We start from the raw sequence: 57,671 nt of genomic DNA on the forward strand, positions 1-57,671 counted from the left end.
ATGTCTTTACGGAATATCTTTATGTACATTTTTAACAATAATTAATATTCCGTTAGGAATATCTCATCGGTAGAAAAAAAATAATATTGTTTTGGATCGTGTCCCATCGGGACACCTGGTTTTACGAAAATAAAACATCTGCCTTGTTAATCAAATGTTCCTACGGAACATATAATCGCAATTCAAATTTAATTCTACCGATGAGACATTCCTACGGAATGAACTGCTTTTTCTAATAAATTTGACTAAAACGAATACTTCTCCAACTTCTTCTCATAAATATCCAAAACCTTTGTACTTTCTTTTGGAAGATCACCTTTCCATTTTTCCTCAATAGATGGATTTGCTGGATATTTTCCGTTTTTCATTTTTATATGATGAAACAAACCTCCGCTTTTCATTAAAAGATCATAAAAATTTTCTGTTGATGAAGTCGTTACATAAATTGGAAAATCGGTAACGGTGAAATGATTAATTACACTTCCGTCGTTATTTAAAATATAACCCGAACAGCCTCCGCTTCCGCAGAAATAGGAATTGGAGAAACCAACAAAATATTCATTTTTCTTATCGTTATTTAAATCAAAAGCTTCGTAATAAAAGAATCGATCTTCTTTTGTCACTTTGGGAATATCTTTCTTTAATAAAACATTCAATTGTTTTCGAATCAATTCAGCTGCTTTATCATCTTTTGCGGGAGCATTGCTTACATCCGCAGTCCCTCCAATTGTTTTATAAAGTGTATCCTGAACAATCGTTTTAATAATACTTTTTGATTCCGTTTTACTTTGACAAGAATACAATGCCAAAATTGCGATTAGAACTAAAATTTTATTTTTCATAATCTGATATTTTAAATCTACATCTTCCTTTACAACTAATTAAATTACGAAAAATATTCAACAAGCTCATTAAACCAGCTGCGCCGCTTTATTTTCAATATCATTTTGCGTCAATAATGATTTTATATTATTGAAAGTTACCAAAGCAATCTGCGTTAAAGCTTCATTGGTAAAAAATGCCTGGTGCGCCGTTACCAAAACATTCGGAAAGCTCATTAAACGCTGAATCGCATCATCCTGAATAATATCAGCAGAAAGATCTCTAAAGAATAATTTTTCTTCCTGCTCGTAAACATCAATCCCTAAATAACCTATTTTACCTTCTTTTAAACCTTCAATAACGCAGGCCGTTTCAATTAATCCGCCGCGGCTTGTATTGATAATCATAACGCTGTCTTTCATTAAAGCAATCGAATCTTTATTAATAACATGCTTTGTTTGATCGTTTAGCGGACAGTGAAGTGAAATTATATCACTCGATTTAAATATTTCTTCTAAACCAACAAAAGAAACGCCGTCTTTCACCATTTCCTCATTTGTCACAATATCATACGCCAGAACTTTACAGCCAAAACCTAAAGCGATTTTCGCGAAAGCTTTTCCAATATTTCCAGTTCCGATAATTCCGATTGTTTTTCCAAATAAATCAAAACCTAACAATCCGTTTAAGGAGAAATTTTGCTCCCGAACTCTGTTGTACGCTTTATGTGTTTTTCGGTTTAAAGTTAAAATCATCGCCATCGCATGTTCTGCAACTGCCTGCGGCGAATAAGCCGGAACACGGCATACTTTTAAATTGTATTTTTTGGCAGCTTCTAAGTCAACATTATTAAAACCTGCACAGCGTAGTGCAATGATTTTTACTTTTTTTTCTGCCAATTGTTTAATTACAGCTTCGTTGACAATGTCATTTACAAAGACGCAGACAATTTCTGCTTTTTCAATTAAAATTACCGTTTGTGGGTTTAATTGTGTTTCAAAAAAATCCAGTTCAAAACCAAAATCGGCATTGTATTTATTGAAGAAAGTTTTATCATACGGCTGCGTTGAAAAGAAAGCAATTTTATGGTTTGAAAAAGAAGAGTTCATGATAATTTGTTTTTGGATTGCATATATTGGTTTCCTAAAAATAAGAAAATATTTTCAATATGCAGGAAAGCCTTGAACTTAAATATTTACATTTCAAAAAGTTAAATAAATAACAATTCAAACAATATTCATTAAACCTATTCAGTTTAATAAAGTCTAAACACTATAACCTTAAAAGAACAAATCATGAAAAAATTATTTATCGCAGCTATGCTATTGATTGGAATAGCAAGTTTTGCACAAGATGCCGACCAAAAACCGGCACGTGAACAAAGAGAAAGATTAACTCCTGAACAACGTAACGAAAAACAATTACAAAAACTAACTACAGAATTGGGTTTAGATGCAAATCAACAAACACAGGTAAAACAACTACTGGCTGAAAGAAGCGCTAAAGCAGAAAAATTGAGAGAAACAAGAGAAGCCAGAAAAGACAGCGATGTAAAACCAACTAATGCAGAAAAAGAAGCTTTTAAAAATGAATTAAAAGCAGAAAAAGAAGCAAACGAAGCAAAAATGAAAGCAATCTTAACTGCGGACCAATACACAAAATGGCAATCTCTAAGAGAAAAAAATAAAGAGAAAGCCAAAGACAAAATGAAAGATTACAAAAAAGAAAACAACTAATATAGTTTACAAAAAGAGGCCGTTGAGCCTCTTTTTTATTTTCAAAAATGATTTATGTTTTCCTTAATAGTTTCTGTTAAATAAAAGATAAATCTGACAATTCGATTAAACTTAATAAATCTGTTGATGTCTAATTGCTATAAACCTTTAAAAAAAACGAAAATGAAAAAATTATTTATCACAGCTTTATTATTCGTTGGAATAGTAAGTTTTGCGCAAGACATCAATCAGAAACCAGCACGCGATCAAAGAGAACATTTAACTCCGGAACAGCGTAATGAAAAGCATTTACAAAAATTAACTTCTGATTTGAATTTAGATAAAAAGCAGCAGGAGCAGGTAAAACAACTTTTGGCTGAAAGAAGTGCTAAAGCAGAAAAATTTAGAGATGCCAGAAAAGACAGTAAAACAAAACCTACTGATGCAGAAAGAGAAGCTTTTAAAAAACAAATTACTGCCGAAAGAGAAGCAAACGATGCTAAAATGAAAGCAATTTTAAATGCGGACCAATACACGAAATGGACGGCTCTAAAAAAAGAGCATGAAGGCCACCGAGGAAAAGGAGATCATAAAGATCATAAAACGCCGCAAGAACGTAATCAGGCACATTTGCAAAAATTAACGACTGATTTAAACTTAAACGCTGATCAGCAAAAACAAGTAAGTGAACTTTTATCTGACAGAAGTACAAAAATGGAAATGCTTAAAAAAAGCAGAAAAGATTCTGATGCAAAACCAACTGACGCTGAAAGAAAAGCCATGAAAAAACAAATGGAAGAAGATCACAAAGCTGCAGATGCAAAAATGAAATCTATTTTAAATGCAGATCAATACAAAAAATGGACTGCCATTAAAAAAGAGCATAAAGACAAAATGAAAGATCACCGAAAAGATAAAATGTAATTGAGATCAAAAAAAAAGAGGCTTTTTAAAGCCTCTTTTTTGTTTTTATAAACACGGATTTCACAAATTGACACCGATTAACTTGTTGTTGCAATAAATTCCACAAACTAGGCTAAATGAAAATTTGTGAAAATTCGTGAAATTCGTGTTATCCCGTGGGCTTTAAAAACCTCTTTTTTATTATTTAAAATGTTTTCGAAACCTTATCGATCGCATTAATAGTAAAGTCTAAATCTTCGTACGTTAAAGCATCAGTAATAAACCATGTTTCGTATGCCGATGGCGCAATATAAATTCCTTCCTGCAATAATCCGTGGAAGAATTTTTTAAACGTTTCGTTATCTCCTTTTGCAGCCGTTTGAAAATCGGTAACCGGATTTGCATCAAAGTGAACAGAAATCATAGAACCTACTCTATTGATGGTAAAAACAACACCATTTGCTTTTAAAACTCTGTCAATTCCAGCTTCTAAATAAGCCGTTTTTTCTTCTAAACGGGTAAAAATTTCACGGTCATTATCCAAAGCTTTCAACATTGCATATCCAGCCGCCATTGCTAACGGATTTCCAGATAAAGTTCCTGCCTGATAAACCGGGCCAAGCGGTGCTAAATAATTCATGATTTCTTCACGGGCAGCAAAAGCTCCAACCGGAAGTCCTCCACCAATTACTTTTCCGAAAGTTACAATATCAGCATTGATATTATACAATTCCTGAACTCCTCCGCGAGCTAAACGGAAACCTGTCATAACCTCATCAAAAATCAATAAGATTCCGTTTGCGGTACACAATTCTCTTAAGCCTTCAAGGAAACCTTTTGCAGGCGGAATACATCCCATATTTCCTGCAACTGCTTCAATAATTATCGTAGCGATTTCACCTTTATTTGCTTCAATTAAAGTTTTTACATTATCTAAATCATTGTATTTTGCCAACAAAGTATCTTTTGCAGTTCCTTCTGTAACGCCCGGACTATTTGGAGATCCAAAAGTTACTGCACCACTTCCCGCCTGAATCAAAAATGAATCAGAATGTCCGTGATAACAGCCTGCAAATTTTATTATTTTATCTCTTTTTGTAAATCCGCGAGCCAAGCGAATCGCGCTCATACAAGCTTCTGTACCAGAATTTACAAAACGGATTTTATCAATATTCGGAACCATAGAAACAGCCAAAGCTGCGATTTCTGTTTCCAGTTCTGTTGGCATTCCAAATGAAGTTCCCAGTTTTGCTTTTTCGATTACTGCATCAACAACCGGCTGATAAGCGTGTCCCAAAACCATTGGCCCCCAAGAGTTGATGTAATCTATTAATTTGTTTCCGTCTTCATCATACAAATAAGCACCTTTGGCACTTTTTACAAAAATTGGAGTTCCGCCAACCGCTTTAAACGCTCTTACTGGTGAATTTACTCCTCCCGGAATTACTTTTTCTGCTTCAGCAAAAAGCTGACTACTTCTTTTATATAACATTCTTATTTTAGATTTTAGAATTCAGATTTTAGATTTAAACTGAAAACTTATTTTTGGATTATTAGATTATTTCAAAACCAGACTGAAAACTGAGACTGCGACTGAAAACTTATTACTTAACCTTCAACCTCTGCCCTATTGAAATCGCATTATCGGTTAGATTATTTTTTTGTTTTAAATCATCAACTAATAAATTGAATTTTTTTGAAATTGAATATAACGTATCTCCTTGCTGTACTTCGTACAAATTAGGATCATTTGAATTTGAATTTGAATTTGTTTTAACCGGAGTTGGGCTTTTAGTTGGGCTTGAAGTTGTTTTACTAATTGGCGTATAATTTTTTCCGGTAACCTGACAATCGTATTGATGCAGATTATAGCGCTCAATATAACTTATTAATTTATCGGGATAATTAGGATCTGTTGCGTAACCTGCCGCTCGCAAACCTTTTGCCCACGATTTATAATCGTCTTTTTCGTAAGTAAATAAAGTCGCATATCTGTTTTTTCCAACTAAAAATAAAGCATGATCGCGGTAAGATTCTGCCGCTTCGGGATATTTTCTAAAACATTCCTGCGCCGAATCATCATCATGACGAACACTTTCTCCAAGCCAGTCTTTATGGCATTTAATTCCAAAATGATTGTTCGCTTCAAGCGCTAAATCTCCTTTACCAGCACCCGATTCCAAGATTCCCTGCGCCAAAATAATACTAGCAGGAATTCCGTACGTTTTCATGTTTCCCATTGCAATATCTTTGAACTGCAAAATGTAATTATTGATTAAATCGCTGGTTACAACTGTTTTTGAAGTAGATTGAATAACCTCAGTTGTATTATTTGTAGAAGGATAATTTTTAACTGCTGGTTTGCTGTAGACTGGTTTTTTCGTCGTCGCTACTCTTGGCTTTTGAACCGTCGTTTTTTTCGTTGCAGCGACAGCTGGTTTGCTTGACGAACAGCTTGCCAAAACTAGTATTGTAAAGAGCAGTACAATTTTTTTAATCATTTTTTTTAAGTATTGGTAATTTTTTCTGCTTCAACTTTATATTCATTCCTTCAATTCCCTGTAATCCGCCGGTGTGAATGAGTAGTATTTTTGAATGTGCAGGAAAATAATTTTTGTTGATTAAATCTATAACGCCAAAAACCATCTTTCCTGTATAAATTGGATCTAAGGGCACTTTTGTTTCTTCAAAAAAACCATTGATAAATTCGATTAATTCCAAATTTATCTTGCCATAACCTCCAAAATGATAGTCAGAAATTAAATTCCAGTTATCTTTTTTTGCAAAAATACGAATTTCATCGCTTAAAAAGTCACCTTTTAACGCCGGAAAACCCAAAATTTTCTGATTTTCCTTAGCACTATTTATTAATCCGGAAATTGTTCCGCAAGTTCCTACAGCGCAGCAAACGTAATTAAAAACCGAATCTTCATCGGTTAAAATCTCTTCGCAGCCTTTTACGGCGAGTTCGTTTGTTCCGCCTTCGGGAACTAAATAAAAATCGCCAAACTTATCTTTTAGCTTTTCTATATAGGAAGTTTCACTTTTTAAACGATATTCTTCGCGAGAAACAAATTCAAATTGCATTCCGTTTTCCTGAGCGAATTTTAACGTTGGATTTTCTTCTATTTTATCAAAAAGTTCATCGCCGCGAATAATACCGATAGTTTTAAAACCCTGCTCTTTTCCGGCAAAAGCTACTGCCGCAATATGATTAGAAAATGCCCCGCCAAAAGTCAACAAAGTTTCCTTATTTTCGGCTTTCGCCTGAAGTAAATTGTACTTTAATTTTCTGAATTTATTACCCGAAACAAACGGATGAATTAAATCTTCGCGCTTTATTGTCAAAGAAATATCATTGGGAAAATCAATAGAAATATGTTGATTGAAAACTGGGTTCATTTTAATAAAGTTCAAAGTCGAAAGTGATAATTCATATTTTAATATCTTTAAAGCTTAAAGCTTAAAGCCTATTGCTTATTGCTTACTTTAATGTAATGTAGAAACTGAAAAAAGGATCGGTTTTTTAAATATGTAAAATCGGCTTCTTTGGCGTAAGCTTCTCTTTCAAAACTGATATTTCGATAGGCCAATTCTGCATTTTTATATTGAAGTAAGCGAATTAAATATTCCAGAAAATACCAGACAAAAAACGGAATTACTAAAAGTTCTAACTGCTGTCGCAAATGTATTTTTTCATGATTAACAAAAACTGCATTTGCTTTATCAAAACCATATTTTACAATCACAAACGGAAATACAGCCATTCCGCGATATCCTTTCGGAATTAAATATTTGGCAACAATCAGAAACATTGGCTGTAAAATTTATAAATTTGTAGCTATAAAATTGTTCGATTTCAATAAAATCATAATCAAATATTTATATTTTTGATTTTTAAAGTTACCGAAACACGAACGCGAAGCAGATTTATGAAAGAGCAAAGTAATGAAAATAAATTAATCGAAGGCGAAGATTTTTACTATACACCCGAAGGTTACAAATGCTTTACTGAAAAACACCATTTAAAAAGAGGTTATTGCTGTAAAAGCGGCTGCCGTCATTGTCCGTACGGTTTTGATAAAAGAACGGGAGAAATCAGAAAATCAAATCCCAAATTTTAAATTCCAAATTCCAAATTCCAAATTCCAATCTAAAATCTAAAATCTAAAATCTAAAATCTAAAATCAACAATCTAAAATATCATATGGATATCCATTCAAGAAAATTCAGGATTAAAATCCACAAGTCTTATCACAGGTCGGATATCCGTTATCCCTAGTTTTTTAATTAGAAAATGTGCCAATTTGAAAATTAGATAATTTTAAAGAAATCCAAATTCCAATTGCACTCAATTGAGTGTTGGTGCATTTAAAGTTCCATTCGGACAACATAATTTAAAAAACAAAAAATTAATCTGTTGTTAATCTAACAAAACTAACTTAGCAACTCAGCATCTTAAAAAATGACTTTCAAAGAACAAATACAACAAGGAATTCCAAATATATTACCTCAAAAAGCAGTGTACGATCCGGCTATTAATCACGCTCCGAAAAGAAAAGAAATTCTTTCGGCAGAAGAAAAAAAGCTGGCTTTAAAAAATGCATTGCGTTATTTTGATCCAAAACATCACGCTGAATTAATTCCTGAATTTTCAGAAGAATTAGAAAAATACGGACGTATCTATATGTACCGCCTTCGTCCGGATTATAGAATGTACGCCCGCCCTATTGATGAATATCCAGGGAAATCATTACAGGCAAAAGCGATTATGCACATGATTCAAAACAATTTGGATTATGCAGTGGCGCAGCATCCGCATGAATTGATTACATATGGCGGAAACGGGGCTGTTTTTCAAAACTGGGCACAATATTTATTGACGATGCAATATTTGTCTGAAATGACAGACGAGCAGACTTTAACGATGTATTCAGGACATCCGATGGGATTATTTCCTTCACATAAAGAAGCACCAAGAGTTGTGGTTACAAACGGAATGGTGATCCCAAATTATTCTAAACCTGACGATTGGGAAAAAATGAATGCGCTTGGCGTTTCGCAATACGGACAAATGACAGCGGGAAGTTATATGTACATTGGCCCGCAGGGAATTGTACATGGAACTACAATCACAGTTTTAAATGGTTTTAGAAAAATAAAACAAAATCCGGAAGGAAGTTTATTCGTAACTTCTGGTTTGGGCGGAATGTCTGGCGCACAGCCAAAAGCCGGAAATATTGCGGGATGTATTACGGTTTGTGCCGAAGTAAACCCGAAAATTACTAAAATCCGTCACGAACAAGGATGGATTAATGAAGTTGTAACTTCTACAGATGAATTGGTTGCCAGAGTAGCTTTGGCGAAAGCCAATAAAGAAACGGTTTCAATTGCTTATTTAGGAAATGTTGTAGATGTTTGGGAACGTTTTGATCAGGAAAATATCAAAATTGATTTAGGTTCAGATCAGACTTCGCTTCATAATCCGTGGGCTGGAGGTTATTATCCAGTTGGAATTTCTTTTGAAGAAGCAAATGATTTAATGGCTAATAATCCGGATTTATTCAAAGAAAAAGTACAAGAAACGTTACGCCGTCACGCAGCCGCAATCAATAAACATACGGCAAAAGGAACTTACTTTTTTGATTACGGAAATGCGTTTTTATTAGAAGCTTCACGCGCGGGAGCAGATGTAATGGCAGTAAATAATATCGATTTTAAATATCCTAGTTATGTTCAGGATATTATGGGGCCAATGTGTTTTGATTACGGTTTTGGGCCTTTTAGATGGGTTTGTACTTCTGGAAAACCGGAAGATTTACAAAAAACAGATACCATCGCAAGTCAGGTTTTAGAAGAATTAGCGAAGACTTCTCCAAGTGAAATTCAGCAGCAAATGCAGGATAACATTAAATGGATTAAAGGCGCACAGGAAAATAAATTGGTAGTAGGTTCTCAAGCGAGAATTCTTTATGCTGACGCTGAAGGCAGAATTAAAATCGCTGAAGCTTTTAATCAAGCGATTGCAAAAGGTGAAATTGGCGCTGTTGTTTTAGGACGCGATCATCATGACGTTTCTGGAACTGATTCGCCTTACAGAGAAACTTCAAACATTTATGACGGATCTCGTTTTACGGCCGATATGGCGATTCAAAATGTAATTGGAGACAGTTTTAGAGGGGCAACCTGGGTATCAATTCATAACGGCGGCGGAGTTGGCTGGGGAGAGGTTATAAACGGTGGATTTGGTATGGTTCTTGATGGCTCTAAAGAGGCTTCAAAGCGTTTAGCATCAATGCTTTTTTGGGATGTGAACAACGGAATTTCAAGAAGAAGCTGGGCCCGAAATGACGAAGCTATTTTTGCTATAAAAAGAGCGATGCAAGTCGAGCCTTTATTAAAAGTAACTTTGCCTAATATTGTTGACGAAAGTTTGCTTTAACGTTTGTAAAAGAAATTTAAAGTAACCATAATGTCATCCTGAGCGAAGTCGAAGGCTTATAGAAACAAAAAGGGCTTCGACTTCGCTCAGCCTGACAAACGTAAAAGTTGCTTTTATGATAAAACAACCAGAACAAGAACATTTAATTCTAATAATATGAAAACATTCAAGTTAGTTCCGATTTTTCTGCTTTTGATACTTTCATCCTGCAGCAGTGTTACTGTTTATTCTGATTACGACAAAAATGTCGATTTTGCGCCTTATAAAACTTATGCTTTCTTTAAGCCCGGAATTGACAAAGTTGAGATTTCAGATTTGGATAAAAGACGTATTCTTCACGCCATTGATAATGAAATGGCGGCAAAAGGTTTCACAAAAAGTGATAATCCTGATTTATTAGTAAACATTTTTACTAAATCGAGAGAACAAGTAAATGTAAACCAATTTAGTGCTGGCTGGGGTTACGGCTGGGGCTGGGGTTGGAATCCTTATATGATGTACGGTGGACAAACTACTGTTTCGACTTCTACAGAAGGGACTTTGTACATTGATTTAATCGATGCTAAAAAGAAAGAAATGATCTGGCAAGGTGAAGGTTTAGGAACTTTGACTAAAAACGTTGATAAAAAAGACGAAAAAATTGCTGAGTTCGTAAACAAAATTTTAGCGCAATATCCGCCGGTTAAAAAATAGTATTCAGTTTTCAGTATTTAGTATTCAGTTTTTTTACAAAATCGCTGTTTATTACTTCAAAAAAATAAGTACATTTGTTACTCTATCAGTTAAAAATGAAAAACTTTAATAACATTATTATCGCGATTATCAGCATTATTGCAATTCAGCAATGATGGCGAGGTGTTATATAAATAAGTAAAATATAATTTATAAAAACCTCCCACATCGGGAGGTTTTTTATTTTTAAGAATAATTAAAAGCCGCCACGAATTACACGAATTGACACGAATTATTTTTCTTTGGGATAATAAAAATTAGTGCTAATTCGTGTAATTCGTGGCAAAAAAAACAAACATTATGAGTTTATTTAACGAAGTACTTAACGCAAAAAAGCAACTCGAAAATGTAGTTGCCGCGACGCCTCTTACCCAAAATTTGAATCTTTCAGATGAATTTAAATCGACTATTTTATTAAAAAGAGAAGATTTACAAATTGTTCGGTCGTATAAAATTAGAGGTGCTTACAACAAGATTTCTACGTTAAATGATAAAGAAAAAGCAAACGGAATTGTTTGTGCCAGTGCAGGAAATCACGCGCAGGGCGTTGCTTATTCCTGTAATCTGCTCCATATAAAAGGTAAAATTTACATGCCGAAAACAACTCCAAAACAAAAAGTAAAACAAGTACAATTGTTTGGAAAATCGTTTGTTGAAATTGTTTTAACCGGAGATACTTTTGATGACGCTTACGGATCGGCAACGGCAGATGCAATTAAAAATCATAAAACATTTATTCATCCTTTTGATGATGAAAAAGTAATTGCCGGACAAGGAACTGTTGGGCTTGAAATTTTGGAAAGTTATACAAAACCAATCGATTATGTTTTTGTTCCAATTGGCGGCGGCGGACTGGCTTCTGGTTTATCCGAAGTTTTCAGGCATTTGAGTCCGAATACTAAAATTATCGGCGTTGAGCCAAAAGGTGCTCCTTCGATGAAAACTTCTATTGAAGAAAATAAAAATACACCACTGAAAACAATCGACAAATTTGTAGATGGCGCGGCTGTAAAACAAGTTGGCGATAAAACTTTTGAAATCTGCCGTTATAATCTGGAAGATATTATTCTCGTTCCCGAAGGAAAAGTCTGCACGACCATTTTACGATTGTACAATGAAGAAGCTATGGTTGTAGAACCTGCCGGTGCTTTGACAATTGCAGCTTTGGATTTTTACAAAGATAAAATTAAAGGAAAAAATGTCGTCTGCGTTGTCAGCGGAAGTAATAATGACATTGAAAGAACCGCCGAAATAAAAGAACGTTCTTTACTTTACGAAGGTTTAATGCATTATTTTATGATTCAGTTTCCGCAGCGTCCCGGAGCTTTAAAAGAATTTGTAAATAACATTTTAGGACCTGACGATGATATTACTTATTTTCAGTTTGCCAAGAAAAACAGCCGTGAAGTTGGTTCTGTTATTGTTGGTTTAGAATTGAAAAAGAAAAAAGATATTCTGCCTATCAAAATGAAAATGACGCAATACGGATTTGAATTTCAATATTTAAACGATAATCAGGATTTGTTTACACAACTAATTGGATAAAAAAATAAAAGGCTGCCTAAAAATTAGACAGCCTTTTAAACATCAATATAAAATTACTAATTGAATTCTCGATTTGTAATTATTGCTTTAATATTTTTTTAGAATACGATCCCTGATTGTCAGTTACTCTTACTACATAAACTCCTTTTGGAAGTCTTGAAATTTCGATTTCTGTTTGATTTCCTTTTACAAAGTTTACATTCTTCTTCAAGATGCTTTGTCCCGCAATATTAAATATTGCTACATCTGCGCTTCCTTCATGATTGGTATCAATTTTTAAATAATCGTTTGCCGAATTAATAAAAATAGCCATATCGTTTGTGCTTTCACCATCTTCTGTTATTGTCAAAGCTTTTTTTGCTGTCGCTTCCACCTGAACAAACTGCCATTGCTGATTCAGTCCGCCTGTGTAATCCCAAACCTGAATATTAGCGCCATTTGCAGTAGAAACATTTTCAACATCAAGTGATTTACCTGTATTTACATTTGTAATTTTGTAATATCCACCGCCAAGACTTGCAACTGTCCATTTAAATTCATTAGAACTAGAGAACGTTTTTTGCTGTACTTTTAGTCCATTTGCTGTTCCATTATTTTCAACTGCCAAATACATTCCGGTTGATTTTACAATGATGTAATAATTCCCTGCTCCGTCAGAAACAAATTTCCAGCGCTGGTTATTTCCGCCGCCGCCTGTTACATCATATTGCTGTATTCTTCCGCCGCTTGTAGTTGAATTATCTGCTACATCCAGTCCTTTATTACTGTTTCTTGAAATAATATTATAATATCCCGGAAAACCAGTTGGAGGTGGTGTTCCTGCTCCCCACGTAAAAGTAACTGCTGATGATCCCGGAACTGTATAATTAAATGCTGATGATCCTGAAACCACTTTTATGGTATTTGATCCTCCGGAATTGTAAATTACAAGTGCAGTTGAGCCATCAGGATTTTTGAATCCAACAGATAAAATACTGCCGTTTGTACTTGAAGAACCAATTCTTACTGCGCCCGGTTTTACATATTTAGAGATTTGACCAATAATATAATAGGCCACATTTTTAGTATAACTTGTACTATTATTTACTGTAATCGCTCCTAAACAAGTATTACATCCACCTGGAGTTCTTGGCCCTAGGCTTGAGTTGTTAGCAGCGTTCCATTCTAAAACAGTTTTCGACCAGTTATTTGTACTTCCTATAACAACGTTTTGCATGTGCCAGCCAAAATCTCCGCCAAAACTTCCGCCAGAACCTGTGTATTGTTCTGTGAAATAAACGTTTTTGTTTGTTTGCGTTTTTACAGTTGACATTGCTGAGATATTTCCTAAATACAAGTGAAATGCCGCTCCGTCAACATAACTGCTGTTGTTTAAAACATCAATTGGATATGCTGTATTATCGCAGTTGTGATCAAAAGCAATAATTTTGACACCTCCGTATCCAGCTGCAGCCAATTGAGGTCCAAGTTGTTGATTGATAAAATTCTTTTGTTCGGTAGAATTCATCAGCATACTTGGTTCGTTGTTTGGATTTTCTGGTTCGTTTTGTGGCGTGATTCCCCAAATCGGAATTCCCTGCGCCTGCATTGCTGCAATGTATTTTACAAAATATCTTGCATAAGCGGCATAATATTGTGTCTGCAGACTTCCGCCAACCCAGGAACCATTGGTTTTCATCCAGCGTGGCGCTGACCAAGGTGTCGCCAAAATTTTAATGTTTGGATTAATCAGCTGAATCTTTTTGATAATCGGAATCAGATACGTTAAATCCGGACCGTTTAAACTAAAGTTATTCATATTAGTATCTCCCGAAGTTTCGTTATAACTATATGAAGAATTACTTAAATCTGAAGCCGCAATACTAATACGAATTACACTTGCGTTTAATCCTGTATTAGGATTATACAAATCATTCAATAATTGGTTTTGCTGCGTTGCTGCCATTCCGCTTATAACTTCGGCACTTCCTTCGGTAAGAGTGTAACCAAAGCCGTCCATTGTTTGGTAAGTTGTTCCTGCATTTACTGTAACTGTAGAAGGATTTGTTCCAGAGTTTGTTCCGAAACTTACAGTTGCCTGCTGTTGTAATAATCGCGTTTGATCACCTGATGTTATAAAAGGTGTAACCGTCTGTGCATTTGTTTTGGTAATAAATAAAAGCATTATAATAATGACTTGTGTCATAAAAGCTCTTACTCGGTTTGTAGGTTTTTGAGTAATTTTGTGCATCTTTTTTGTGGTTTTTGTGGTTTGTTGATAGTTAAATTTTTCTCATTTTATTATGATTATTTTTATTAAAACGATTCAAAAATATATCAATTTTCACGAAATCGTTATAATTACAACTTTACAAATACACATCATTTGTAAATATTACCTTAACAAAAACACATCTTTATTTTTTACAAACAATTAATAATCAATTATTTAAAATGTAAAAAAGCATAAAAAACTTACATTTAAATTTCAGCATTTGCAAAAGTTTTAAAATCAGTAATTAAATTATCATTTTTAATCTAAAAATGCAACTTATAATTATTTCATAAATGACAAATATCATGGATCGAACCTGAAGTTATATCGTATTTTTGCATTTCAATTTTATTAGAAAACATGGAAACTCTTAAAGATATATCGACCCTAGAAGATATTAAACAAATGGTGAACAGCTTTTATGATAATGTTAGAAAAGACGATCTAATTGGTCCTATTTTCAATGATAAACTTCAAGATCGCTGGGAACCGCATTTGCAAAAAATGTATGGTTTTTGGCAGACTATTTTATTTGATGTTCGCGCTTATTCCGGAACACCTTTTCCTCCGCACAAACAATTACCGGTTGATAAAACTCATTTTGACCGCTGGATTCAGATTTTCAATACTACAATCGATGCACAATTTGCAGGTGTAATTACTGAAGAAGCAAAAATGCGTGCCACAAATATGGCTTTTATGTTCAACCACAAAATTGAATATTTTAGGAATGCCGAAAATGAGTTACGAAATTCATCTGGTAAATCTTAAAATAGCTGACAAATTAAATTTGGATACTATTTTAAATTAAATAAATTTGATTGACCCAAATACTATCAAAAAACCAATCAATTATTTAAAATGAAAAAAGTTATCCTGTTCTTTATAATCTGTTTCTCTTTTTTTAATTTCTTAAATGCACAATCGCAAGTTCCAGCTTTTAATTTATATAAAGGAACTGTCGACGGAAAAATAGCTGTAACCGTTTATATCAAAACAGAAGAAAATCCATGTACTGCCGATTTAATGTATACATCCATGTATCGATATGACAAATCAAAAAAATGGATTCAGCTTGATATTACGCAAAATAAAAAGAAAGAAAATGAATTTGTTTTAGTTGAACACGGTTTTAGCGGTGTATTAATTTTAAAGAAAACCGGAAATACTTTTACGGGTTTATGGATTAGTTCTGATGCTAAAAAACAATTACCTGTCGACTTGAAAGAAGCCGCAATGACGAAGAAAGAGCTTGAAAACTTCGAGAAAACATTGGATAAAGTTAATTATGAAAATAATGACTGCTAAAATTTAGTTTTCTGCCAAGTTCAAAAAATCTATAAAAACGCAATAAAAATCACTTTCGAATAAAAATTTTGTGATGAATAGCAAAAAATAGCGACCTAAATTCGTAATTTTACATTCTAATCTACAACGTTTTCGAAATGAATGCATCTATAGAAACCAATCCGTTATTAGAACGATTGCCAAAACATTTAAAGCAATTTATTAAGCCTCAGGATTATAGTGATTACACACCTATTAATCAGGCGGTTTGGCGATATGTTATGCGTAAAAATGTAGATTATCTTTCTAAGGTTGCACATCATTCGTATTTAGAAGGTTTACGTAAAACCGGAATCGAAATCGATTCTATTCCGAGTATGTACGGAATGAACCGTATTCTAACTGAAATTGGCTGGGCTGCAGTTGCTGTTGACGGATTTATTCCGCCAAACGCTTTTATGGAGTTTCAGGCTTATAACGTTTTGGTTATTGCTTCAGATATTAGACAATTAGAACATATTGAATATACACCTGCACCAGATATTATTCACGAAGGTGCCGGCCACGCTCCTATTATTGCAAATCCTGAATATGCGGAATATTTGAGACGTTTTGGTGAAATTGGCTGTAAAGCAATTTCATCTCACAAAGATTATCAAATGTATGAAGCGATTCGTTTGCTTTCAATTTTAAAAGAAGCCGAAGATACGCCGCAAGATAAAATCGACGAAGCCGAAAAAGCAGTTGCTGATTTACAAAACGATATGGGCGAATTGTCTGAAATGGCTCAAATTCGAAACCTGCATTGGTGGACAGTTGAATACGGTTTGATTGGAACGGTTGAAGATCCAAAAATTTACGGGGCAGGATTACTTTCTTCAATTGGTGAAAGTGCCTGGTGTATGACAGATAACGTGAAGAAAATCCCTTATGATATTTCGGCTGCGAATCAAAATTTTGATATTACGCAGTTGCAGCCGCAGCTTTATGTAACGCCTACTTTTTCTTATTTAAGTTTGATTCTGGAAGAGTTTGCTAATAAAATGGCACTTCGTACCGGAGGACTTTCGGGAATTAAAAAACTAATTCAGTCGAATGCTTTAGGAACAATTGAGTTGAGTACTGGTTTACAAGTTTCTGGAGTTTTTACGAATGTTATTGAAGACGAAGGAAAACCGGTTTACATTCAAACAACCGGAAAAACGGCTTTATCGTATCGTGAAAAAGAATTAGTGGGCCACGGAACTCTAACGCATCCACACGGATTTGGAAGTCCGATTGGGAAACTAAAAGGTTTTAATCTGGCGATTGAAGATATGAGTCCGAAGGATTTGCAGGCTTACAGCATTGTTGAAAATGAAACTGTAAAACTGGAGTTTGAAGGTAATATTATTGTTGAAGGTGAAATTATTACAGGCTCCCGAAACTTACACGGAGAAATTATTTTAATCAGTTTTAGAAATTGTACTGTTACGCATGGCGAAACTATTTTGTTTCAGCCTGACTGGGGAAATTACGATATGGCGATTGGTAAAAAAGTGATTTCGGCATTTTCTGGCCCAGCTGATGTAAACAGTTTTGATTTAATAAATATTGTTCCGACAACTAAAACCATAAAAGCAAAACATACTGATGAACGTGATGAATTGGAGAACTTATATGCGTCAGTTAGAGATATTAGAAAAAATAAAGGTTCTAAAACGGAACTAAAATCTATTTTTGAAAACCTGAAAAATAATCATTCAAACGATTGGTTATTATCTGTTGAAATTGCGGAGCTTTTGAAGGATTCAGATGAAAAACAGCTTTTACAGGAAGTTTTGGTTCATTTAGATCAATTAAAAGAAAAACGCCCTGAAATTGCGCATTTGATTTCTGGGGGATTGGATTTGATTTTTGATAGTTCGTTGCCTCAAAGACACTAAGCCGCTAAGTTTTTTTGCCCGCAGATTTTACTGATTTAAACTGATATGCGCTGATTTATTTTTCATAAAGTTTTTCACAATCTTGTCATTTCGAGAAACGAGAAATGACAAACATTAAGATTAATCATTACTTTAAATTTAGCGTCTTAGCGCCTTTGTGGCAAACCTCTACAGCTTCAAATCCTGATTCAACTCAGTCTCAGACTCAATTGTTTTTCCGTTGTATTGTAATTTCCAACCCATTGAATTTGTCATTATTAAGATTTTTGACAGCTCACTTATTAATCTATTTTGGGCGTTTGTTTTTAGGGTTGATTTTTCGATTTTTTTAGCCAGGTTGGCTTTTACCGATTTGTTGATTTTATTGTAATCGTCGCCCGTAAACGGATTCAGTTTACTTTGTTCGACATCATAAAACTGAATATCGGGATTTATAGTGATTTCTTCTTTTGGGATATTTAAAATCGTAATGGTTTTGTTTTTTTCGTCGATATCGTATTTCATTTTATGCAAATCGTAGGCAACTGTAACATTGGCATTTACCACAATAAGTGCCTTTTTCTCAAATGAAATCATATCCATCAAATACTTCTGCTGATTTTTATAAGTGATCACTTCAGAGAAATGCCCTTCGGTAACAACCAGTTTTCCAACATTTAAAATTTGCTGCTGAATTAAATTGGTATTATAATCAATTGTAGAGTCGTCATCTTTTTTAAACTGGCAGTATTTAAAAGCCAGAACAATAACTAAAATAGTAATACCGATACTAATAATTCTTTTGATCAAGTTTTGCATTCCAATAAATTATTTAGACGAATTTACTTCTTTTTTTTGAAGGTGACTAAAGTTTTTTTGCCACGAATTTCACTAATTTTCACTAATTCTATGCGTTGTATCTATTGGTCAATTCATAAATAAGCATCTTCAAAAAAATTCGTGAAAATTCGTGAAATTCGTGGCAAAAAAAAATCGTGTCAAAACTTTTTCTAAAAAGGATATCCAATCGCGATATTCAAAATCAGGTTGTCTTTTCGCCATGGTCCGCTTCCGAAATTAATATCATCGATTACCCATCTTTGCCCGTCTGGCAGCGCTGGATTTCTAAGAGGAAAAGCCAAATCAGTTCTTAAAACAAGGAATGACAAATCGAAACGCAATCCGGCTCCTGCTCCAATGGCAAGCTCTTTCATAAAATCTTTTGAGATCTCAGCTCCGGGCTTATTAGGATCGGCATTTAAGAGCCAAATATTTCCTGCATCTATAAATAAAGCGCCTCTTACAACACTAAATAATTTTGCACGATATTCTGTATTGAATTCCAGTTTTAAATCTGCCGATTGATCTGGCGTATAATTGTTATTTGTCGTTGGCGGAATCACATAACTTCCCGGCCCTAAAGTTCTGGCTCTAAAGGCTCGAATACTATTGGTTCCTCCTACTACAAATTGTTTTGATGTAGGTAATGTATTTGAATTTCCATAAGCAAATCCAGCACCAACGATTAATCGGCTGGCTAATTCACTTTCTTTTCCTAATTTCAAATAATGCCTAAAATCTGATTTGATTTTCACATATTGGCTAAACGGAACATCAAATATGGTTTTTACTTTATTTGGATAATCTGCTCCTGTAACTAATCCCGTTATATTTCCCGCCAAATCTAATTCTCCATTAAAATAGATCGTATTTTTTCGGCGTTTCTGCATCGTGTTTGTATACGTATAACTGTAAGTCGGGCCAAAAATCAATTGTTTTTCGATTACCTTTTCTAATGCAGGATCTTGCTTTATATCTTCTAAATATTCAGCCGTAACATGGTTTGGACTCACATAAGTTATATCTATCACATTTAATTGATGTTCTTTTCGAATATTTTCTTTCCATAAATATCCAAAAGAGGCATTAAAGGAATTCAACGCATACAATTGTGTTCTTTTTTGATATTCATATCGTAGTGTCGCTTTGGTTCTTGGCACATATTCACTGTTTCCCTGAATATTAAAAGGCGATATAAATCTCGGCCAGGTCAAACTAACTTCTCCTCCAAGTTTATAAATATTTTTCCCTTTGTTAACTCCACCAAGCTGGAAATCGGCACCGCCAAAAACAGAAGCTGTAAATAGTTCCGCCCCTTTAAAAAAGTTTCGGTTATTCCAGTTTAGATTAACTTCTGTCCCTGTATAACTGGCTGAATTAGTTTTTCCTAAAACCTCAACCCTAATAAACTTTTTAGGCAGAAGCGTTAAGTAATAATACGAATCTAAAGTCTTTGGAATACTGTCTGATGGTTTAAATTCATTTTTTACAAAGCTGAATGTTCCCAGATTTACAAAACGGTTTAAGGTTAAATTATGATCTTTTCTATTGTATAAATCTCCTTTTTTAAAATATATCGTTCGATCGTAAATCCTTGGCTTAAAGGTTTCAGTTGTATCGATGATTGTAAAATCTTTGTATTTTGTAATATCTCTTTTTCTATAAACCACACTGTCATTCGAAAGAGAATAATTTGGATACACATAAATATTATTGATTTTATACGCTGTAAGGGCTTTTGGCGGCGTATCTGGCTTTATTACAATTCTAACTTTTACTTCGTGATCGCCTTTGCTGCTGTCTACCTGAGCCAAAAGGTAATCTGGGTTAAAATAAAAATAGCCTTTCTCTTTAAGTCTGGCGTCAATTCGTTCTCTTTCGGCTTTTATAACGTCCAAATCATACGGCTTTCCAACTTTCAATAAACTTCTTCGGCTTGATCTTCCTATAATTCTGGACATTGCCAAAGAGTCATCAGGAAAAGTCACGCTTTTAATGATATATTGTTTTTTAGGAATAACGGTATATTCTGCCGTAACTCGTTTGTTTCGAACTGTAGAATCGGCGCTGACACGGGTTTTAAAATAGCCTCGGTTTTCGGTAAAATTTCTTAAAACAGAAGCATTATAATCTAAATCGACTTTACTGAAAAGTACAGGCGGCTCACCTACTTTATTTCGAAGCCAATATCTGGTTCCTTTTTGTTTTTTAGGCTCTCCGGCAAGATTGTATATCCATAATTTAGGACGTAATCCTAAAATTTGTTTGTTTGGTTTTGGACGCAATAAATCTTCTAATTCTTTTTCGAGTGCTTTTCTTTCTTTTTTCTTTATTAAAGAATCTTTGACTTTTACAGAACCGCCAACGTAAAGCAAATCGCCTTCTGGCAGATATTTTGTATTACTGCAGCCTAAAACAAAAAACAGGCAAAACAGTACAAAATACTTTATATATTGATTTTCTATATGATTATGTTTTTTGTTCATTTCCTTCAATTTGATTTTCCTGCTGCTCTTCTTCTAATTTTTCCTTTTCTTTTGCTTCTTTCTTTTTTTGTTTTTCTTTCTCTTTACGGACTTTTTCTTCACGTATCATTTGCTTTTCTTGTTCTGAACGATGAAAAAGCTCTCTGAATTTATTGTAACTCATCGTAATGATGAAAGCAACACCCGTTTCTACAACCTGACCTTCAACTGCTACCTGATATTGATTTTTTCTGTAAGCACGAACCATATAACGTCCGTCTTTGGTAAGCTGATAATCCAGCGCAACGTCTCCTGCAATGTTGGTGCTTTCTTCGTTGGCACGCTCCGCACCTTCAACACCAAAACTACTTCCTACAGTAACTTTTAATCTGTCATCCAGCAGTTTTTTAGAAACGGCAACATTCAAATCGGTTCTATTTTGCATCGTTCCGGAGGTATAATCTTCTGTAGATTCTAAATCAAAATTGACTTCAAATCCCGTAATTAATTCTCCAGCCAGATTGTTTAATTGCTGCGAAAGAATTTTGCTCACACTTTGTCTTGCCAAAGATTCTGCATTTGTACCGCCGCTTTCACTTGCAAACGGATTTTCACCCACAAATCGGTTTAATAATAAAAGGGCAAAAACCTGTTTATTTAGTTCTGCCGGATCTTGTTCTAATTGTTTCAGCTTGGTTTGTGTAAGTTCAACCACATCCGAAGAAACATCGTAATTCCCTTCCGGAAGTACAATTCCAAAAGAAATTTCCGGCTTCATTAATTCTCCCTTCATTTTCAGTAAAGTCTGAAACGGAAGTTTTTGTTTGTATGTATTTCTTACAGCTGAATCATCGTTTCCAAGCTGATTTCCGAGTAAATCGATTGGCGCAGCATTTACTTTATAAATTGCCGTAATATTTAAATTTGCCATTGTAGGTTCACCGTTCCAGGTGATAAAACTTCCTTTTTGTATATCAAATTTTCTTCGGATTCCGTTAAAATTCATTTCATACGCACCATCTGTAAACTCGTATTTTCCGGTCAAAGTTGTTTTTCCAGATTTGTCGATTCCGCCAACTAATTCAGCTTCACCTTTCAGTTTCAAATAATCACCGTTTCCTTTATCAATAAGTAAAGTCAATTCTGCTTCTTTATCAATCGAAATGGCTACATTCACGTCCATTCCTTTTACATCAGACTGATTCAGTTCATTTTGCAGCTCAACAGTTTGTTTCAGGTACATATTATCTTCATCAACAAACTCTACAATTCCTTCACGATCTGCAATAGATGGATCTGACTGCGGCATTACAACCGTAAACTTGGTTTCTTTATTGATTTTAATTGTTCCATCGACAACCGGGCTGTCCAGATTTCCTGTAATATTTAGTTTGGTATCCAGGAACATATCACCATAAAACAAATCGTTATCAACTTCTTTAGAATGTATGGCTCTAAAATCATCTGCTGCAACAACTAAATCAAAATTATAACTCTTGAAATCAGGAGACTGAACCGTTCCGTCTACAGATAATTCGTTGTCGTTTTCGTCATTAAGCGTGAATTTATCAAAGGTAATTACATCATTATTAAAAGTGATTTTTTCATTATCGGTTTTAAAGAAGGAATTCAGCTGTGTGATTCTAAAACCGGCATCGTTAAAGTTTAATTCGCCCGCAACTTTTGGACTTGATGCGTTGCCAGCAACTTTAAAATTTCCCGATAGATATCCCGTTCCGTCTGTTACGTTACCCATTGTAAAACCCTGAATACTTTTGATATACAATTTATTGATATCTAAATTTAAATCAAGATTTCCGTCATCCATTTTGTAATTCCCGGTCAGGTTTACCTCGTTTCCTTCTCCGGTTAATGCCACATTTGCATTTAATAAATTATTGGTTTTATTATCCACTTTTATTTCAATGTCACCAACTGCATCTCCTCTAAAAGCAAAATCATCAATTTTTAAATCAGAAGTAAAAGTTGGGTTTGTCATTACGTTTTCGACAACAGCATTTCCGTTAATTAAACCCTGCATTAACAGTTTATCTTTTTTAACCATGTTCATAATGGTTTCGATTTTGAAGTTTACAAAATCGACTTGCAGCGGCGCATTGTCCTGTGTTCCCTGCGATTGAATTTTTAATTCATTTCCGTTATTGTTCAGGAAAAATTTATTGACGTAAAGACGTTTGTCTCCAAATTCAATTGCATTTTCAGGATCAATATTCCACTTGTCATAATTTAAAATGAAGTTTTCGGCATCGATTTTAAATATGTTTTTAGAATTTTCTGCTTTAAATTCTCCTGCTATAAAATATTGCTGTTTCTCTTTTGCATCCTGAACTTCAAGCGCATAAGTCAAAATATTATTTTCTACTTTTCCGGATAAACTAGTAAACGGAATTTTTAATGAACCGCTTTCAATAGTGGCAATAGAAACAGAATATTCTAAAGCATTTTCTTTGGCTTCAATATTAATTTTTCCGTCGGCAATTGTGTTTTCCGCATATACGATTCTTGGAATTGTTCCTCTTATTTCTAATGAATCGGTTACGTTATTGTATTTTCCAGTGATTTTAATTGGCTCTAAACCTGTCAGTTTCGGAATCAGTTTAAAAAGAATCGGATCGTTATCAACAGTTAATGTAAAAGCCAAACGCTGCTCGTCAGATTCTCCGTTTGCTTTCGGAGTTTTCAAATCGATATATTTTGACAATGATTTTTTTATCGCTGCTGTCAAAGTGGTCAATTTGTATTTTCCATCAACCTCAGCTTTTAAAAACTGAGAAGATATTTTAATATTGTTTCGGGTATTATCTGAAAAAGCAATGACACGAACCGAATCTAAAACGATTGGTTCTTTATCCTGTAAAATCTGAATGTTCGAAAGAAATACTTTTCCGTTCAAAAAATCCGGATTACTGTTGGCAATATCCGCATCAACATTACCGCGAAGTTTCATCGGTCCGGCATGAAGATTTAGTTTTTCCAGATCGGCAATATCCAGGTTTAGTTTTAATTTTATTGACGGATATTTTTCTTGTGTGTTTCCGCTCGCAGTCAAATCAAAATTTAAATTCGGGTCTTGCATTCCAGATTTTACTGCGAATGAACCGTTTGCAATATTTCCTTTTAAAGCTAAATCTCTATACGTATATCTGTTGAAAACTGCTTTCTGCACAATTCCGTCTAATTCTGCTTTTGCTGTTTTCGGGTCCAAACCATTCCCTTTTACTTTCGCTTTAAGCGTAATTTTTCCAATTGAATCGTTTTTGATTAATCTTCCTAAATCAAAATCAAGTAAATAAACGGTTGCATCGTATTTCTCTTTTTTCTTAACTCGCTGATCGAATAAAGCATCAACTTTTGCATTTCCGAAACTACTATTTAAAGCCAGATTAGTTTTGAAATTCTGAACAGAACCTTTAAATTTTCCCTGCAGGTTTATTTGTGATGGAAGCTGAATATTTTTCGGAATTGTTCCGGCTGGTACAAACGTATTTATGTCTTTAGAAGTCGTAGCAATTTTTTTGATATCTAAATCATAATATGCTCTTTGCGCATCAGGAAGTCCGGTTATTTTCCCCGAAAGGGAAACTTTTGTAGTTCCAATTCCGCTCATTTCGAATTTCGGAATATTCAAATCTTTTACTTTTCCGTTTACACGACTGTTTATGTATAAAACAGCATTTGGATTACTCTTAAACGGATTTGTTTTCTGTAAATCGGGAGCAAATAACAAAATGTCTTTAAACCCTATTTTTGAATCTTTAAAATTAGCATCGACAGCAAGATTTGCAATATCTTTTTGAAGCGCTGCGAGTGACTTGTATTCAACTTTGATTTTATCTTTTACAAGGGTTTGCGGTGTTTTTAAATACAGATTAATTAAATAGGCATTTTTTGGACCGTAGAAAAAATCTGTTTTTAAAGATTGAATGTTCAATCCACTTTTTTCTGTTGCTGCCAGTGATTTTATATTGCCCGAAATAATATTGTTACCATAATATAATTTCTCGGCTTCAAGATTGAATTTACTTAGATTTAAATGGCTGTAATCGATTCCTCTTGAAGTTGGTTTCGATTGCATATTATCAAATTTAAAAGCAATGTTTTGTATGTTGACTTTATTTAGTTTTGCTTTCCAGCCTGCTTGTTTTATCGCTGTTGTATCTAAATTTGGAGTTTGTATTTGTTTATCTTTTACTCCTAAACGCAGATTTCCGCTAAGATTTTTTAATTCGAAAGTATCGAAATCTAAAAGTTGTTTGTTTAAGTCGATTTCATTTACAGATAAATTCAGATTTCCGAGTTTTATTCCCGAATCTAATTTTGAATCTTTATTATCATAAGCAACATCAATTTTTGACAAACTGATTTTTCCCAGTTTTAATTTGAAGTCTTTGCGTTTTGAAATGGTATCTACGGTTTTTACCGAAACAACTGCAATTTGTTCCACAACATCTTGATTTAAAACTAATTTTAATCCATTTAAATCGATATTCGGAATATCAAAATCCATTTTATCCAAATCGAATTTATTGAATTTAGTATCGAAATGCGTCAGTTTTACGGCAATATCATTTTTAGAATAATCGTCTTTAAAATTAAATTTGATGTTATCCAGATTTACTTTTACAACTGAAATTTTAAATGGTTTAGCATTTGGATCTTCAACTTTGGGTTCTTTTGATTCGAATGCTTTTATGATATAATCGAAATTGAAAACCCCGTCTTTATTTCGGGAAATATTGGCTTTTACATTTTCAAGAGAAACAGAATTGATTTCGAGTTCACTGCTAACCAATTTAAAAAGGTCAACATCGATTTCTAAACGTTTCCCTGCCAGCAAAGTATCTTTTTTTTGATCTTCAAAATAAAAACCTTCCAGAACTACATCTTTCGGAAATTTGATAGAAATATGATCTAATGAAACTTTGGTTTTTATTTTTTTATGGAGATACGAAATCGCTTTGTCTTTGGTGAAATTTTGAACAGAAGGAACCTGAATTAATATAATAAGAAGTAATAAAAGTGCAACTACAGAAACCACGCACCATAATAGTACACGAAGTGTTTTTTTTACGTAATAAATTGGTTTCTTATTCATAGATCAATAAAATACAGGATTTAATTGCTTCTGAAAAAAGCATGGTTATACATCTTACAAAAATGGAAAATTTAAACCTTTAACAATTTACATAATTATTGGGAATTATTCTAAAATTTCACTGTAAAATAGTTAATTTCTTACTTTTGAATTTTAGCCACGAAGGCGCTAAGACACAAAGTTTTTTTATGCTTAAATATTTTATAAGAACGTTTTGTGCTTAATGAAAATTAAAATTTAATATGGAATCTTTTCTTCTAAAAGATTCATTTTCTGCTGAAGTTTGGCAAGGAATTTTTGGTGTTGTTCAGAATCTGGATTGAAGCTTCTGTGACGCAGGCTTTTTTGAATTTCATCTACTTCCTGCATTATTGAGATGCTTTCTTGCGAAATATAATTTTCGCTGAAAAGTTTCCAGATATAATCGATAGCGATTTGGTTGGGGTGAAGCATATCTTCGTTATAAAAACGATAATCGCGAAGTTCATCCATCAGGATTTCGTACGATGGAAAGTATTCAGTGTTCAGTTTAAAGTGTTCCGTATTTAACGCAGCATGCAGCGCTGAAAATAAATGTGATTTACTTAATTGATTTTCTACAAAACCATCTTTAATGTGGCGTACTGGTGAAATCGTGAAAATGAAATTGATTTCTGGATTTAAAGTCTGAATTAAATCGACTGTGTTTTGAATACTTTTTTGAATTACATCAACTGATAGTAATTCTTTTAAAAATTGTTTTTGAGGAACTTTATGACAATTGGCGGCGATTTCGGTGCTTTCGATATTTCTGTAAATCCATGAAGTTCCAAATGTGATAATGATATGTGTGGCTTCTTTTAACTTTTTGTTGGTTTCTGTAACGGCTTTGTTGAGTGTTTCTAACAATTCTTGTCGGTCAGCATTACTTAAATCGGAATGAACTTCAAAGCTATGCCAACGTTCGTTGTGAAAGAAAACGTCTTTTTCTGTAAACAATTCTTCTTTACAAACCCGACTAAATAATTTCTCTATTGAAACGGGATTGAATATAATTCCAAACGGATTTGTTTCATTTTGAAACTTAAAATAATCAAATTTCTCCGCCATATTTTCTGCAAAACAAGAACCTACAGAAAGTATCTTCGAATTATAATCGATTGGATTGTTGCTTTTTGAAATTGGAATTTGAGTTCTGAATTGCATGGCATATTATTTAAACACGAATTTCACCAATTTTTACCAATAAAAAAACCAAATACATGAAGTATTTGGTTCTGGGTAATTAATATAAATATTTTGTAATGGTTGTTACTTGTTTTCCTCCTTTATAATATGTTTCTAAGATTGGATATCCTTTCATATCATATTTATAGTCTTTTATATCAAGGTAATCACTTGAATCGACAGAAAAACTACTTAAACGATTATTAAAAGATGATTCTTCTTCATTTATAAGTGAACTCATACCTGTAATATTTTTAAAAGGAGAATTCATATTATCATAAACATAAGTATATGTATAAGAAGTGATGCCTGTTTTTGTTTTTACATAATCCCTTTTAATCAGATTTCCATTTTTAATCTTAAGTAAAGAAAAATAATCATCTTCTGCTTCGATCTTAGTTATATAATCTGTACTAAATCTTTGTTCTTTAACTAAAGTATCTGATAAATATGTGTACACCGATCTTATATTAATTTTACGAGGAGATGATGCCCAATTGTCCAGATATTTAATTGATGCTAATCTTCCATTTGTATAAGAATAGGTCTCTTCGTTAATTTTAACTTCTTTACCTTGAACAATATTATAATACGTTTTACCCACAATTACATTATCCTCATAATGGTAATAAATTTTATCTTTTTTATAGGATATACTTTTAATTTTATTCTTATCGTAAGAAAAAAGAGCAGTATCAGAACTAAAACCAGGATAAATAGATATTATGGCTTTAGGTAATATTGTCGTATCATCTTTAGTATTATCACTATCATTACTTGCATCACTTGAACATGAAAGGAATGTAAAAATTAAAATTAAGAAAAGGAGTAAATTCTTTTTCATTTGGCATGTATTAGATTTATACAAACAAACATATCGCACACCACTTAAAAAAATGAGCTATTCCTGTCATTTTACTATTATAATAAGGTATTTTTTATCTCAAGAACTAGTTGATGCATTCTATTCTATTCAATAATAATCTTTATCATTATAATATAATTTCTCAAATAAATACCAATACTTGCTCATTGTGTTATTAAACAATAATCCCTTCGATATAAGCTAAAAATCAATTATTAAAAATTTACATTTTTAATAACAAAAATCAACTCCATCAAGACAAACTATTGCTTACTTTTGCATCTTCCATTTTTTTATACTCTATATGAAATTATTATATTCTTATATAATCAAACACAAAATGCTTTTGCTTTTTGCTTTGATTATGGCCTCTATAAACATTTGTTTCAGTTTATCAGACTCTATTATTACCGGTAAATTAATGCAGGATTGCGGTGTTGGATTACACAAATACGAAGGAAATCCAACTGGTTTTATCAAATCACTTTCTTTCTGGCTTGGGCTTTCACTTGGTGCTGCGATGATTTCCAGAATTACCAAAAACTTTCAGGATTATTTCACTAATGTTGTGATCCAGAGAACCGGCGCTCAAATGTATACCGACGGAATTAAAAAATCCCTCGATTTACCTTACGCCGAATTTGAAGATCAGCGAAGCGGTGAAACTTTGAGTAAGTTAACCAAAGTTAGGTCTGATTCTGAAAAATTAATTACACTTTCGATTTCTTTGATTTTTCAAACCGTTATCGGATTCATTTTTGTAATTCTTTATGTTGCCCGAATTGATTTTCGAATCTCACTTATCTTTTTAATTACAGCTCCAATTATTGCTTTGGTAAGTTCTTATTTGGGTAAAAAGATTAAGATAGTTTCTAAAAAAATTGTCAATCAAACGAATGCTTTGGCAGGTTCTACAACAGAGAGTTTACGAAACATCGAATTGGTAAAAAGTCTTGGTTTAACGTACCAAGAAGAGAAACGTTTGAACTTAAACACATTTAAAATTCTGCAATTAGAATTAGAAAAAATCAGATTTATTCGAAGTTTGAGTTTTATTCAGGGAACAACAGTTCACTTTTTAAGAACTTGCGTTGTTTTCACTTTGTATTATTTCTTATTTGGAGGAAAAATTATTGTGGGTGATTTGCTGACAATGGTATTCTTTACGTTTTTCATTTTTGGTCCGCTTCAGGAACTTGGAAATTTCATTATTGCATTGAATGAAACTAAAGTTTCGATGGAAAACTTTAAAACATTATTAAGCGCTCCAAAAGAATTCCGTCCAAAAAATCCAAAACATGTTGGGGCAATTCAGTCGTTATTATTTTCGAATGTAAGTTTTCAGCATAAAACGGCAAAATTCAAAGCCGTTGAAAATATCAATTTTGAAATCAAACAAGGTCAAACTGTTGCGTTTGTCGGTCCGTCTGGTTCAGGGAAAACAACTTTGGTTAAGTTATTAGTTGGTTTATATACTCCGGCCGAAGGTCAGGTTCTTTATAATGATATTGATTCTACAGAAATTGATTTACTAGACTTAAGAAAACAATTAGGTTTTGTAACGCAGGATGCGCAATTATTCTCTGGAACAATTCGCGAAAACTTATTATTCGTTAAACCAAATGCAACCGATGAAGAGTTATACGACGCTCTAAAAAGAGCAAGCTGTGATAAACTTCTTAAACGTGCAGAAGATGGTTTAAACACTACAATTGGTGAAGGCGGAATCAAAGTTTCGGGTGGAGAAAAACAACGTTTATCTATTGCCAGAGCGATTCTTAGAAATCCGAATTTATTGATTTTTGATGAAGCAACTTCTGCTTTAGATTCTATTACTGAAGAAGAAATTAATGCTACAATTAGAAATATATCTGATAAAAACAGAATCACCGTTTTAATCGCGCACCGTTTATCAACTGTAATGCATGCTGATAGAATTTTTGTTCTGGAACAAGGTAAAATCATCGAGCAAGGTAAACATGATGATTTAATTGTAGAGAGAGGTTTGTATTACGCTATGTGGCGTCAGCAAATTGGGGAACGAAAATAGTTGCGCGTAAAGAATCTCGCAAAGTCGCAGAGTCGCAAAGTTTTTTTTAAGCTTTGCGACTCTGCTTTTATTTAAAGTTTTTTAAGTGTTTAATTAAAGATTTGAAACTACCCTTTTTATACCAAATTTGATAATTGGTACATTGAAGTTTATAAGTAGACCTAGTTTCATTTTTGTGATTTTAAGATAAGTCAGCACTTGTTTTGCGTGGATATCTGTTAGCTGTTCTATTGATTTTATTTCTAAAATCACTTTATTTTCTACTATTAAATCTGCTCTAAAACCAATATCTAAATTTATTTGATCCCAAATAACAGGCAACGTTTTTTGTCTTTCTACACTCAACCCTCTCTTTGTCAATTCATGATGTAAAATAGCTTCATATACTGACTCCAACAATCCAGGCCCCAATTTTACATGTATTTTATAACAAGCATCAACTACAACAGCCGAAATTTCATTCTCAGTCATTTTAAAATATTAAAGTAAAAACTTACAAATGTAGTTTATTAAACCAAAAAAAATCGCAAGGTTTAAAAAACTTTGCGACTTCGCGTCTTTGCGAGATTAAAAAAAAATTAATAAACTCAATACTTAGCGAGCAAGACTATTCCAAAAAAAATCGAAAAGCTTAAAAAAACTTTGCGACTCTGCGACTTTGCGAGATTAAAAAAAAACTTACTTTAAAAACTCAACTGCCTTAGACAAAGCCTCAGCAATTCCAGCAGCATTTTTTCCTTTTCCAGATGCGAAGAAAGGCTGTCCTCCTCCATTTCCGTCAATATATTTACCTAATTCTTTGATTACTGCATTAGCATTTAAGCCTTTACTTGCAACCAATTCTTTAGCGATATAACAGTGAATATTTGGTAAACCATCTTCAACAGAAGCTAAAAAAACAAATGAATCTGGTTTTGAACTTCCTAAAGCTGAAGCTAAATCTTTTGTAGAAGCCATGCTTAAATCAACTTGTTTAGCAAGGAAATTTACTCCGTTTACTTCTTGAAAATCTTTCTCTAATTCTGTTTTTAAAGCGCCTACTTTTTCTTTAAGCAACTGCTCTACTTGTTTTTTCAACTTAGCATTATCATCCTGAAGAGAAGCAACAGATTTCAAAATATCCTGTGGATTTTTAAGCGTTTCTTTTATCTCTGCCAATGTATTTTCCTGGTTTAGATAGAAGTTTTTCACCGCATCACCAGTTATCGCTTCGATACGACGAATTCCTGCCGCAACAGCACCTTCAGAAATAATTTTGAAATGCCAGATCTCTGCTGTATTTTTTACGTGAATACCTCCACATAACTCTTTACTTTCACCAAATTCAATCATACGAACATTATCGCCGTATTTCTCACCAAATAAAGCCATTGCGCCTTTATCTAATGCTTCCTGAATTGGAATGTTTCTGTGTTCAACCAACTGTAATTGTGCTTCGATTTGAGCATTTACAGAAGCCTCAACTTGTTTAATCTCTTCATCCGAAACTTTACTGAAATGAGAAAAGTCAAAACGCAGGTAATTTGAATTTACCAACGATCCTTTTTGCTCCACATGCGTTCCTAAAATAGTTCTCAAAGCTAAATGCATTAAATGCGTAGCGGAGTGATTTTTAGAAGTTGAAGTTCTTAAATCAGTATTTACTTTTGCTGCAAAACCTGCTTCTACATTTTCGGGAAGTTGTTTTGCGAAATGTAAAATCAAGTTATTTTCTTTCTTGGTATCGATAATTTCAATTGTTTCGTTTGCCGAAACCAATGTTCCTTTATCACCAACTTGTCCTCCCCCTTCTGGATAAAATGGCGTATTATCTAAAACGATTTGGTACAAAATACCATCTTTTTTAGAATCAACTTTTCTGATACGAGTAATTTTTACTTCGTTTTCAATTTTATCATAACCTACAAATGTTTCTACATTTCCAGGAATCAAAACATTCCAGTCTTCTGTTGAAACTTCAGAAGCGGCACGAGAACGTGTTTTTTGTTTTTGCAATTCAACTTCAAATTCTGCTTCATTATAAGAGAAACCTTTTTCTTTTAGGATCAAAGCTGTCAAATCTTTTGGAAAACCAAACGTATCATACAACTCAAAAACCTTAGCGCCAGAAACTTCTTTTCCTGTAGTTTCTGTAACTACATTTTCTAACAATTGTAAACCTTGATCCAAAGTTCTTAAGAAAGAAGCTTCTTCTTCACGAATTACATTGGTAACTAATTGCTGCTGCGATTTAATTTCAGGGAAAAATTCTTCCATTTGGTTTGCCAGAACTTCTACCAATTTATTAATAAAAGGTTCTTTTGTGTTTAAGAATGTAAACCCGTAACGAATTGCACGACGCAAAATTCTACGAATCACATATCCAGCTCCCGTGTTTGATGGTAATTGCCCGTCAGCAATTGCAAAAGCAACCGCACGAACGTGATCTACAATAACACGAATTGCAATATTGGTTTTATTTTGTTCTTCTGAGATGTTTTTTACTTCATCAGATGTATATTTTAAACCTGTAATTTGTTCTACTTTTTCGATAAGCGGTGTAAAAACATCTGTATCATAATTTGATGTTTTTCCTTGCAAAGCCATACACAAACGCTCAAATCCCATTCCGGTATCAACGTGTTGTGCAGGAAGTTTTTCTAACGATCCGTCAGCTTTACGGTTGAATTCCATGAATACATTATTCCAGATTTCAACTACCTGCGGGTGATCGTTATTTACCAAACTTTTTCCTGTAACTAAAGCTTTTTCAGCTTCCGGACGTAAATCAACGTGAATTTCAGAACAAGGTCCGCATGGTCCCTGATCTCCCATTTCCCAGAAATTGTCTTTTTTATTTCCAAGAATAATTCTATCCTCGTCAATTAATGTTTTCCAGATATCCCAAGCTTCCTGGTCAAAAGGAACATTATCTTCTTTGCTTCCTTCAAAAACAGAAACATAAAGATTTTCTTTTGGAATTTTATAAACTTCTGTCAAAAGCTGCCAAGCCCAGTTGATTGCTTCTTTTTTGAAGTAATCTCCAAAAGACCAGTTCCCTAACATCTCAAACATAGTATGATGATAGGTATCAAAACCTACATCTTCAAGGTCATTATGTTTTCCTGAAACACGAAGACATTTTTGCGTATCGGCTATTCTTGGACTTTTTGGAGTTCCGTTCCCTAAGAAAAATTCCTTAAACTGGGCCATTCCCGAGTTATTGAACATTAAGGTTGGATCGTCTTTAAGAACGATTGGAGCCGATGGAACAATAAGGTGTCCATTGCTTTTAAAAAAGTCTAAAAATTGCTTACGTACGTCTTGTGATTTCATATTTAAATTAGAAAATGTATCTGTTTACAAATGTGTCAATTTGATAATGTGATAATTAGAAATAATCTCAAATTAATAATGCGTTAATTTTAAAATCGAAAATTAAAACTTATGCTTTTCAACAATAAATTGCCTATTTTGCGCATTATATAATTATGTAATTCCCCCAAATTATCAAATTATTTTGTTCTTGTAAAAAAGCTGTCAACAATTGAAACATTTAGCACTATTGTTCGACTAATTGATTTTACAAGCTGCAAAAATAGCGTATTTTAAAATATGGCGAAAGTAAAATATTATTACGACTCAGAAAATCTGGCTTATACAAAAATAAAAACCAGAAAAAGAATCAAAATCGGTTATGCTTTACTGTTTTTAGTGGCTTCGGCATTGTTTGGATTTTTAGTTTTTGTACTTTTAATTAACACTCCGTATTTTGAAACGCCAAAAGATCGTTTACAGGCACGTGAAATTGAAAATTTAAAGCTGCAATATTCTATTTTGAATAAAAAACTGGACGAAATCGACGCTGCCGCAGAGGCTTTAGAAGAACGTGACAATAATATTTACAGAGTATATTTTAATAAAGCCGAAATTCCGGATTCTATTAGAAAAGCAGGTTTTAGAAACCCTGAAAGATATAAAACATTAGAAGGTTACAACAATTCGCAGCTGGTTTTGAATACGACAAAAAGAGTAGATAAACTTTCAAAAGAATTGGCGATTCAGTCTAAATCGTTAGATGAAATATTGAAATTAGCCGGTGCAAAAGAAAGTTTATTATTAGCGATTCCGGCTATTCAGCCTGTGCGAAATGAAAATTTGAAACGTGTTGCATCTGGTTTTGGATACAGGATCGACCCTTTCACGAAAGTGCGAAAAATGCACAACGGAATGGATTTTACTGCCAACACAGGAGCGCCTGTTTATGCCACGGGAGACGGCGTTGTGGCAAGGGCTGACAACACAGCTTCGGGCTTTGGGAACCATGTTGTGATCAGGCATGGTTTTGGATATGAGAGTTTGTATGCGCATTTAAGCAAATATAACTGCAGACCTGGACAACATGTCAAACGCGGTGATATTATAGGTTATGTGGGAAGTACTGGAAGATCTGAAGGGCCGCATTGTCATTACGAAGTACATAAAGATGGGAATGTTGTCAACCCGCTGAACTTCTATTATGGTAATATTTCGGCGGCAGAATACGTGGCAATTTCGAAAATGGCAAACCAGGAAAATCAGTCATTAGATTAATACTACAAAAAGTATTATTTTTGAAATAAATTAGAAACAAAAAAACATGCATATTGAGCTTTCAAAAGATAAAAGATATTACAGTATTGGCGAAGTTGCCAAGGCTTTTAATGTCAATGCATCCTTGATACGATTTTGGGACAGCGAATTTGATATACTGAAACCAAAAAAGAACGCCAAAGGCAACAGAATGTTTACTCCAGAGGATGTAACCAATCTGCAATTGATATATCATTTAGTTAAAGAAAGAGGTTTTACCCTTGAAGGTGCCAAAACACATTTAAAAGAAGGTCAGAAGAAAACATTAGATAAATTCGAAATAATACGTAAATTAGAGACCATAAAAACGCAATTGAACGACATCAAAAACGAATTGTAATTAAAAATAGAAATAAACTTAAATCAAAACAAATATGAAAAAGTGGTTAATCCCTGTAGGAATTATTATCGTATTTATTGCCATTATCGCATTTTGGTCGATTGGAATTAAAAATAGTGCTTTGCAATACAGCCAGGCTGTAAATAAAGAATGGGGTAACGTACAAACAGCTTACCAAAGAAGAAATGACCTTATTGGGAATTTAGTAAATACGGTTAAAGGTGCTGCGGATTTTGAAAAATCAACTTTAACAGCAGTAATCGAAGCTCGTGCAAAAGCGACTTCTGTAACAGTTGATCCAAGTAATGTAACTCCAGAGCAATTAAAAGAATTTAATCAGGCTCAAAGCGGTGTTTCTTCTTCTTTATCAAGATTATTGGTTTCTGTGGAACAATATCCAACATTGAAAGCAAACGAGAATTTCTTGAAATTGCAAGACGAATTAGCAAGTACAGAAAATCAGATTTTAACGGCTAGAACTCGTTTTAACGAATCTGTACAAGGTTATAATGGTTACATCTTAAAAATTCCAAATAACTGGTTCCTGAGCGAATACAAAGAAAAACCATACTTCGAGGCTTCTACCGGAGCAGACAAACCAGTTGAAGTAAAATTCTAAGAATTTAATATTTTTAGAAAATAATCTAAAATCACAAATCTAAACTCTAAAATATTTCACATGTCAAAAGTAGAAGATTTTTTAACCAAAGCAGAAGAGCAGGAAATTGTTGAAGCTATTCGCATGGCCGAAAATAATACTTCTGGCGAAATTAGGGTTCATATAGAAAAAACAACTTCTAAAGCTCATTATGACCGAGCTTTAGAAGTTTTTCATGAATTGCGAATGCATGAAACCAGACTAAAAAATGGTGTATTACTCTATTTTGCAGTTGAGGATAAAAACTTCGTGATTTGCGGAGACAAAGGAATCGATGATTTGGTTGCTGATGATTTTTGGGATTGTACCAAAGACATTATGACCAATCATTTTAAATCTGGTAACTTTAAACAGGGAATTGTTGACGGTATTTTGAATGCCGGTGAGCAGCTAAAAAAGCATTTTCCTTCATTAGCAGACGATACAAACGAATTATCTAACGAAATCTCAAAAGGATAAATAATGAAAAATTCCAATAATAAAATTTTAAATTCCAACAGAATTTTTCAGTTTACTCTTTTGTTAATCACGCTTTTTATCAGCAATAGCATTTTTGCTCAATTCGATATTCCAAAAAAACCGGATTTTCAAACTTCTGTTTACGACTATGCAAATGTTTTAAGTGCTGCTGAAAAAACGCAGTTAGAAGAAAAACTAGTTCGTTATTCTGATTCGACTTCCACTCAAATTGTAGTGATTACTATTGAAAGCTTAAAAGGCGAAGATATTGGAATTCTTACTCCAAAATGGGCTCAGGAATGGGGAATTGGACAAGCAAAAGAAGACAACGGTGTTTTAATTTTATTGGCTAAAGCCGAAAAAAGAATCTGGATTTCGCCTGGTTATGGATTAGAAGATCGCTTAACGGCAGGAATTGGAGGAGAAATTACCCGAAACATTATTATTCCTGAATTTAAAGCCGGAAGTTATTATCGCGGACTTGATAAAGGTGCCGATGCGCTTTTTGATGTTTTTAAAGGCAAATACAAAGGCGAACGCAAGCAGTCTAAAGGAAAAGACTTTCCTATACTTCCATTTATCGTTATTGTTGTAATTGTTTTAATTTTACTTTCTCGCGGCAAAAGAGGAGGTGGAAATTCTGGCAGCAGTGGCGGCGGTCCAAGCCTGATGGATGTAATCCTTTTAAGCAGTCTTGGCAGAAGCAGCGGCGGCGGATTTGGAGGTTTTGGCGGTGGTTCATCTGGCGGAGGCGGCGGTTTCGGCGGTGGATTTGGCGGAGGCGGATTCTCTGGAGGAGGTTCTGGCGGAAGCTGGTAGAAAAAGAAAAACAGTTTGCAGTCACAGTTTTCAGTTTCAAGTTTAAATTCATACATTTACATTTTACAATTAATTATATAGATGTTATCACATAAAGCAAAATACGCCCTTAAGGCCTTACTTTATTTAGCAGAACAAGACGAAAATCACATTTCTAGAACTATAGAAATAGCTGATGGCGCTAACATTCCTAAAAAGTTTTTAGAACAGATTCTTTTAGACTTAAAACGAGGACGTTTTGTGAGCAGTAAGCAGGGAAAATTTGGCGGATATTACCTGATAAAATCAAAAAATGACATCACTTTGGCAGAAATTCACCGATTATTTGACGGTGCAATTGCACTTTTGCCATGCGCTTCTTTAAATTTTTACGAGCCTTGCTCTGATTGTAAAACCGAGTCTGAATGCAGTCTGCGTCACGGTTTAATGCTTATTAGAGATAAAACTTTAAAGGCTATGGAAGGTATCACAATAGCTTCACTGGTAAATAAATAAAAAAATATTTTCTAATTCCTAGTAAATCGATAGAATTAATATTTATATTTGCACAAAATAATTAACTAACCATTTACAAAATTTTTAACATGAAAGTACATTTTAGTCCATCGGGTGTATCAAAATTTTTGCAAAATAAACAAACAGGGCTTTCTGCTCCTGTAAATAGAAATTCATCTATTATATGTATGTGCTGTTGATTTAAAAAAATTTTATTTTAAATTCTACTAATCATATATACTTACTATAAAACATGAAAAATTCTACTAAAAATATACTTACAATTTTATTCTTTTTAACCTTCTCTATTTCATTTGCACAAAACATTGAAGGTGTTGTTACAACAAGCGAAAATATCCCTTTAGAAGCCGTAAACGTGGTAATTAAAGGAACTACAACAAGTGCCGTTACAGATAACAGCGGTAAATTTACAATCGATTCAAAAGGAAGATTGCCATTAACACTTTTAATTCAGTATGTAGGTTATACAACATCTGAAATTGAAGTTACTTCAATCCCTGTAAATCCAATTCAGGTTTTGCTTAAAGAAGAAAACGAACTTATTGAAGTTGTGGTTTCTTCAAGAAGAAGAATTGAAAAAGTTCAGGATGTGCCAATTGCAATTTCTGTTATTACAGGAAAACAGGCAGAACAAACCGGAGCTTTTAACGTAAACCGTATTAAGGAATTAGTTCCTTCGGTTCAGCTTTATTCTTCAAATCCAAGAAATACTGGAATCAACATTAGAAGTTTAGGTTCTCCATTCGGATTAACAAATGACGGTATCGATCCGGGAGTTGGATTTTATGTTGACGGTGTTTATTACGCTCGTCCGGCTGCAACAACTCTTGACTTTATCGACGTAGAACAAATCGAGGTTTTACGTGGTCCGCAAGGTTCTTTATTCGGAAAAAATACAACTTCCGGAGCATTCAATATTACAACTCGTAAACCAAGTTTTACTTCAGGCGCTGACTTTGAAGTGAGCTACGGAAATTATTCTTTCCTGCAGGCAAAAGCTTCTGTTACGGGTGCTTTAGGAAGCAAAGTAGCAGGTAGATTATCTTTCTCAGGTACATCACGTGATGGTTTAGTTGATAATGTTGCAACCGGAAGATCTACCAATACATTAAACAATCAAGGTATTAGAGGTCAATTACTTTGGACTCCAACTGTAAATACTAACGTTATATTTGCTGCTGATATTACAACACAGCGTCCTGATGGATATGCACAAGTTGTTGCTGGTGTTGCTCCAACTCAAAGAGCTGCTTACCGTCAGTTTGATGCTATTATTAAAGATTTAAATTATCAGCTTCCTAGCCAAAATGCATTTGATCGTAGAATTGATCAGGATACACCGTGGCGTTCAAATCAGGATATGGGAGGTTTATCTTTAAATGTTGATACAAAAATTGGAGGCGGAACTCTTACTTCTACAACTGCATGGCGTTTTTGGAACTGGGATCCATCAAATGACAGGGATTTTACAGGATTACAAGTATTGGCTAAATCTCAAAACCCAACAAGACAAACTCAAATTACACAAGAGGTTCGTTACGCAGGGCAGTTAACATCAAAAATTAGCGGTGTTGCCGGAGTATTCTTTATCGATCAAACATCTCAAACTGATGGAACTGAAGAATCTGGAAACGCACAATGGAGATTCTCTCAAAGTACTACAAGCGCATTATGGAAAACTCCGGGTCTTTTTGAAGGATACGGAATTAAAACTGATGCAAGAATCAGAGCTTCGAGTGCTGCGGTATTTGGACAAATTGACTGGGCAATTACAGATTGGTTACACGTTTTACCAGGTTTAAGATATAACTTTGATAAAAAAGACGCGCACTACGCTCGTACAACATACGGAGGTTTACAAACTACTGATCCGGCATTGTTAGCTTTGAAAAAATTAGTTTATTCTGATCAGGCATTTGATTCAAGTACTGATAATACTGACTTTTCTGGAAACATAACGGTTACTTTTAAAGCAAATGACAGAATCAATGCTTACGGAACTTTTGCAAAAAGCTACAAACCGGTTGGTGTAAACGTTGCGGGACTTCCAACAGATTCTAAAGGTGCTCCTTTATTAGATCTTGCGGTTATTAGACCTGAAAAAGTATATCATTATGAAGTTGGGGTAAAAACTTCTCCTTTCAAAAATTCAATCTTCAATATTGCTGCGTTTAAAACAGACATTAAAGATTTTCAAACTAACGTCCAGGCTGCTGAATTGGGTGTAAACCGTGGTTATCTTGCTAATGCAGATAAAGTACGTGTACAAGGTGTTGAATTAGATGCAAGTTTTGTTGTAAGTTCACATTTAACGATAAATGGTGCTGCAACTTATACAGATGCTATTTATGAAAAATTCACTAATGCACCGCTTCCGTTAGAAGAAACCGGAGCTCCGGTATCTTTCAAAGATGTTTCTGGAACTAATCTTCCGGGTGCTTCGAGATGGGCAGGATCTTTAGGCGGAGAGCTTTCTGATAGTGCAAGATTCTTTGGAAACGCAGGAAAAGTTTTCCTTGCTATTGATTCTTACGCTCGTTCTGAATTTTCTTCAAGCCCTTCGGCTTCAAAATATTTAGTTGTTCCGGGATATGCCATTTTTAATGCTCGTTTAGGTTTCCGTGCATCTCAAGGTTTATCTGTTCACTTTTGGGGACGTAACCTTTTAAACAAAGATTATTATGAGCAGTTATTGCCTGCAGGAGGTAACGCAGGACAATATGCTGGTGTATTAGGTGATCAAAGAACTTACGGAATCACATTGAAATACAACTTATAAGAATAAATAAAAATTAAAACTAAAAACTAATTAACGGGATACGGTAAAACGTATCTCGTTTTTTTTTGCAAAATGTTTCTTCAAAGCATAAATTACCTTAAACTGTTATTTTAAAAACTTACAAAGACTTTCGTTTTAGTCCCAAACAGTGAATTTAGTATTTCGTAGCAATGATTTTTCTTCTAGCTAAAAGATAATCAACAATATAAAGAGAATACTAAATGCAGAATTACTATAATTTCACAGTTTCAGCGAGTCAAATGTCATATAGTCCTTATTGGTATGTAAAATCAAATATCATTTTAAAATGCATATCGGGAATTTTAGTTTTGGCTTCCGGATTTATTTTATCACACTTAAGTGATTTCAAAATCGGATTTATTATCTCTATTTTTATAAGTGCTGTTTTAATTTTTAATGGCATTTATAAATTCATGATTAAAAATAAAAAAACATTTATTTTTGATAAAACCGAAAACGCTTTGTACAAAATTACGCTGCGGGGTAAAAAGAAAGTGATTTCACTTAACAATGTAATAGATATTGTCACAAAATCCGGAGCAATGAGTTATCATTATGTTCTTACTTCTAAGGACAGTACTAAAATTAAAAAGATCAAATTAACAGCCCGCATCAAAAACGAAAATAAATCCAATCCCGAAGTACGTTTTTTAGAAATGGAAATCATACCGCAGCTGGAATCTTTTTTAAACTTAAATAGTAAAGTTATCGTTTTCGACTCCAAATATTGTTCTACAATTTAGATTTAGATTTTAGATTTTAGATTTAGGATTTTTTCTATTCTATGTTCCTTTGAACCTTTGTCTCTTTGAGCCTCTGAACCTCAAAAAAACCTACTCTCTCTGTCTTCTCTTTCCTCCTTTTTCAGAACCTGTAAAGTTTCCTATTTTATAAGCCAGGGAAAACATAACGTAACGTCTTAAAACAGTATTTTCTTCATCGCGAATTGCGGTTGCAGAAATGGTTCGTGTAGCACTTAAATTTTGATTTAAAACATCATACACTTTTACTTTTGCATATAGTTTTTTATCAAAGAATCCGTATGATAAACTGGTGTTCCATAGGTAGAAATCTTTTTTGAAATCGCCGGAAATATTCGAATTATAAGTATATCCAAAATCATTTCCGAAGATTAAATTTTCCGGCCAGTACGTTGTCGTCTGTAAATTGATTCGGTGAACCACATTTGAGGTTGCATCTCTTGAATAATTTTCATATTTCGACTGATTGTATGATAAATTATAAGATGGCGCAATAGTCAATATTTCTCCATAATCGTATGACATATAAACTTTTGGAGTAATCGAAGTTGATTTTGCATTGTATAAAACAGCATTTGTAAATCCTTTGTCAAAAGAATACCCTGCGTTTAATCCTAAACCGTATCGTAAAGTATGTGCTCCGCTTTTTACCGACTGATTCCAATTTGCACCAATAGAGGCATTGTAAACGCCGGAAATATTTACATACGTTGTATTTCTTTTTCCGCTTTCGTCATAAATAGAAGTCGACACGATATCATTATCATAATAATCTCCTTTTAAATATAAACTGTAACCGGAACGTGAACGGAAATCGTAATTTTTGAAATTAAAATTTACACTACTTTTTTCAACCGGATGCAAATTAGGATTTCCAACAATTGTATTTAGCGGATTGTTAAGGTTTACAACAGGCATTAACTGCGTTGCAGACGGCAATGCGTTTGAATAATCATATTTAAGTGATAAATTTTTAGAACGCGTAAACTTGTATCTAAATATGGCTGTCGCAAATGGCAATGCATATTTTTTATTTAAATCTGTCGCATTATTTAAATATAACGAATGATTATCAAAATTTACGATTGAAGTTCGGCTGTCAAGATTTAATGTAAACTTGTTTTTTTGCAGCGTAATTCCAACTTTTGGCGTAACTGAATTTTGTACAGAACTTGTATAATTACTTAAAGACAAATTCAAGTCACTATATTCTTGTGTATCAGGATTGAAATTAAAAGTCTTTTCATCATTTACGCTAGTATTCCAATCAAAATCAGATCCAAATCTTACTCTTAAAGAATCGGTTATGGGTTCTGTATACTCGATATCTGCAGAATAAGCATCACTGCTGTTTTTCTTTTTTGTAGTCTGATTTCTTTCATCATTTGGCTGATTGTCCTGATAGAAAATTGTTTCAGAAAGATTCAAACCATTAGAATCCGTACTTGTATTATTATTAGTAAATACAAAACTTAGATTTCGGGATTTCTTTTCAAAAGTTTTATTAAAGTTGATTGTGTTGCCAAAATTAAAATTATCACTTTCAGAATATGATTTAGAATTGCTTTCGTTTAATGCATTTCCGTTTTCATCTTCAGAAGAACTTGATGAAGTCGAATTGCTGTTTGTGCGCGATTGATTCAGCTTAGGCGCCACCACAATACGCATACTTGGATTAATTTTATATTCTAATTCAAAATTGACATTATTCCCGGTACTTTCGTTTCTTGTTTTAGACTCGGCTTCTGTAATAATATTTCCGGTTGGCAAAAAACTAAGCTGGTTTGATTTGCTGTCGTTATTATTAATGGTATTCGAAAAGTTATAGCTTCCCATTGCCAGCAGATTTTTCGTCCAGTCATCAGAATAATTAAGTCCCACTAAATTTGACTGTGTAATTCCCTTCCCGCTTCCGCCAGAACTTGTACTTCCACCTCTTCCGCTGCTGTTTCTCCCGCCCGACATATTATCAAAAACATCATCCATAGAAAATCCGGTTGCGTTGATATTATTGGAAGAAGCCAGCAAGCTTATTTTTTGTTTATTATTAAAATAATTCAGGTTTACATTGGCTTCATAACGATCATCTGTGCCGTAACCGCCCATTATTTTCCCGAAATATCCTTTGTTTTTCTTTTCATCAATAGTAATATTAATACTCGAAAAATCTGAAGTAGATTCTTGTTTTGCCAGTTCTTCTTTCTTGGTTTTAAAATCAGAAACCTGAATCTTTTTTATAATATCTGCAGGTAAATTTTTAATCGCAATGGCTCCGTCTTTATCAAAAAAGGTCTTTCCGTTTACTAAAACCTGATTGACCTCTCGCCCATTAACGGTAATTTTTCCATCATTATCGACATCAAATCCGGGCAATTGCTTTAGTAAAGTTTCGACATTAGAATCCGGACGGACTTTATAAGACGCCGCATTAAATTCTAAAGTATCTTTTTTGATTGTTATGGGCGCTGCTTCTGTTTTAATAACAACATCATTTAAGGCGTTTACATTTTCAAGCATGTATATTTTACCGAAATCTTTGCTTTCTGTAAGTCCTTTATATTCTTCAAAATAGGTTTGATATCCCATATAACTTACCTTCAAAAATACAGGTTTATCATATTTTTTGATATCCATTCTAAAAGCACCGTTTTTATCTGTGGTGGCATATTCAATAACAGTAGAATCTTTAATTGTGGTGAAATAAACAGTTGCCATTTCAAGCGGCAATTGGGTATTAACATCTAAAATTGCCCCTCTAATAGTAATATCATTCTGCGAATGGGCTGTAAAGACAAAAAGGAAGAAAAACGAAAGAAATGAATAAATCTTAGTCATAAAAAATTTGGTTAGTTAGATGATTAGACTACATAAAAGCAAAAAGGTTTAATTGTAGTTTTTACATTTATTCAAATAGTATGCCATTTTAGCTTCTATTAAGGTAACAAAAAATATATCAAAAGCTTTATACAAATAAATAAATTATTGATTTTCAATATTTTAAACCCTTCAAAAAAGGGTAAAACTGCCCTTTTAAAAACAGTATTAAGCCTTACTTCTATTTCATCAAAATACAAAAACTTTGCGACAACAATAAAGGAGAATTCAGAAAATCCTAAAACAGAGTATGACAGAAAAGTCGAAAACTGATAAGAGTAGGCAACTTAAAACCAATTACCATGAGAAATATTTTTAAAGGCTCCTTAAGAGGATATGTATGTGAAGATTGTCTTGAAGCCGTATCTGAAGTAGAAATTTTAATTTATCACCCATACAGAAATGCTAATTCTACTGCAAATGCGGCCTCAAATGTAAAAGAAACATTTCGTTTTGTTTCAAAAGAAGAAGCAAAACAAAGAGCAGAATTACTTGTGTATAAAGCAAAAACAGATGCAGAAGGTAATTTTCAAATTGAAGTTAGTGAAAACCATCTTGATGCAAGCTTCGATATTGATTTTGTGTGCGGGACTGTGCCGCCAAAACATCCAAAACCAAAAAGAGATGAAATAGTACAGCTGCATATTACAACTTTCTCAATGCGTTTAGAGCTTGAAAAACAGGCCAAAGATGAAAAACACAGATGGGAATATGCAATTGCTTATAAATGGTGGTGCTATATTCGCGGACATTTTTTTGATGCGTGGGTTATCTGCGGACATTTAATGAACTGTCAGACTAATAAACCAATTGCTAATGCAAAAGTTACGGCAATGGATGCTGATTTTTTTACCGATGATAATTTAGGAACAGCAACAACAGATTCAAACGGGCATTTTAGAATTGATTATACTTCGGCCGATTTTAAAAAGACATTTTTATCGCCTTGGATTAACATAGAAACAGATCCTAGTTTTCTTTCCTTCCAGAGCGGGCCAGATGTTTATTTTAAAGCGGAATTAGGCGGTACAAAATTAGTTGACGAAACCAAAGCTGATGCACGCAAAAATGTTGGTTTTTGCTTATGTGTCAATTTATGTTCTGATGTGAATGTCGTAGATCCAAATGATCCTAATTTCCCAAGTGCGTGGACAGGAATTGGAGCTGCTTTTAGTTCGTCTTACGGTTCAAGCTCTTATGATTTTGATGCTGATGGTTTTGCCGGATCTGGTAAAAACGTTTTATACTCTGTTATACGATTAACGGGACAAGCTGCACTGAGATCAGGTTCAGGAAACCCAATCGAATATCGTTTTAGAGTGAGCGATACAACGGCACCAAATAATACGGTTAGTTTACCAGAATCTAATTTTACCAAAATTGTTGGAGTAACTCCTGGATTATTTACTTCAAGCATAGTTTCTAAACTAACCCGTAAAGTTTTCTCTTTTATTCTTAACGATATTTTTGTTTGGAGCGACCAAAGTGATTTTGATGCCGAAGGCTGGTTTGATGTCAATCATGCTATTGAAAGAACTTTAATTGCCGTGGGATTAACTCCTGCCGATTTAGCACTTTATAATATTATTGAAGAAGATACGCTGATTTCGCTAAATACTACAGCACTTACAACAGCTCCGAGTATTCCGGCAAACAGCATTAATGCCGGACAAAATATTCCTGCGGGAAGTAAAATTCCGTTAGAAAAATTTGCTATCAGATTTGAAATCAGAGAAGTGATCGACAAGCCTTCTAATAATTTTGGTGTTATTGGCGGAAACGGAAAAACATTGAATTCTGTCGTGATGAATAATAATCCTATATATAGAAAATTATCTATTAAGGAATTAGACGAAAGCAGTCTTTGCAGCCCAATAAGCGGAACAATTCATGGGCGATATACTGTTTATCATCCGTATTTAGCAGGCTGCAGTCTGCATTTAAACAACAATAGTCATACGGTTGAAAGAGACATTCTGGATGGAGTAATCAATACACTTCCGGCAGTTGATGAAAGAACCAACAATAGTTCGCAGCTGAACAATCCTCCTGCAGACATGACGCGTTGTACGTATACATTAAAACTGTTTTCGTCAACCAGAAAACATAATGGTGATTATGGCGATTCTGATGGCGGAACACCATTGGAACAATTATTCTTTTATGATGTTTAAAATCATTTTGTAAATCAAAAAAGCAGTATTTCGAATTGAAATACTGCTTTTTTATTATGGCAAAGATTTTTGAAAATCTATTTCTCTCTGATATAAATATCGATTGGAACTCCTGAAAAATCCCAGTTATCACGAATTTTATTTTCCAGATATCTTTTGTATGGTTCCTTAACGTATTGCGGCATATTGGCAAAAAACACAAATTGAGGTGTTTGCGTTGGCAATTGCATGCAATATTTAATCTTTACATATTTTCCTTTTGTCGCCGGCGGCGGATAAGCTTCAATTACTTTCAACATATATTCGTTGAATTTTGAAGTTGCAATTCTTTGTTTTCTGCTTTCAAAAACCTGAACTGTAGCTTCTAAAGCTTTCAATAAACGTTGTTTTGTTAAAGCCGAAACGAATAAAATTGGCACATCAGTAAAAGGCATTAATTCTTTACGAATTTTCTCTTCGTAATCGCGGCTTGACATGGTATCTTTTTCAACTAAATCCCATTTGTTTACTAAGATTACAACACCTTTACGGTTTTTCTCTGCCAGCCAAAAAATACTTTGATCCTGTCCTTCAAAACCACGAGTTGCGTCGATTACTAATATACAAACGTCAGCATGCTCAATTGCTCTTACAGAACGCATTACAGAGTAAAACTCTAAATCTTCCTTAACTTTTGCTTTACGACGAATTCCCGCAGTATCAACCAAGTTAAATTCGAAACCAAAACGGTCAAATTTTGTATCAATTGCATCACGTGTTGTTCCTGCAATATCAGTTACAATATAACGATCCTGACCAATTAAGGCATTGATAAAACTAGATTTTCCAGCATTAGGACGTCCTACAACTGCAAAACGGGGTAATTCTTCTGTAACCTCAACAGGTTCTTTTTCTGGAAAAGCATCAATTAAAGCATCTAATAAATCTCCTGTTCCGCTTCCTGAAATACTTGCGAAAGTAAAATAATCTCCTAAACCAAGATTATAAAACTCAATCGCATCTTTTTCACGCATTGCGTTATCTACTTTGTTTACAGCCAATAAAACTGGTTTTGTTACTTTACGAAGCAACTTTGCAACTGTTTCATCCATTGGTGTAATACCTTCTTCTACATCAACAACAAAAATAATAACATCGGCTTCGTCGATAGCAAGTTCTACTTGTTTACGGATTTCACCTTCAAATACGTCATCAGATCCGCGAACGTATCCACCCGTATCAATCACAGAAAACTCTTTTCCGTTCCACTCGCTTTTACCATAGTTTCTATCACGGGTAACCCCAGATACTGAATCTACAATAGCTTCTCTTCTTTGTATCAGCCTATTAAAAAGGGTTGATTTCCCTACATTAGGTCTTCCTACTATCGCAACAATGTTATTCATTTTTTTGAATTTTAGATTTTGGATTTTAGATTTTAGATTTTCAGCTTCCTAAAAACCTAACCATCTGTAATCCAAAATGCTTTATTTTAATTTTTTGCAAAGGTAGTTAAAAAAAGCTCCTAAGCTAATAAGTTTCTAAGTACCTAAGTTTTTATTGTTTTTCTTAATATTTTTTGAAGCTGTTTCCTGCTATCCGTTTCAATCTTTTGTTCCGCTAAAGAAGCGTCACAAAAGGATTTCCACTTCTATCAGGGCTAGGGCTTTACGGTTTCAGAAAAAGTTTATTACAAATTATTTTTCTTTTCTTAACCAGCCTAACAGCCTTTCATTTTCTATTTTGTAGTTTCCTTTTTGAAATTCTAAAGTAATTGTTTCTCTCGAATCACTAAAAGGCCCGGGATTTTGTTGAATAATTTCAACTTCATTTTCAGAAACGCTAGAAATTATGGCAACATGCCCAAATCTATTTAATAATGATCCTGAAAAAATTACCAAATCTCCAACTTCAGGTTTCTTTTTACTTGGATTTGTATATTGAATTAAATTTCTCTTTGAATTCAGATCACCATCTTTAACTTTCGAATCATAAAAATCTTTTGCATGACCATAAGCATCGGGCATTTTATGATTGTAATATTCGTAATAATATCGTTTTACAAATTCAACACATTGATATTTAAGCCCTAAATTGTAATTATCTTTTGTAACATTTCTTCCGGAAACATGATCTACACCGCCATTATAATAGACTTTCACCCCATTCAAACTATCCAGAGATTGTCCTGTTTTATAATCTGAATTTAGGTTTATTTTCTTGATAGCTTTTAATCCTGCATAACCTAAAGCTAAGACTGAAATAATGATGAGAACGGTCTTTTTAACTTTCATTTATTTTCTTATAAAATCAAAGTTCTTATTAATTTTGTTAGCGTGAGGGATAGAAGTGGAAATCCTTTTGTGAAATGAAATGGAACAAAAGATTGCAACGGATAGCCCGACCCCGGAGGGACACGACCAAACTAGATTATTGATTATAACCAAATCGTTTCAGCATATTCGCATTACTTCTCCAGTCTTTGTTCACTTTTACGTAAAGTTCGATGTGAATTTGTTTTCCGAAGAATTTCTCTAAATCGGCACGGGCCTCGGTTCCAACTTTCTTTAGTGCTGCACCTTTATGTCCGATGATGATTCCTTTTTGTGTATCGCGTTCGACCATAATTACAGAACGGATTCTGATAATTTTCTCGTCTTCATGAAATTCCTCTGTTACAATTTCTACGGCATACGGAATCTCTTTACTGTAATTCAATAAGATTTTTTCACGAATTGTTTCGTTTACAAAGAAACGTTCCGGTTTATCTGTTAATTGATCTTTTGGATAATAAGGTGGAGATTCTGGAAGTAATTCGATAATTCGTCCAAAAACTTCCGGAACATTAAAGTTCTGCAAAGCCGAGATTGGGAAAATTTCAGCGTTTGGCAGTTTCTCTTTCCAAAAACCAACCTGTTCTTCTAATTGTTCCTGATTTGAATTGTCGATTTTATTCAGCAATAGTAAAACGGGAATTTTAGCATAAAAGATTTTATTGAAGAAATCTTCGTCTTTTAAGTTCTGCTCCCCTATTTCGACCATGTAAATTAAAACATCAGCATCTTCAAAAGCCGATTTCACGAAGTTCATCATCGACTCCTGCATTTCATAAGCCGGTTTTATAATTCCGGGAGTATCTGAAAGTACCATTTGAAAATCTTCGCCATTTACGATTCCCAAGATTCTATGACGTGTTGTTTGTGCTTTTGATGTTATGATGGATAATCTTTCTCCAACAAAGGCATTCATTAGTGTCGATTTTCCAACATTTGGATTCCCGATTATGTTTACAAAACCTGCTTTATGTGACATTTGCGTATTATTTATTTTGCAAAGGTAGTCATATCAAGTTAATACAGAAAATAAAACATTTTTTAAAATTTTCGTTGGAATTCTCAAAAATCGACGTATCTTTGCACCCGAAACATCGCGGGATAGAGCAGTAGGCAGCTCGTCGGGCTCATAACCCGAAGGTCACAGGTTCGAGTCCTGTTCCCGCTACTAAGACAAAAGCTTCAGAGAAATCTGGAGCTTTTTTGTTTTAGAGTACTTTCGTTTACAATAATTTTTTTGTGAATTTACATTTTGGATATGATTTGCATCCCAAAAATCTTCCGAATTCTCCTTTTCGTTCTACTAAATTGTTACCGCATCTTGGACATTTCTTCTCATGAATTGTTTTCTCTCGATTGTCAATTCTCTTTTTAATAGAATTAATGTGATCTTGTTTCTTAAAAGAATCAATTAAATTAGAAGCATTAATTTTTTCAAAAATCTTTTCCTTATCGTCTTCTGAGAGATTTACAGCAGAGTACTTTTTAATTGTACTTAAAAGGCGATGCATATTAATAACATCTATGTTGGTATCTATTTTTATTTCGGCTTTTGTCGAGAAAACAATAATAGATATGTATTCGAAATCGCCGTATTCCTTTAGACAGGTTTTTAAGGCTCGTATATGTCCTGCATTTTGAAAAATAGGATTATAAAACTTCGTTTTGTATTTATATATTACTTGAGTCCAATATTCCGAGTTTTCATATCCCAAAATCCATCCTTTATAATTTTTTGTTTCAATAACAAATATTCCAAAACTAGAGATTACTACATGATCTATTTGAGTTGTAAATTCTCCTTTTTTTAAAATAACATTATTGATGATTTTATAATCTGACTTATTTAAAAAATGTAATATTGAAGAAACCGTTTTCTCTCCAATTATTCCTTTAATTTTTGCCTTATAAAAACCAAAACTAAAAGCTATTAAAAAAATTACAATTAGCAAAATTAACTCCATAAAGTCCTAGTCTCAATTAAGTTACACTTAATATAAAATTAAAGGAATATTATTAACTAACAATTAATCGGCTAAATATTTGAATGCTTCGCGCTACTAAGTAAAAAGCTTCAGAGAAATCTGGAAGTTTTGTAAGTTTGATAAAAAATAAAAAACCACATTTTCAAACGAATGAAAATGTGGTTTTAACTTATATGCTTATTAATTTACTTAATTATTATTTTTCTAACAAGAGTAGATCCTTCACTTTCTAAATACACATAATAAATTCCTTTTGGGAATCCTGATAAATTGATGCTATTAGTGTTTGAACCATTAGTAAATTTCGTAGTTGTCACCAACTTTCCTAATACATCGTACACGCTTGCTTTTTCTAACACAATGTTATCAATGTGTAATTCTCCTTTGGTAGGATTAGGGTAAACGGCGAGTTTTTCAAAAACCAGATCTTCGATCCCTAAAGTACAAGCTGTTTTCGAATAAATTGCTGTTGCATCTTTAGCTGTTGACCAATTGGCATTAGCATAAGCAACATCATCTACCTGAATACAGGATTGTGAAGCATTCGTTTTGAAATTAACGTTGACCAGTTTGCTATTGTTTCCATTATTTAAATTCAAAGAAGTCAATTTATTATTGGAACAATTTACATCTGTAAGCAGCGTATTCTTAGAAAGGTCTAAACTTACTATTAAATTGTTAGAACAACTCAATTTAGTCAACAATACATTTTTAGAAACATCTAAGACCGTTAGTTGATTAGCAGCGCTGGTTTTGGCATTGATTTTTTTACTAGTTGTTACGATACCATCACAATACAATTCTGTAAGCTGGGTGTTTTTAGAAACATCTAAAGTCGATAGTAGATTTTTTGAACAATCTAAATATTTCAGTGCCAAGTTAGAAGACACATTTATTGAAGTCAATAAATTTCCTTGACATTTTAAGGTTTCTAGTTTTGAAAAATATTCGATTCCTGACAAACTGGTAATATTAGAATTGGATACATCTAAACTAGTTATATTTGTTATACTCGCCAGCAAAACAGAACCGTTTTTGCCATCTGTATCAACTCCTAAAGCGATTAATTGGTCTTCAAACGCGCTACTAACTGCAACAGCACCAGAACAATTATCAGAATAACTTGCCGTAGCATCTTTCTTTGCAGCCCAATTGGCATTAGAATAAGCAACATTATCTACCTGAATACAACTTAAATTAGGATTGTTTGTAAAGTTATTACCGCTCATTTTAACATTATTTCCGTTCTTTAAATTTAAACTTGTCAATAAGTTATAACTACAATTTAAGTATGTCAAAGCTTTATTATTGGAAACATTTAAATTAATTAATTGATTTTGAGCACAACTTAAAATATCTAAAGCAGTATTGTTGGAAACATCTAAATTCGCTAATTGGTTTGTATCACATCTCAAATCTAGTAAAGTAAGATTCTTAGAAACATCCAAATTAGTTAATGAATTTGAATAACAATAAAAAGCTGACAAAACTGTATTCTTAGAAACATCCAAATTAGATAATAAATTTGAACTACAATCCAAATATCTTAAATCAGTATTTTTAGAAACATCCAAATTTGTTAGTTGACTATTATAAAAAGATATAGCTCGTAAAGCTGTATTGTTAGAAACATCTAAAGCTGTTAATTGATTTTTTCCACAAAATAAAGATTCTAGAGCAACATTCTTAGAAACATCTAAAGCCGTTAATTGATTTTCGGAACAATATAATTCTTCCAGTACATTATTTTTAGAAACATCTAAACTCGTTAATTGATTCTCAAAACATTTTAAAATCTTTAAAGCCGCAAAGTCTTGAATTCCGGTTAAATCAGTAATTTTACTATATGTGACATCCAAAGAAGTCAATGACGAAATACTCGCTGTTGACACTTTTCCGTTTGTACCATCGGTATCAATACCAAGAGCGATTAGTTTCTTTTCAAAATTCGCATCAGGAATAAGCGTGTATTGAACAACAGCTGAGCAATCTGTACTAAATCCTGCAACAGGATCTTTTGAACTAGCCCAGTTAGCAGCAGAATAAGCAACATTATCTACTTGAATACAAGTTAAATCAGGGTTGTTTTTAAAGTTTCTGATGCTTAAATAAGTATTAGTTCCAGTCTTTAAATTTAAACTGGTTAATTGATTTGAACTACAGTTTAAAGAATTTACAAGCTTATTCTTAGAAAGATCTAATGCCGTTAACTGATTACCGCTGCAATTCAATGTATTTAACTCCGTAAAATCCTGAATACCAGTTAAATTAATAATAGAACTATTAGAAATATCCAAAGAAGTTAATCTGTTTATTTTATAAGTTGGCACTTGTCCATCAACCGTTCCGGTATCAATTCCTAAAGAGATTAACTTTTTTTCAAAATTCACATCAGGAATAAGGGTGGAAGCTAGGCAGTCTTTACTATAACTTGCCGTAGCGTCTTTATATGACTTCCAACTGTTACTAGAATAATAATCATTATCTACCTGAATACAACTTAAATTAGGGTTGTTTGTAAAATTGTAGGAACTAACATTAGTATTGTTTCCATTTTTCAAATTTAAACTCGTTAATTGATTTGAACTACAGTCTATATATCTTAAAGCAGTATTCTTAGAAACATCTAAAGCCTTTAATTGATTCTCATAACAATGTAAATATATTAGAGCAGTATTCTTAGAAACATCTAAAGTTGTTAATTTATTAGAATAACAATATAAATAGGTTAGAGCAACATTCTTAGAAACATCTAAAGTTGTTAATTTATTAGAATTGCAACTTAAATTTGTTAAAGCAATATTCTTAGAAAAATCTAAAGCCGTTAATTGATTATTGCTGCAATCTAATTGCTGTAAAGCCGCAAAATCTTGAATTCCTGTTAAATTAGTAATAGAACTACCGGAAATATTTAAAGTCGTTACTCCGGAAATCTTAGATGTTGGAACTTTTCCGTCAGGAGTTCCAAAATCATAACCAAGTTGAATTAACTTTTTTTCGAAATTAACATCAGGAATAAGAGTGTATTGAACAACAATTGAGCAATCTAAACTATAACTTGCCTGAGGATCTTTGGCTGAAGCCCAATTTGCATTAGCATAAGCCACATTATCTACCTGAATGCAACTTAAATTATTAGCATTAAAGGAACTATTTGTCGATAATTTAGAATTATTTCCATTTTTCAAATTCAGTCCCGTTAATTCATTGTCAGAACAATCTAAGTATGTTAAAGCCGGATTCTTAGAAACATCTAAAGCCTTTAATTGATTCTCATAACAATGTAAAATTGTTAAAGCCGGATTCTTAGAAACATCTAAAGTTGTTAATAGATTATGATAACAACGTAACTCTGTTAAAGCAGTATTCTTAGAAACGTCTATAGTCGTTAAGTAATTGTCTCCAAAACTCAAGTATGTTAAAGCAGTATTCTTAGAAACATCTAAAGAAGTTAATTGATTGGTATCACAAAGCAAAGATTTCAAAGCAGTAAAATCCTGAATTCCGGTTAAATCGGTAATGAGACTTACTCCCCTAACATTCAAAGTAGTCCGGGTGTTTATATTTGAAGTCAAAACTTTACCATCCGGTACGCCGGAATCAATTCCCTGACGGATTAGTTCTGCTTCAAAATACAAATCGGGGATCAGGGTGTATTGGGCAAAGGAAGATACGCTAGCCAAAAATAGTATAAAGAGTAGCTTTAGTTTCATAGGCAAAATTTTTGTTAAATTAATGCATCAAATGTATAGAATATTAACTAATATCTTACGTAAACTGTTAAAGAAATAAAAAGAGAGGAAATAAGTTCCTCTCTTCTTAAAAAATATAAATATTGAAGATAGTATATCATTATACAATCAACAAAGTAAGAGCATTAGTTTAAGTTTTTTGTTTGAAAATTTAACTGCCTTTGTATGGGGTAGCTTAATCTCTTAAATTTTCCATGTCTTACAATCAATATTTTTTTGCAAATTAATTATTAATCTGCGAAGCAACATCCTCCACCCTCTAGAGGATAATTTGGAGGACATGGTCCAGTTTTTAAAATGGCCAGTCCGCTTGCAATCCCTTTAACGCAAATTTCTGTTATTCCACCATTTACCGCTTTTAGCTCATCTTTAGATAATTCTTGAGCTCCGTTTAATTTTAAAATTTTTTTTAACATAATCTAAGGTTTTAAAAATTTAGTTAATACCCCAATCATTTAAAGACACTTGGGATTTTTGTCTATCCTCGCGCAAGAATTTTTTCTATATTTTATAAATTGAACTAAATCTCTTCTCAAATGCTTCTTCTTCTGAAAAATCATTTAGAAAATATTTTAATTCAGTTATGGTTATTTCTTAGGGGAAACTTACATTGTACGAATATATCTTATCTAAATATTGATTTTTTACGGACTTACCTCATTTTGCAGCTTTTGTTCAATTATTTAAATCAAAATACCTTCTAAGAATACATTCTTTTCAAATGAATAAAATATTACAGATTTGGTTATAATATCTGACAAAAGAAATATTTACGGGATATTTTTTTATCTTTGAAACTCAGGATTTTTAATCTGAAACGGCTTTGTCTTTGAGCCTTTAGAAAAATTGACACTCATTATGGAACAGAAAATACATCAGGGAAGAAACGTAAAACGTTTCAGAGAAATGCTTAACATAAAACAGGAAGGATTAGCTTATGATTTGGGCGAAGAATGGAACCAAAAGAAAATTTCTTTACTGGAGCAGAAAGATGTAATTGAAGAAAATCTGTTGAAACAAATCTCTGCAGTTTTGAAAATTCCAGTTGAAGCTTTTCAGAATTTTGATGAAGAACAGGCGATTAATATTATTTCAAATACATTTGATAATGGAGCCTATTTGAATGCAGGACATAGTCCAACATTTAATGTAAATCCAATAGAAAAATGGATCGAAGCTTTAGAGGAAATTAAACGTTTAAATTCGGAACTTTTAAAAACCAAAGATGAACATATTAAGGTTTTAGAGAAATTATTAAACGATAAATAAACTTTACAAAAAGATATTAATTCAAGTGAAATTTGAGTTTAGTATCACACATATAATAAATAAAAAAAGCTTCAGATTTCTCTGAAGCTTTTTGTTTTAAGAACGTGGTTTTGACAAATTTCTGTCATACATAATAATAGTTCCTGCCACGGCTACGTTTAGACTTTTTTCTGATTTAAATTTCACCAAATGATGACATTTATCCATTGCTTTTTTAGACAATCCATGATCTTCTGCCCCTAATAAATAAACACATCTTCTTGGATGTTCAAAAGTTTCTAAATCAGAAGATTTTTCTGCTAATTCTACACCAACCAATCTGGCACCTTTAGGTAAATTTTCAAAGAAAGCCTCAAAAGTTTCATAATGAAAATAAGGGATTGCTTTTACTGCATCATGAGTATCACATGCTTGTTTTGCATATCGATTACCAATGGTAAATATAAAAGTAGCACCCATATTTTGAGCTGATCGCCATAAAACTCCCAAATTTTCAGGTGTTTTACCATTTTGAATTCCTATGCCAAAGTATTCATTTATAAAGTTATCATTCATAATGGCAAAAGTACAAACTTTAAATATTTCCAGAAACGAGATTATTACCAAATCGTTATTCTGTCTTTCTCTGCCAAAAACATTTTATCTCCAGGTTTTACATTAAATGCGTTGTAAAAAGGTGTAGTATTCATTAGAGGGCCATTAACGCGCCAATTTGGCGGCGAATGTGGGTTATTGTTAATCCACAAACGCAGAAATTCGTCTTTCATTTTTACTCTCCATATTTTAGCTATAGAAATAAAAAAGCGTTGGTCTGGAGTAAAACCATCAATTTTTGTGTTTCCTTTTCCTTGTTCGGTCATTTTAAAAGCATCATAAGCAACTGCTATTCCGGCAATATCTGCCGTGTTTTCTCCAACTGTCATTGCTCCATTAATATGTAAATCTCCTAAAACAGTATAGGTATTGTACAAATTAATAACCTGTTGTATTCTTGACTTAAACTGTGCATAATCCTCTTTTGTCCACCAGTTTTTCAGGTTTCCATTTTTATCATATTGAGCACCCTGATCATCAAAAGTATGCGTTATTTCATGACCTATAACCATTCCAATTCCTCCATAATTAAGTGCGTCATCTGCATTATTATCAAAATATGGGGCTTGTAAAATACCTGCAGGAAAAACAATTTCATTTGCAGTAGGATTATTATAAGCTGTAACTGTTGGGGTTGTAGTATACCATTCTGATTTATCGACTGGTTTACCCAATTTTGCCAATTGAAATTGATATGCGGCTTTAGAAGCCGAAACCATATTCTCAAAATAGGTATCTCTGCCTATTTGTACATTACTATAATCTCTCCATTTATCTGGATATCCTATTTTTTTAGTAATGGCAAACAATTTTTCTTTAGCCTTTTGTTTTGTAATAGGGCTCATCCATTCTAATTTATCAATTCTTTTGGCATAGGCTTTTTGCAAATTATTCACGAGAACCAACATTCGTTTTTTGGCATCTTCAGAAAAATATTTCTTCACATACAATTCACCAAGCGCTTCGCCTAAATAATTATCAATGACATTAGCCATTTTTTCACCGCGTGATTTTTGAACAGCCTGACCAGAAAGCACTTTGGTGTACTCAAATAAAGCATCTACAAAAGGTTTGCTTAAATCATCTGCATATCGTTCCAGAGAATTTGCTTTCAGATAAATTTTCCAATTATCAATGGGAATGGTTTTTAAAAGTTTATTTAGGACATCATAATAAGCAGGCTGGCCAACATTAATAGAATCGGTTTTAGCACCTAAATTATTTAAAAAAGCAGTCCAGTTTATGTTGGGATGTTTTTTTACAAGATCTGCCACAGCCATTTTATTATAATTTGCCTGCACATCTCTAAGTTCAACTTTTGTTTTATGCGAAACTGCAAGTTTTTTATCAATATCATAAACTAAATCAGCATTCTTTTTAGCTTCTTGTGCATTGCCTCCTGTTTGTTGAAATAAGGCTGTAAGATATTTTTTGTATGATTCCTGTATGGCAACAGTTGATGAATCTGACTTGAAATAGTAATCCCTGTCTGGCAATCCGATGCCCGTTTGATAAAGTTGAGCAATGTTCATTTTACTGTTTTTATCATCGGGTGTGACTGTAAAACCTATAATAGAAGAATTGCCCACTTTTACTTCATT

43 protein-coding genes and 1 tRNA gene (1 of these 44 only partly in view) are annotated in these 57,671 nt (G+C 33.3%); 21 read left to right on the top strand and 23 right to left on the bottom strand.

The genetic code is table 11. The features are described 5' to 3' along the window. Nucleotides 1–245 precede the first annotated feature (245 nt). On the bottom strand, nucleotides 246–842 hold the full coding sequence (locus FLAPXU55_RS14280) for a hypothetical protein (protein WP_180858538.1): 597 nt from the start codon (nucleotides 840–842) through the stop codon (nucleotides 246–248). Between the two features lie 69 nt (nucleotides 843–911). Continuing rightward, a complete protein-coding gene (locus tag FLAPXU55_RS14285; RefSeq protein ID WP_180858540.1) occupies nucleotides 912–1,931 on the bottom strand; it encodes a 2-hydroxyacid dehydrogenase in 1,020 nt (339 codons plus the stop codon). Between the two features lie 186 nt (nucleotides 1,932–2,117). Here FLAPXU55_RS14285 and FLAPXU55_RS14290 point away from each other — a divergent pair, with 186 nt between their 5' ends. Together FLAPXU55_RS14290 and FLAPXU55_RS24120 are read left to right on the top strand one after the other, a co-directional pair. Then, complete coding sequence (locus FLAPXU55_RS14290; protein ID WP_180858542.1) at nucleotides 2,118–2,558, top strand: SPFH domain-containing protein; 441 nt, start codon at nucleotides 2,118–2,120, stop codon at nucleotides 2,556–2,558. Between the two features lie 162 nt (nucleotides 2,559–2,720). Then, the gene (locus tag FLAPXU55_RS24120; RefSeq protein WP_235992054.1) at nucleotides 2,721–3,461 is read left to right on the top strand and encodes a hypothetical protein; all 741 of its coding nucleotides are present in this window, start codon (nucleotides 2,721–2,723) and stop codon (nucleotides 3,459–3,461) included. Nucleotides 3,462–3,645: 184 nt separating this feature from the next. Here the strand turns inward: FLAPXU55_RS24120 and hemL are convergent, their stop codons facing one another. From hemL to FLAPXU55_RS14315, 4 genes are all read right to left on the bottom strand, one after another. Then, complete coding sequence (gene hemL, locus FLAPXU55_RS14300) at nucleotides 3,646–4,932, bottom strand: glutamate-1-semialdehyde 2,1-aminomutase (protein ID WP_180858544.1); 1,287 nt, start codon at nucleotides 4,930–4,932, stop codon at nucleotides 3,646–3,648. A gap of 112 nt (nucleotides 4,933–5,044) precedes the next feature. Beyond that, nucleotides 5,045–5,941, bottom strand: coding sequence for a glucosaminidase domain-containing protein (locus FLAPXU55_RS14305; protein ID WP_180858546.1), 897 nt, complete (start codon nucleotides 5,939–5,941; stop codon nucleotides 5,045–5,047). Beyond that, nucleotides 5,934–6,842 (bottom strand): 1-aminocyclopropane-1-carboxylate deaminase/D-cysteine desulfhydrase, encoded by a 909-nt coding sequence (locus FLAPXU55_RS14310; RefSeq protein ID WP_180858548.1) that lies wholly within the window; start codon nucleotides 6,840–6,842, stop codon nucleotides 5,934–5,936. The genes FLAPXU55_RS14305 and FLAPXU55_RS14310 overlap by 8 nt, the downstream gene beginning before the upstream one ends. Nucleotides 6,843–6,910: 68 nt before the next feature. Further along, a complete protein-coding gene (locus tag FLAPXU55_RS14315) occupies nucleotides 6,911–7,255 on the bottom strand; it encodes a hypothetical protein (protein WP_180858550.1) in 345 nt (114 codons plus the stop codon). A gap of 117 nt (nucleotides 7,256–7,372) precedes the next feature. Between FLAPXU55_RS14315 and FLAPXU55_RS14320 the strand changes: the two genes are divergently transcribed. From FLAPXU55_RS14320 to ilvA, 4 genes are all read left to right on the top strand, one after another. Beyond that, complete coding sequence (locus FLAPXU55_RS14320) at nucleotides 7,373–7,564, top strand: DUF5522 domain-containing protein (protein ID WP_053470521.1); 192 nt, start codon at nucleotides 7,373–7,375, stop codon at nucleotides 7,562–7,564. A gap of 341 nt (nucleotides 7,565–7,905) precedes the next feature. Further along, nucleotides 7,906–9,882: a urocanate hydratase gene (locus FLAPXU55_RS14325; RefSeq protein WP_180858552.1), complete on the top strand. Its 1,977-nt coding sequence runs from the start codon at nucleotides 7,906–7,908 to the stop codon at nucleotides 9,880–9,882. A 156-nt stretch (nucleotides 9,883–10,038) separates the two neighbouring features. After that, a complete protein-coding gene (locus tag FLAPXU55_RS14330; protein ID WP_053470523.1) occupies nucleotides 10,039–10,575 on the top strand; it encodes a DUF4136 domain-containing protein in 537 nt (178 codons plus the stop codon). A 339-nt stretch (nucleotides 10,576–10,914) separates the two neighbouring features. Further along, nucleotides 10,915–12,159 carry a threonine ammonia-lyase IlvA gene (gene ilvA, locus FLAPXU55_RS14335; RefSeq protein WP_180858554.1) on the top strand — a complete coding sequence of 415 codons (1,245 nt, stop codon included), beginning with the start codon at nucleotides 10,915–10,917 and terminating at the stop codon, nucleotides 12,157–12,159. Nucleotides 12,160–12,238: 79 nt separating this feature from the next. Here ilvA and FLAPXU55_RS14340 read toward each other — a convergent pair whose 3' ends face one another. Then, nucleotides 12,239–14,389 (bottom strand): RICIN domain-containing protein, encoded by a 2,151-nt coding sequence (locus tag FLAPXU55_RS14340; protein ID WP_180858556.1) that lies wholly within the window; start codon nucleotides 14,387–14,389, stop codon nucleotides 12,239–12,241. 384 nt (nucleotides 14,390–14,773) lie between these two features. On the opposite strand from FLAPXU55_RS14340, the gene FLAPXU55_RS14345 reads away from it, so the two are divergent. The 3 genes from FLAPXU55_RS14345 to FLAPXU55_RS14355 all read left to right on the top strand — a co-directional run bounded on the left by FLAPXU55_RS14345 (nucleotide 14,774) and on the right by FLAPXU55_RS14355 (nucleotide 17,625). After that, nucleotides 14,774–15,184, top strand: a complete 411-nt coding sequence (locus tag FLAPXU55_RS14345; protein ID WP_180858558.1) for a group III truncated hemoglobin — start codon at nucleotides 14,774–14,776, stop codon at nucleotides 15,182–15,184. A gap of 90 nt (nucleotides 15,185–15,274) precedes the next feature. Then, nucleotides 15,275–15,721 (top strand): hypothetical protein, encoded by a 447-nt coding sequence (locus FLAPXU55_RS14350; RefSeq protein ID WP_180858560.1) that lies wholly within the window; start codon nucleotides 15,275–15,277, stop codon nucleotides 15,719–15,721. A gap of 137 nt (nucleotides 15,722–15,858) precedes the next feature. Next, the gene (locus FLAPXU55_RS14355; RefSeq protein WP_180858562.1) at nucleotides 15,859–17,625 is read left to right on the top strand and encodes an aromatic amino acid hydroxylase; all 1,767 of its coding nucleotides are present in this window, start codon (nucleotides 15,859–15,861) and stop codon (nucleotides 17,623–17,625) included. Nucleotides 17,626–17,793: 168 nt separating this feature from the next. Here the strand turns inward: FLAPXU55_RS14355 and FLAPXU55_RS14360 are convergent, their stop codons facing one another. The 5 genes from FLAPXU55_RS14360 to FLAPXU55_RS14380 all read right to left on the bottom strand — a co-directional run bounded on the left by FLAPXU55_RS14360 (nucleotide 17,794) and on the right by FLAPXU55_RS14380 (nucleotide 28,075). Continuing rightward, entirely contained in the window at nucleotides 17,794–18,423 is a 630-nt protein-coding gene (locus tag FLAPXU55_RS14360) for a DUF4230 domain-containing protein (RefSeq protein ID WP_180858564.1), read from the bottom strand. Between the two features lie 191 nt (nucleotides 18,424–18,614). After that, a complete protein-coding gene (tamL, locus tag FLAPXU55_RS14365) occupies nucleotides 18,615–20,930 on the bottom strand; it encodes a translocation and assembly module lipoprotein TamL (protein WP_180858565.1) in 2,316 nt (771 codons plus the stop codon). Beyond that, entirely contained in the window at nucleotides 20,914–26,025 is a 5,112-nt protein-coding gene (locus FLAPXU55_RS14370) for a translocation/assembly module TamB domain-containing protein (protein ID WP_180858567.1), read from the bottom strand. The genes tamL and FLAPXU55_RS14370 overlap by 17 nt, the downstream gene beginning before the upstream one ends. 237 nt (nucleotides 26,026–26,262) lie before the next feature. Further along, nucleotides 26,263–27,210 carry a GSCFA domain-containing protein gene (locus FLAPXU55_RS14375; RefSeq protein WP_180858569.1) on the bottom strand — a complete coding sequence of 316 codons (948 nt, stop codon included), beginning with the start codon at nucleotides 27,208–27,210 and terminating at the stop codon, nucleotides 26,263–26,265. A gap of 79 nt (nucleotides 27,211–27,289) precedes the next feature. Next, nucleotides 27,290–28,075, bottom strand: a complete 786-nt coding sequence (locus FLAPXU55_RS14380; RefSeq protein WP_180858570.1) for a hypothetical protein — start codon at nucleotides 28,073–28,075, stop codon at nucleotides 27,290–27,292. Nucleotides 28,076–28,400: 325 nt separating this feature from the next. Here FLAPXU55_RS14380 and FLAPXU55_RS14385 point away from each other — a divergent pair, with 325 nt between their 5' ends. Continuing rightward, entirely contained in the window at nucleotides 28,401–30,146 is a 1,746-nt protein-coding gene (locus FLAPXU55_RS14385) for an ABC transporter ATP-binding protein (protein ID WP_053470533.1), read from the top strand. Nucleotides 30,147–30,239: 93 nt separating this feature from the next. Here the strand turns inward: FLAPXU55_RS14385 and FLAPXU55_RS14390 are convergent, their stop codons facing one another. Both FLAPXU55_RS14390 and alaS read right to left on the bottom strand, forming a co-directional pair. Beyond that, the gene (locus FLAPXU55_RS14390; protein ID WP_180858571.1) at nucleotides 30,240–30,617 is read right to left on the bottom strand and encodes a GxxExxY protein; all 378 of its coding nucleotides are present in this window, start codon (nucleotides 30,615–30,617) and stop codon (nucleotides 30,240–30,242) included. A 207-nt stretch (nucleotides 30,618–30,824) separates the two neighbouring features. Then, the gene (alaS, locus tag FLAPXU55_RS14395) at nucleotides 30,825–33,461 is read right to left on the bottom strand and encodes an alanine--tRNA ligase (RefSeq protein WP_180858572.1); all 2,637 of its coding nucleotides are present in this window, start codon (nucleotides 33,459–33,461) and stop codon (nucleotides 30,825–30,827) included. A 279-nt stretch (nucleotides 33,462–33,740) separates the two neighbouring features. Here alaS and FLAPXU55_RS14400 point away from each other — a divergent pair, with 279 nt between their 5' ends. From FLAPXU55_RS14400 to FLAPXU55_RS14435, 8 genes are all read left to right on the top strand, one after another. Continuing rightward, nucleotides 33,741–34,718: a peptidoglycan DD-metalloendopeptidase family protein gene (locus FLAPXU55_RS14400; protein ID WP_180858574.1), complete on the top strand. Its 978-nt coding sequence runs from the start codon at nucleotides 33,741–33,743 to the stop codon at nucleotides 34,716–34,718. 46 nt (nucleotides 34,719–34,764) lie between these two features. Then, complete coding sequence (locus tag FLAPXU55_RS14405) at nucleotides 34,765–35,097, top strand: MerR family transcriptional regulator (RefSeq protein ID WP_053470537.1); 333 nt, start codon at nucleotides 34,765–34,767, stop codon at nucleotides 35,095–35,097. A gap of 34 nt (nucleotides 35,098–35,131) precedes the next feature. Next, nucleotides 35,132–35,716: a LemA family protein gene (locus FLAPXU55_RS14410; protein ID WP_180858576.1), complete on the top strand. Its 585-nt coding sequence runs from the start codon at nucleotides 35,132–35,134 to the stop codon at nucleotides 35,714–35,716. Between the two features lie 60 nt (nucleotides 35,717–35,776). After that, entirely contained in the window at nucleotides 35,777–36,214 is a 438-nt protein-coding gene (locus FLAPXU55_RS14415) for a TPM domain-containing protein (protein WP_053470539.1), read from the top strand. A 3-nt stretch (nucleotides 36,215–36,217) separates the two neighbouring features. Next, complete coding sequence (locus FLAPXU55_RS14420; RefSeq protein ID WP_053470540.1) at nucleotides 36,218–37,033, top strand: TPM domain-containing protein; 816 nt, start codon at nucleotides 36,218–36,220, stop codon at nucleotides 37,031–37,033. 81 nt (nucleotides 37,034–37,114) lie between these two features. Further along, nucleotides 37,115–37,528: an RrF2 family transcriptional regulator gene (locus tag FLAPXU55_RS14425; RefSeq protein WP_053470541.1), complete on the top strand. Its 414-nt coding sequence runs from the start codon at nucleotides 37,115–37,117 to the stop codon at nucleotides 37,526–37,528. A 253-nt stretch (nucleotides 37,529–37,781) separates the two neighbouring features. Then, entirely contained in the window at nucleotides 37,782–40,328 is a 2,547-nt protein-coding gene (locus tag FLAPXU55_RS14430) for a TonB-dependent receptor (protein WP_053470542.1), read from the top strand. A gap of 221 nt (nucleotides 40,329–40,549) precedes the next feature. Then, entirely contained in the window at nucleotides 40,550–41,092 is a 543-nt protein-coding gene (locus FLAPXU55_RS14435) for a hypothetical protein (RefSeq protein ID WP_053470543.1), read from the top strand. Nucleotides 41,093–41,182: 90 nt separating this feature from the next. On the opposite strand, the gene FLAPXU55_RS14440 is transcribed toward FLAPXU55_RS14435, so the two are convergent. Then, nucleotides 41,183–43,945 carry an outer membrane beta-barrel protein gene (locus FLAPXU55_RS14440; protein ID WP_053470546.1) on the bottom strand — a complete coding sequence of 921 codons (2,763 nt, stop codon included), beginning with the start codon at nucleotides 43,943–43,945 and terminating at the stop codon, nucleotides 41,183–41,185. 341 nt (nucleotides 43,946–44,286) lie between these two features. On the opposite strand from FLAPXU55_RS14440, the gene FLAPXU55_RS14445 reads away from it, so the two are divergent. After that, nucleotides 44,287–46,158 carry a transthyretin-like family protein gene (locus FLAPXU55_RS14445; protein ID WP_180858578.1) on the top strand — a complete coding sequence of 624 codons (1,872 nt, stop codon included), beginning with the start codon at nucleotides 44,287–44,289 and terminating at the stop codon, nucleotides 46,156–46,158. Between the two features lie 77 nt (nucleotides 46,159–46,235). On the opposite strand, the gene der is transcribed toward FLAPXU55_RS14445, so the two are convergent. The 3 genes from der to era form a co-directional block, all read right to left on the bottom strand. Next, nucleotides 46,236–47,543, bottom strand: coding sequence for a ribosome biogenesis GTPase Der (gene der / locus FLAPXU55_RS14450; protein WP_053470548.1), 1,308 nt, complete (start codon nucleotides 47,541–47,543; stop codon nucleotides 46,236–46,238). Between the two features lie 291 nt (nucleotides 47,544–47,834). Continuing rightward, nucleotides 47,835–48,431, bottom strand: a complete 597-nt coding sequence (locus tag FLAPXU55_RS14455) for a CHAP domain-containing protein (protein ID WP_180858586.1) — start codon at nucleotides 48,429–48,431, stop codon at nucleotides 47,835–47,837. Nucleotides 48,432–48,567: 136 nt separating this feature from the next. Next, the gene (era, locus tag FLAPXU55_RS14460) at nucleotides 48,568–49,449 is read right to left on the bottom strand and encodes a GTPase Era (RefSeq protein WP_053470550.1); all 882 of its coding nucleotides are present in this window, start codon (nucleotides 49,447–49,449) and stop codon (nucleotides 48,568–48,570) included. Nucleotides 49,450–49,565: 116 nt separating this feature from the next. Here era and FLAPXU55_RS14465 point away from each other — a divergent pair. Next, nucleotides 49,566–49,638, top strand: a tRNA-Met gene (locus FLAPXU55_RS14465). A gap of 55 nt (nucleotides 49,639–49,693) precedes the next feature. On the opposite strand, the gene FLAPXU55_RS14470 is transcribed toward FLAPXU55_RS14465, so the two are convergent. The 3 genes from FLAPXU55_RS14470 to FLAPXU55_RS14480 all read right to left on the bottom strand — a co-directional run bounded on the left by FLAPXU55_RS14470 (nucleotide 49,694) and on the right by FLAPXU55_RS14480 (nucleotide 54,623). Next, complete coding sequence (locus FLAPXU55_RS14470) at nucleotides 49,694–50,434, bottom strand: NERD domain-containing protein (protein ID WP_180858588.1); 741 nt, start codon at nucleotides 50,432–50,434, stop codon at nucleotides 49,694–49,696. A 206-nt stretch (nucleotides 50,435–50,640) separates the two neighbouring features. After that, nucleotides 50,641–54,168 (bottom strand): T9SS type A sorting domain-containing protein, encoded by a 3,528-nt coding sequence (locus tag FLAPXU55_RS14475; RefSeq protein WP_180858590.1) that lies wholly within the window; start codon nucleotides 54,166–54,168, stop codon nucleotides 50,641–50,643. A gap of 269 nt (nucleotides 54,169–54,437) precedes the next feature. Further along, nucleotides 54,438–54,623: a class IIb bacteriocin, lactobin A/cerein 7B family gene (locus tag FLAPXU55_RS14480; RefSeq protein ID WP_053470560.1), complete on the bottom strand. Its 186-nt coding sequence runs from the start codon at nucleotides 54,621–54,623 to the stop codon at nucleotides 54,438–54,440. A 442-nt stretch (nucleotides 54,624–55,065) separates the two neighbouring features. On the opposite strand from FLAPXU55_RS14480, the gene FLAPXU55_RS14485 reads away from it, so the two are divergent. Next, nucleotides 55,066–55,476: a helix-turn-helix domain-containing protein gene (locus FLAPXU55_RS14485; protein WP_180858592.1), complete on the top strand. Its 411-nt coding sequence runs from the start codon at nucleotides 55,066–55,068 to the stop codon at nucleotides 55,474–55,476. A gap of 96 nt (nucleotides 55,477–55,572) precedes the next feature. Here the strand turns inward: FLAPXU55_RS14485 and FLAPXU55_RS14490 are convergent, their stop codons facing one another. Together FLAPXU55_RS14490 and FLAPXU55_RS14495 are read right to left on the bottom strand one after the other, a co-directional pair. Continuing rightward, nucleotides 55,573–56,031, bottom strand: coding sequence for an RNA methyltransferase (locus FLAPXU55_RS14490; RefSeq protein ID WP_053470562.1), 459 nt, complete (start codon nucleotides 56,029–56,031; stop codon nucleotides 55,573–55,575). A 44-nt stretch (nucleotides 56,032–56,075) separates the two neighbouring features. Then, nucleotides 56,076–57,671, bottom strand: the 3' portion of a protein-coding gene (locus FLAPXU55_RS14495) for a M13 family metallopeptidase (RefSeq protein WP_180858594.1). It continues 417 nt past the right edge of the window; 1,596 of the gene's 2,013 nt are visible here — the last part of the coding sequence; its start codon lies beyond the right edge, outside the window — the gene reads right to left on this strand; its stop codon occupies nucleotides 56,076–56,078.

Origin of the sequence: Flavobacterium panici (assembly GCF_903819335.1) — a bacterium.
Lineage (GTDB): Bacteria > Bacteroidota > Bacteroidia > Flavobacteriales > Flavobacteriaceae > Flavobacterium > Flavobacterium panici.

Coding starts and splice junctions, on each gene's coding strand:
- FLAPXU55_RS14280 (WP_180858538.1), bottom strand. CDS start 842: ATGAAAAATAAAATTTTAGTTCTAATCGCAATTTTGGCATTGTATTCT.
- FLAPXU55_RS14285 (WP_180858540.1), bottom strand. CDS start 1,931: ATGAACTCTTCTTTTTCAAACCATAAAATTGCTTTCTTTTCAACGCAG.
- FLAPXU55_RS14290 (WP_180858542.1), top strand. CDS start 2,118: ATGAAAAAATTATTTATCGCAGCTATGCTATTGATTGGAATAGCAAGT.
- FLAPXU55_RS24120 (WP_235992054.1), top strand. CDS start 2,721: ATGAAAAAATTATTTATCACAGCTTTATTATTCGTTGGAATAGTAAGT.
- hemL (WP_180858544.1), bottom strand. CDS start 4,932: ATGTTATATAAAAGAAGTAGTCAGCTTTTTGCTGAAGCAGAAAAAGTA.
- FLAPXU55_RS14305 (WP_180858546.1), bottom strand. CDS start 5,941: ATGATTAAAAAAATTGTACTGCTCTTTACAATACTAGTTTTGGCAAGC.
- FLAPXU55_RS14310 (WP_180858548.1), bottom strand. CDS start 6,842: ATGAACCCAGTTTTCAATCAACATATTTCTATTGATTTTCCCAATGAT.
- FLAPXU55_RS14315 (WP_180858550.1), bottom strand. CDS start 7,255: ATGTTTCTGATTGTTGCCAAATATTTAATTCCGAAAGGATATCGCGGA.
- FLAPXU55_RS14320 (WP_053470521.1), top strand. CDS start 7,373: ATGAAAGAGCAAAGTAATGAAAATAAATTAATCGAAGGCGAAGATTTT.
- FLAPXU55_RS14325 (WP_180858552.1), top strand. CDS start 7,906: ATGACTTTCAAAGAACAAATACAACAAGGAATTCCAAATATATTACCT.
- FLAPXU55_RS14330 (WP_053470523.1), top strand. CDS start 10,039: ATGAAAACATTCAAGTTAGTTCCGATTTTTCTGCTTTTGATACTTTCA.
- ilvA (WP_180858554.1), top strand. CDS start 10,915: ATGAGTTTATTTAACGAAGTACTTAACGCAAAAAAGCAACTCGAAAAT.
- FLAPXU55_RS14340 (WP_180858556.1), bottom strand. CDS start 14,389: ATGCACAAAATTACTCAAAAACCTACAAACCGAGTAAGAGCTTTTATG.
- FLAPXU55_RS14345 (WP_180858558.1), top strand. CDS start 14,774: ATGGAAACTCTTAAAGATATATCGACCCTAGAAGATATTAAACAAATG.
- FLAPXU55_RS14350 (WP_180858560.1), top strand. CDS start 15,275: ATGAAAAAAGTTATCCTGTTCTTTATAATCTGTTTCTCTTTTTTTAAT.
- FLAPXU55_RS14355 (WP_180858562.1), top strand. CDS start 15,859: ATGAATGCATCTATAGAAACCAATCCGTTATTAGAACGATTGCCAAAA.
- FLAPXU55_RS14360 (WP_180858564.1), bottom strand. CDS start 18,423: ATGCAAAACTTGATCAAAAGAATTATTAGTATCGGTATTACTATTTTA.
- tamL (WP_180858565.1), bottom strand. CDS start 20,930: ATGAACAAAAAACATAATCATATAGAAAATCAATATATAAAGTATTTT.
- FLAPXU55_RS14370 (WP_180858567.1), bottom strand. CDS start 26,025: ATGAATAAGAAACCAATTTATTACGTAAAAAAAACACTTCGTGTACTA.
- FLAPXU55_RS14375 (WP_180858569.1), bottom strand. CDS start 27,210: ATGCAATTCAGAACTCAAATTCCAATTTCAAAAAGCAACAATCCAATC.
- FLAPXU55_RS14380 (WP_180858570.1), bottom strand. CDS start 28,075: ATGAAAAAGAATTTACTCCTTTTCTTAATTTTAATTTTTACATTCCTT.
- FLAPXU55_RS14385 (WP_053470533.1), top strand. CDS start 28,401: ATGAAATTATTATATTCTTATATAATCAAACACAAAATGCTTTTGCTT.
- FLAPXU55_RS14390 (WP_180858571.1), bottom strand. CDS start 30,617: ATGACTGAGAATGAAATTTCGGCTGTTGTAGTTGATGCTTGTTATAAA.
- alaS (WP_180858572.1), bottom strand. CDS start 33,461: ATGAAATCACAAGACGTACGTAAGCAATTTTTAGACTTTTTTAAAAGC.
- FLAPXU55_RS14400 (WP_180858574.1), top strand. CDS start 33,741: ATGGCGAAAGTAAAATATTATTACGACTCAGAAAATCTGGCTTATACA.
- FLAPXU55_RS14405 (WP_053470537.1), top strand. CDS start 34,765: ATGCATATTGAGCTTTCAAAAGATAAAAGATATTACAGTATTGGCGAA.
- FLAPXU55_RS14410 (WP_180858576.1), top strand. CDS start 35,132: ATGAAAAAGTGGTTAATCCCTGTAGGAATTATTATCGTATTTATTGCC.
- FLAPXU55_RS14415 (WP_053470539.1), top strand. CDS start 35,777: ATGTCAAAAGTAGAAGATTTTTTAACCAAAGCAGAAGAGCAGGAAATT.
- FLAPXU55_RS14420 (WP_053470540.1), top strand. CDS start 36,218: ATGAAAAATTCCAATAATAAAATTTTAAATTCCAACAGAATTTTTCAG.
- FLAPXU55_RS14425 (WP_053470541.1), top strand. CDS start 37,115: ATGTTATCACATAAAGCAAAATACGCCCTTAAGGCCTTACTTTATTTA.
- FLAPXU55_RS14430 (WP_053470542.1), top strand. CDS start 37,782: ATGAAAAATTCTACTAAAAATATACTTACAATTTTATTCTTTTTAACC.
- FLAPXU55_RS14435 (WP_053470543.1), top strand. CDS start 40,550: ATGCAGAATTACTATAATTTCACAGTTTCAGCGAGTCAAATGTCATAT.
- FLAPXU55_RS14440 (WP_053470546.1), bottom strand. CDS start 43,945: ATGACTAAGATTTATTCATTTCTTTCGTTTTTCTTCCTTTTTGTCTTT.
- FLAPXU55_RS14445 (WP_180858578.1), top strand. CDS start 44,287: ATGAGAAATATTTTTAAAGGCTCCTTAAGAGGATATGTATGTGAAGAT.
- der (WP_053470548.1), bottom strand. CDS start 47,543: ATGAATAACATTGTTGCGATAGTAGGAAGACCTAATGTAGGGAAATCA.
- FLAPXU55_RS14455 (WP_180858586.1), bottom strand. CDS start 48,431: ATGAAAGTTAAAAAGACCGTTCTCATCATTATTTCAGTCTTAGCTTTA.
- era (WP_053470550.1), bottom strand. CDS start 49,449: ATGTCACATAAAGCAGGTTTTGTAAACATAATCGGGAATCCAAATGTT.
- FLAPXU55_RS14470 (WP_180858588.1), bottom strand. CDS start 50,434: ATGGAGTTAATTTTGCTAATTGTAATTTTTTTAATAGCTTTTAGTTTT.
- FLAPXU55_RS14475 (WP_180858590.1), bottom strand. CDS start 54,168: ATGAAACTAAAGCTACTCTTTATACTATTTTTGGCTAGCGTATCTTCC.
- FLAPXU55_RS14480 (WP_053470560.1), bottom strand. CDS start 54,623: ATGTTAAAAAAAATTTTAAAATTAAACGGAGCTCAAGAATTATCTAAA.
- FLAPXU55_RS14485 (WP_180858592.1), top strand. CDS start 55,066: ATGGAACAGAAAATACATCAGGGAAGAAACGTAAAACGTTTCAGAGAA.
- FLAPXU55_RS14490 (WP_053470562.1), bottom strand. CDS start 56,031: ATGAATGATAACTTTATAAATGAATACTTTGGCATAGGAATTCAAAAT.